The organism is Microvirga sp. 3-52 (genome assembly GCF_018383585.1).
Taxonomy (GTDB): Bacteria; Pseudomonadota; Alphaproteobacteria; order Rhizobiales; family Beijerinckiaceae; genus Microvirga.
In genome coordinates this window covers 113757-170001 of record NZ_JAHAMK010000005.1, presented here as the reverse complement: position 1 = coordinate 170001, position 56245 = coordinate 113757, and the positions used below count along the sequence as shown (strand labels likewise).

The 56245-nt window shown below is 65.0% G+C and carries 55 protein-coding genes and 1 riboswitch (2 of these 56 only partly in view); of the genes, 24 read left to right on the top strand and 31 right to left on the bottom strand.

Annotated features, from left to right (window positions below; all coding sequences use genetic code 11):
- Positions 1-509, bottom strand: partial view of a CAP domain-containing protein gene (locus KHP60_RS06515; RefSeq protein WP_213562776.1) — the 5' portion only. The gene continues 385 nt to the left of window position 1, outside the view; the window shows 509 of its 894 coding nt (coding positions 1-509); its start codon is at positions 507-509; its stop codon lies beyond the left edge, outside the window.
- Between the two features lie 243 nt (positions 510-752).
- On the opposite strand from KHP60_RS06515, the gene pepT reads away from it, so the two are divergent.
- Together pepT and KHP60_RS06505 are read left to right on the top strand one after the other, a co-directional pair.
- Complete coding sequence (gene pepT / locus KHP60_RS06510) at positions 753-1988, top strand: peptidase T (RefSeq protein WP_213562774.1); 1236 nt, start codon at positions 753-755, stop codon at positions 1986-1988.
- A gap of 180 nt (positions 1989-2168) precedes the next feature.
- On the top strand, positions 2169-2708 hold the full coding sequence (locus KHP60_RS06505; protein ID WP_213562772.1) for a hypothetical protein: 540 nt from the start codon (positions 2169-2171) through the stop codon (positions 2706-2708).
- A gap of 75 nt (positions 2709-2783) precedes the next feature.
- Here the strand turns inward: KHP60_RS06505 and KHP60_RS06500 are convergent, their stop codons facing one another.
- Both KHP60_RS06500 and KHP60_RS06495 read right to left on the bottom strand, forming a co-directional pair.
- A complete protein-coding gene (locus tag KHP60_RS06500) occupies positions 2784-3932 on the bottom strand; it encodes a glycerophosphodiester phosphodiesterase (RefSeq protein WP_213562770.1) in 1149 nt (382 codons plus the stop codon).
- A 222-nt stretch (positions 3933-4154) separates the two neighbouring features.
- The gene (locus KHP60_RS06495; RefSeq protein WP_213562768.1) at positions 4155-5648 is read right to left on the bottom strand and encodes a calcium-binding protein; all 1494 of its coding nucleotides are present in this window, start codon (positions 5646-5648) and stop codon (positions 4155-4157) included.
- Positions 5649-6340: 692 nt separating this feature from the next.
- Between KHP60_RS06495 and KHP60_RS06490 the strand changes: the two genes are divergently transcribed.
- From KHP60_RS06490 to KHP60_RS06480, 3 genes are all read left to right on the top strand, one after another.
- Entirely contained in the window at positions 6341-6637 is a 297-nt protein-coding gene (locus KHP60_RS06490) for a DUF6894 family protein (protein ID WP_213562766.1), read from the top strand.
- Between the two features lie 17 nt (positions 6638-6654).
- On the top strand, positions 6655-7380 hold the full coding sequence (locus KHP60_RS06485) for a Crp/Fnr family transcriptional regulator (protein WP_213562764.1): 726 nt from the start codon (positions 6655-6657) through the stop codon (positions 7378-7380).
- A gap of 263 nt (positions 7381-7643) precedes the next feature.
- On the top strand, positions 7644-9113 hold the full coding sequence (locus KHP60_RS06480) for a DUF1254 domain-containing protein (RefSeq protein ID WP_213562762.1): 1470 nt from the start codon (positions 7644-7646) through the stop codon (positions 9111-9113).
- Positions 9114-9205: 92 nt separating this feature from the next.
- Here KHP60_RS06480 and KHP60_RS06475 read toward each other — a convergent pair whose 3' ends face one another.
- A complete protein-coding gene (locus tag KHP60_RS06475; protein WP_213562760.1) occupies positions 9206-9451 on the bottom strand; it encodes a hypothetical protein in 246 nt (81 codons plus the stop codon).
- A gap of 128 nt (positions 9452-9579) precedes the next feature.
- Entirely contained in the window at positions 9580-10194 is a 615-nt protein-coding gene (locus KHP60_RS06470; protein ID WP_311924682.1) for a Crp/Fnr family transcriptional regulator, read from the bottom strand.
- 342 nt (positions 10195-10536) lie between these two features.
- Here KHP60_RS06470 and KHP60_RS06465 point away from each other — a divergent pair, with 342 nt between their 5' ends.
- Positions 10537-10797, top strand: coding sequence for a hypothetical protein (locus KHP60_RS06465; RefSeq protein WP_249688563.1), 261 nt, complete (start codon positions 10537-10539; stop codon positions 10795-10797).
- Positions 10798-10975: 178 nt separating this feature from the next.
- Here the strand turns inward: KHP60_RS06465 and KHP60_RS06460 are convergent, their stop codons facing one another.
- A complete protein-coding gene (locus KHP60_RS06460; RefSeq protein ID WP_213562758.1) occupies positions 10976-11449 on the bottom strand; it encodes a VOC family protein in 474 nt (157 codons plus the stop codon).
- Positions 11450-11699: 250 nt separating this feature from the next.
- Between KHP60_RS06460 and KHP60_RS06455 the strand changes: the two genes are divergently transcribed.
- The gene (locus tag KHP60_RS06455) at positions 11700-13133 is read left to right on the top strand and encodes an aspartate aminotransferase family protein (RefSeq protein WP_213562756.1); all 1434 of its coding nucleotides are present in this window, start codon (positions 11700-11702) and stop codon (positions 13131-13133) included.
- Between the two features lie 350 nt (positions 13134-13483).
- On the opposite strand, the gene KHP60_RS06450 is transcribed toward KHP60_RS06455, so the two are convergent.
- Positions 13484-14626, bottom strand: a complete 1143-nt coding sequence (locus KHP60_RS06450; protein WP_213562753.1) for a sensor histidine kinase — start codon at positions 14624-14626, stop codon at positions 13484-13486.
- A gap of 128 nt (positions 14627-14754) precedes the next feature.
- Positions 14755-15003: a DUF6894 family protein gene (locus tag KHP60_RS06445; RefSeq protein ID WP_213562752.1), complete on the bottom strand. Its 249-nt coding sequence runs from the start codon at positions 15001-15003 to the stop codon at positions 14755-14757.
- Between the two features lie 225 nt (positions 15004-15228).
- On the opposite strand from KHP60_RS06445, the gene KHP60_RS06440 reads away from it, so the two are divergent.
- The 3 genes from KHP60_RS06440 (at position 15229) to KHP60_RS06430 (ending at position 19013) form a co-directional block, all read left to right on the top strand.
- Positions 15229-16314 (top strand): PLP-dependent cysteine synthase family protein, encoded by a 1086-nt coding sequence (locus KHP60_RS06440; protein ID WP_213562751.1) that lies wholly within the window; start codon positions 15229-15231, stop codon positions 16312-16314.
- A gap of 1513 nt (positions 16315-17827) precedes the next feature.
- The gene (locus KHP60_RS06435) at positions 17828-18385 is read left to right on the top strand and encodes a dihydrofolate reductase family protein (protein WP_213562750.1); all 558 of its coding nucleotides are present in this window, start codon (positions 17828-17830) and stop codon (positions 18383-18385) included.
- 355 nt (positions 18386-18740) lie between these two features.
- Positions 18741-19013, top strand: coding sequence for a DUF2312 domain-containing protein (locus KHP60_RS06430; protein ID WP_213562749.1), 273 nt, complete (start codon positions 18741-18743; stop codon positions 19011-19013).
- A gap of 84 nt (positions 19014-19097) precedes the next feature.
- On the opposite strand, the gene KHP60_RS06425 is transcribed toward KHP60_RS06430, so the two are convergent.
- Together KHP60_RS06425 and KHP60_RS06420 are read right to left on the bottom strand one after the other, a co-directional pair.
- On the bottom strand, positions 19098-19688 hold the full coding sequence (locus KHP60_RS06425; protein ID WP_213562748.1) for a hypothetical protein: 591 nt from the start codon (positions 19686-19688) through the stop codon (positions 19098-19100).
- A gap of 237 nt (positions 19689-19925) precedes the next feature.
- Positions 19926-20552 (bottom strand): hypothetical protein, encoded by a 627-nt coding sequence (locus KHP60_RS06420; RefSeq protein WP_213562747.1) that lies wholly within the window; start codon positions 20550-20552, stop codon positions 19926-19928.
- A gap of 391 nt (positions 20553-20943) precedes the next feature.
- Here KHP60_RS06420 and KHP60_RS06415 point away from each other — a divergent pair, with 391 nt between their 5' ends.
- Both KHP60_RS06415 and KHP60_RS06410 read left to right on the top strand, forming a co-directional pair.
- The gene (locus KHP60_RS06415) at positions 20944-21693 is read left to right on the top strand and encodes a class I SAM-dependent methyltransferase (protein ID WP_249688562.1); all 750 of its coding nucleotides are present in this window, start codon (positions 20944-20946) and stop codon (positions 21691-21693) included.
- A 723-nt stretch (positions 21694-22416) separates the two neighbouring features.
- Positions 22417-23352, top strand: a complete 936-nt coding sequence (locus KHP60_RS06410) for a DMT family transporter (RefSeq protein WP_213562746.1) — start codon at positions 22417-22419, stop codon at positions 23350-23352.
- A 3-nt stretch (positions 23353-23355) separates the two neighbouring features.
- On the opposite strand, the gene KHP60_RS06405 is transcribed toward KHP60_RS06410, so the two are convergent.
- Entirely contained in the window at positions 23356-24246 is an 891-nt protein-coding gene (locus KHP60_RS06405; RefSeq protein ID WP_213562745.1) for a LysR substrate-binding domain-containing protein, read from the bottom strand.
- Between the two features lie 285 nt (positions 24247-24531).
- Between KHP60_RS06405 and KHP60_RS06400 the strand changes: the two genes are divergently transcribed.
- A complete protein-coding gene (locus tag KHP60_RS06400) occupies positions 24532-24858 on the top strand; it encodes a DUF1127 domain-containing protein (protein ID WP_213562744.1) in 327 nt (108 codons plus the stop codon).
- Here KHP60_RS06400 and KHP60_RS06395 read toward each other — a convergent pair.
- The 3 genes from KHP60_RS06395 to KHP60_RS06385 all read right to left on the bottom strand — a co-directional run bounded on the left by KHP60_RS06395 (position 24855) and on the right by KHP60_RS06385 (position 28941).
- A complete protein-coding gene (locus KHP60_RS06395; RefSeq protein WP_213562743.1) occupies positions 24855-25589 on the bottom strand; it encodes a DUF937 domain-containing protein in 735 nt (244 codons plus the stop codon). The genes KHP60_RS06400 and KHP60_RS06395 overlap by 4 nt on opposite strands.
- A gap of 122 nt (positions 25590-25711) precedes the next feature.
- A complete protein-coding gene (locus tag KHP60_RS06390; RefSeq protein ID WP_249688561.1) occupies positions 25712-27058 on the bottom strand; it encodes an MATE family efflux transporter in 1347 nt (448 codons plus the stop codon).
- 32 nt (positions 27059-27090) lie between these two features.
- Complete coding sequence (locus KHP60_RS06385) at positions 27091-28941, bottom strand: monovalent cation:proton antiporter-2 (CPA2) family protein (protein WP_213562741.1); 1851 nt, start codon at positions 28939-28941, stop codon at positions 27091-27093.
- A gap of 432 nt (positions 28942-29373) precedes the next feature.
- Between KHP60_RS06385 and ispH the strand changes: the two genes are divergently transcribed.
- The 3 genes from ispH to rnhA are packed head-to-tail and all read left to right on the top strand — an operon-like array spanning position 29374 to position 31766.
- Complete coding sequence (ispH, locus tag KHP60_RS06380) at positions 29374-30333, top strand: 4-hydroxy-3-methylbut-2-enyl diphosphate reductase (RefSeq protein WP_213562740.1); 960 nt, start codon at positions 29374-29376, stop codon at positions 30331-30333.
- A 3-nt stretch (positions 30334-30336) separates the two neighbouring features.
- Entirely contained in the window at positions 30337-31302 is a 966-nt protein-coding gene (locus KHP60_RS06375) for a homoserine kinase (RefSeq protein ID WP_213562739.1), read from the top strand.
- Positions 31299-31766: a ribonuclease HI gene (gene rnhA / locus KHP60_RS06370; protein WP_213562738.1), complete on the top strand. Its 468-nt coding sequence runs from the start codon at positions 31299-31301 to the stop codon at positions 31764-31766. Before KHP60_RS06375 ends, rnhA begins: the two co-directional genes overlap by 4 nt.
- Positions 31767-31910: 144 nt before the next feature.
- Here rnhA and KHP60_RS06365 read toward each other — a convergent pair whose 3' ends face one another.
- Both KHP60_RS06365 and KHP60_RS06360 read right to left on the bottom strand, forming a co-directional pair.
- On the bottom strand, positions 31911-32393 hold the full coding sequence (locus KHP60_RS06365) for a peroxiredoxin (protein ID WP_213562737.1): 483 nt from the start codon (positions 32391-32393) through the stop codon (positions 31911-31913).
- A 37-nt stretch (positions 32394-32430) separates the two neighbouring features.
- Positions 32431-33258, bottom strand: a complete 828-nt coding sequence (locus tag KHP60_RS06360) for a protein-disulfide reductase DsbD domain-containing protein (RefSeq protein WP_213562736.1) — start codon at positions 33256-33258, stop codon at positions 32431-32433.
- Between the two features lie 106 nt (positions 33259-33364).
- On the opposite strand from KHP60_RS06360, the gene KHP60_RS06355 reads away from it, so the two are divergent.
- The gene (locus KHP60_RS06355; RefSeq protein ID WP_213562735.1) at positions 33365-33976 is read left to right on the top strand and encodes a YqgE/AlgH family protein; all 612 of its coding nucleotides are present in this window, start codon (positions 33365-33367) and stop codon (positions 33974-33976) included.
- Positions 33977-33988: 12 nt separating this feature from the next.
- Here KHP60_RS06355 and KHP60_RS06350 read toward each other — a convergent pair whose 3' ends face one another.
- The 11 genes from KHP60_RS06350 to coxB all read right to left on the bottom strand — a co-directional run bounded on the left by KHP60_RS06350 (position 33989) and on the right by coxB (position 46339).
- Positions 33989-36868: an EAL domain-containing protein gene (locus tag KHP60_RS06350; RefSeq protein ID WP_213562734.1), complete on the bottom strand. Its 2880-nt coding sequence runs from the start codon at positions 36866-36868 to the stop codon at positions 33989-33991.
- A 201-nt stretch (positions 36869-37069) separates the two neighbouring features.
- Positions 37070-38353 carry a pitrilysin family protein gene (locus tag KHP60_RS06345; protein WP_213562733.1) on the bottom strand — a complete coding sequence of 428 codons (1284 nt, stop codon included), beginning with the start codon at positions 38351-38353 and terminating at the stop codon, positions 37070-37072.
- Positions 38350-39765, bottom strand: a complete 1416-nt coding sequence (gene thrC / locus KHP60_RS06340; protein WP_213562732.1) for a threonine synthase — start codon at positions 39763-39765, stop codon at positions 38350-38352. The genes KHP60_RS06345 and thrC overlap by 4 nt, the downstream gene beginning before the upstream one ends.
- Before the next feature lie 73 nt (positions 39766-39838).
- A complete protein-coding gene (locus KHP60_RS06335; protein WP_213562731.1) occupies positions 39839-40582 on the bottom strand; it encodes an SURF1 family protein in 744 nt (247 codons plus the stop codon).
- Positions 40579-40950 carry a DUF983 domain-containing protein gene (locus KHP60_RS06330; protein WP_213562730.1) on the bottom strand — a complete coding sequence of 124 codons (372 nt, stop codon included), beginning with the start codon at positions 40948-40950 and terminating at the stop codon, positions 40579-40581. Before KHP60_RS06330 ends, KHP60_RS06335 begins: the two co-directional genes overlap by 4 nt.
- A 103-nt stretch (positions 40951-41053) precedes the next feature.
- Positions 41054-41911, bottom strand: coding sequence for a cytochrome c oxidase subunit 3 (locus tag KHP60_RS06325; RefSeq protein ID WP_213562729.1), 858 nt, complete (start codon positions 41909-41911; stop codon positions 41054-41056).
- A 68-nt stretch (positions 41912-41979) separates the two neighbouring features.
- Positions 41980-42570, bottom strand: a complete 591-nt coding sequence (locus tag KHP60_RS06320; RefSeq protein WP_213562728.1) for a cytochrome c oxidase assembly protein — start codon at positions 42568-42570, stop codon at positions 41980-41982.
- 10 nt (positions 42571-42580) lie between these two features.
- On the bottom strand, positions 42581-42742 hold the full coding sequence (locus KHP60_RS06315; protein ID WP_213562727.1) for a hypothetical protein: 162 nt from the start codon (positions 42740-42742) through the stop codon (positions 42581-42583).
- A 4-nt stretch (positions 42743-42746) separates the two neighbouring features.
- Positions 42747-43703: a heme o synthase gene (locus tag KHP60_RS06310; protein WP_213562726.1), complete on the bottom strand. Its 957-nt coding sequence runs from the start codon at positions 43701-43703 to the stop codon at positions 42747-42749.
- 133 nt (positions 43704-43836) lie between these two features.
- Positions 43837-45456 carry a cytochrome c oxidase subunit I gene (gene ctaD / locus KHP60_RS06305; protein ID WP_213562725.1) on the bottom strand — a complete coding sequence of 540 codons (1620 nt, stop codon included), beginning with the start codon at positions 45454-45456 and terminating at the stop codon, positions 43837-43839.
- A 28-nt stretch (positions 45457-45484) separates the two neighbouring features.
- Positions 45485-46339: a cytochrome c oxidase subunit II gene (coxB, locus tag KHP60_RS06300; RefSeq protein WP_213562724.1), complete on the bottom strand. Its 855-nt coding sequence runs from the start codon at positions 46337-46339 to the stop codon at positions 45485-45487.
- Positions 46340-46652: 313 nt separating this feature from the next.
- Between coxB and KHP60_RS06295 the strand changes: the two genes are divergently transcribed.
- Together KHP60_RS06295 and KHP60_RS06290 are read left to right on the top strand one after the other, a co-directional pair.
- Positions 46653-47165 carry an invasion associated locus B family protein gene (locus KHP60_RS06295; RefSeq protein WP_213562723.1) on the top strand — a complete coding sequence of 171 codons (513 nt, stop codon included), beginning with the start codon at positions 46653-46655 and terminating at the stop codon, positions 47163-47165.
- Positions 47166-47192: 27 nt separating this feature from the next.
- Positions 47193-47765, top strand: a complete 573-nt coding sequence (locus tag KHP60_RS06290) for a hypothetical protein (RefSeq protein ID WP_213562722.1) — start codon at positions 47193-47195, stop codon at positions 47763-47765.
- Between the two features lie 2 nt (positions 47766-47767).
- On the opposite strand, the gene KHP60_RS06285 is transcribed toward KHP60_RS06290, so the two are convergent.
- Positions 47768-49072: a hemolysin family protein gene (locus KHP60_RS06285; RefSeq protein ID WP_213562721.1), complete on the bottom strand. Its 1305-nt coding sequence runs from the start codon at positions 49070-49072 to the stop codon at positions 47768-47770.
- Positions 49073-49242: 170 nt separating this feature from the next.
- Positions 49243-49335: riboswitch (glycine riboswitch) on the top strand.
- A gap of 156 nt (positions 49336-49491) precedes the next feature.
- On the opposite strand from KHP60_RS06285, the gene gcvT reads away from it, so the two are divergent.
- The 5 genes from gcvT (at position 49492) to gcvPB (ending at position 54626) form a co-directional block, all read left to right on the top strand.
- Positions 49492-50640: a glycine cleavage system aminomethyltransferase GcvT gene (gene gcvT / locus KHP60_RS06280; RefSeq protein WP_213562720.1), complete on the top strand. Its 1149-nt coding sequence runs from the start codon at positions 49492-49494 to the stop codon at positions 50638-50640.
- Between the two features lie 24 nt (positions 50641-50664).
- A complete protein-coding gene (gcvH, locus tag KHP60_RS06275) occupies positions 50665-51039 on the top strand; it encodes a glycine cleavage system protein GcvH (RefSeq protein WP_213562719.1) in 375 nt (124 codons plus the stop codon).
- A gap of 15 nt (positions 51040-51054) precedes the next feature.
- Complete coding sequence (locus KHP60_RS06270; RefSeq protein WP_213562718.1) at positions 51055-51531, top strand: OsmC family protein; 477 nt, start codon at positions 51055-51057, stop codon at positions 51529-51531.
- Positions 51532-51639: 108 nt separating this feature from the next.
- Positions 51640-52980, top strand: coding sequence for an aminomethyl-transferring glycine dehydrogenase subunit GcvPA (gcvPA, locus tag KHP60_RS06265; protein WP_213562717.1), 1341 nt, complete (start codon positions 51640-51642; stop codon positions 52978-52980).
- On the top strand, positions 52980-54626 hold the full coding sequence (gene gcvPB, locus KHP60_RS06260) for an aminomethyl-transferring glycine dehydrogenase subunit GcvPB (protein ID WP_249688559.1): 1647 nt from the start codon (positions 52980-52982) through the stop codon (positions 54624-54626). Before gcvPA ends, gcvPB begins: the two co-directional genes overlap by 1 nt.
- Before the next feature lie 190 nt (positions 54627-54816).
- Here gcvPB and KHP60_RS06255 read toward each other — a convergent pair whose 3' ends face one another.
- The 3 genes from KHP60_RS06255 to KHP60_RS06245 all read right to left on the bottom strand — a co-directional run.
- Positions 54817-55467, bottom strand: coding sequence for an HAD family phosphatase (locus KHP60_RS06255; protein WP_213562716.1), 651 nt, complete (start codon positions 55465-55467; stop codon positions 54817-54819).
- Between the two features lie 67 nt (positions 55468-55534).
- Positions 55535-56020, bottom strand: coding sequence for an ATP F0F1 synthase subunit B (locus KHP60_RS06250; protein WP_213562715.1), 486 nt, complete (start codon positions 56018-56020; stop codon positions 55535-55537).
- Positions 56021-56033: 13 nt separating this feature from the next.
- On the bottom strand, positions 56034-56245 hold the final stretch of the coding sequence (locus tag KHP60_RS06245; protein WP_213562714.1) for a F0F1 ATP synthase subunit B'. 337 nt of this gene lie beyond the right edge of the window; the window shows 212 of its 549 coding nt (coding positions 338-549); the start codon falls outside the window, past its right edge — the gene reads right to left on this strand; the stop codon is at positions 56034-56036.

Genomic DNA, 56245 nt, shown 5'->3' with positions numbered 1-56245 from the left:
CTGTTGCCGACTACGGATTGTCCGGCGGGCGTGGTCGGCGGCGTCGGAGCCGTGGTGCCGACATCGTTCGCTTCGGCCCGCTCCGTCGCATTCGGCGTGCCGAAGTTCTGCGTCACGAACACGACCTTATAGCCGTTGATCGTGCCTTCCTTCAGGCCGATCCCGATCTCCTCGAACGAGCCGTTGACGATGTTGGCATAGTGGCCCGGCGAGTTCATCAGGTTGGTGTGCAGCTGGCGGACCGTCGCTTCGGTCATTCCGCCGCTCACATAGGCGATGTTCTCGCCCCAGCCCTGCCATCCGTAGCCGGCCGACGTCATGCGGGCGCCGGCGCTGGAGCCGTTCACGCCGGTGTGGGAGAACGTATCCGTCTGGTCCATCCATGCGCTGTGAGCGTCAGTGGAGTCCAGAAGTTCGCCGTCGAATGTGAGCGGCTTCACCCCGGCGCTGGTCCGAGCCTCGTTGATGAGCTGCAGAAAAAGCGCTTCTAAATTGGTTGGTGTCGTCATTCTTGAAAATGCCCCTTGGAAAAACGTCTTAGGCTTACATTCCGACGCAATAAAACGGTCTTGTTCATTGTCGGAATGAGAACCGCGCATGGCCTGCCAATGTGTTGACAATGTGATTGCAGGATCCCTGCAGCAGGCCTGTCCCGGTGGTCGGGAAGAAGTATTTTCCTCATGGCCCATTCACGGGACGGCGTGGCCCCGCTACAACTCCACGGCATCTCCTCGCAATCCGGATCACCAGCCATGGCCGCCAGCGTTACAGACCGTTTCCTCCGCTATGTCGTCATCGACACCCAGTCGGACGCCCAGTCCCCGACCCAGCCTTCGACCGAGAAGCAGAAAAATCTCGGTCGCCTGCTGGTAGAGGAACTGCTCGAGATTGGAATCTCCGACGCGCATCTCGACGAGCACGGTTACATCTATGCGACCATTCCGTCGAATACGCCCAAGAACAACGTGCCCGTGATCTGCTTCTGCGCCCACATGGATACGGCACCGGACTTTTCCGGCACGAACGTCAAGCCGCAGGTGGTCCGGAACTACCAGGGTGGCGACATCCGGCTGCCGGGCGACCCTGCCCAGGTCATCCGCGTCGCGGATCAACCCGTGCTGAAGGACCTGATCGGCCACGATATCGTCACCTCGGACGGCACGACGCTTCTCGGCGCCGACGACAAGGCCGGCATCGCCGAGATCATGGCGGCGGCAGAGTTCCTGATCAACAATCCGGACGTCAGGCACGGCACGATCCGCATCCTCTTCACCGCCGACGAGGAGATCGGCCGCGGGGTCGACAAGGTGGATCTCAAGAAGCTCGGCGCCGATTTCGGCTACACGATGGACGGCGAGACGGCCGGCACCATCGAGGACGAGACCTTTTCCGCCGATGCGGTGGACATCGCCATCAAGGGCGTGGCGATCCATCCGGGCTTCGCCTTCGGCAAGATGGAGAACGCCATCAGGATCGCCGGCGACATCGTCGCGCGTCTGCCCAGGGACATGGCGCCCGAGACCACGAGGGGCCGCGACGGCTTCATCCACCCGACGGGCGTCTCCGGCGTGATGGAGAAGGCGAACTTGAGCTTCATCATCCGCGATTTCACGGAGGAGGGGCTCAAGACCAAGGAGGCGCTGCTGGAAAACATCACCAAGGAGGTGATGAAGAATTATCCGGGCTCCGGCTACACCTTCACGGTCAAGGAGCAGTACCGCAACATGAAGGTGGTGCTCGACAAGAATCCGGAGATCGTCGAATACGCCGTGGAGGCGATCAGGCGTGCCGGCATGGAGCCCGTGCGCGGCAGCATCCGGGGCGGCACGGACGGCTCGCGCCTCTCCTTCATGGGGCTGCCCTGTCCCAACATATTCGCTGGCGGCCATGCCTTCCATTCCCCGCTGGAATTCGTCAGCAGCCAGGACATGGACAAGGCCGTGAAGACGATCGTCGAACTCGCCAGGCTCTGGGAGGAGCGCGCGTAACGCGCCTCCTCTTCAGAACAGGCCGATGGCCGATGCGGTGCGGGATCGTTAAGACATCGCTAACCATAAAATCGAGAAACGGGACTTGCCGCATGCGATCATGGGGATCCTGCGTTAGGTTAGGGATGTTCCCAGGACAACACGTTCATTTCGCACGATATCGCGCGGGCACGATCCATTATGTTGCGTTTCCTCATTCTTCTCACCCTCGTTACCGTCTTCGTTCATCTGTTTGGACCGGTGCTGTTCAGCCGGGCTCCGCTCCTGAGCAAGCTGAAGCGCATCCCGATTCAAACAGGGGTCTTCGCCATTCTGGCGCTCGCGGCCGTCAACGGCTTGCGTGGCGATCCGCAAGCCTCCGAGCCGCAGGCGGCCACGACGAAGCCGGTGCCGGACGTCGAGACGACGGCGGCTATCGCGCAGCCCGTCCCGCCCGAGCCCCTGCTGCCGAAGGATGCGGCGGCAGCCTGTGTCGAGCAGGCTCTGAGCGAAGCGCGGGCCACGGAGGACATGGTCGGCCAAACCTGGCTGTCGTCGGTCGAAGGCTTTCTCGAGACGGCTCCTGGAGAAGTGACGGTTCAGTTTGCCGTCGGGCCGAGAGCCGGCCCGCCGAAGGGGCCTCAATGCCGGTCCGAGGCGCGCCTCACCTGTGCCGTCGCGGGTCGGGACGTCAGGCCCATCACGCCGGTTCACATGACGGGAGCGCAGATCTCCTGCTGAAGTGATCGGGGCCAACCTCGCCCGTGCGACGGCGTCGTCACGGGCGGAGGCGCTTTCGTGGATTCGGGCTTGGAGTCAGCGCGCCTTCACGGCGTGATCGGTGAAGTCGCTGAAGAGGCCGTCGACGCCGAGCGCGTAGAATGCCTTGTACTCCGCCGCCGGTTCGCCCTTGAAGTCGGAGGTCAGGCGCTTCGGCTCGCTGCGGAAGGTCCAAGTGAACACCTGAAGGCCGGCCGCATGGGCGTCCTTGACCACGCTTGACGGCTCCACGAGCATGCGGTCGCGCTCGTCGATCGTGCCGTCGCCGTTGAGATCGTCCGGCTTGCCGTCATTGTTGTTGTCGACCTGCCTGCTGGCCAGGATGTACGGCTTCCATGGGGCGATGATGTCGGCGTAGGTCTTGACCTCGGCGAGGCCCTCCTTCGTCAGCAGGTCCTTGTTCGTGCGCTTGTCGCCGATGATCACGAAATCATAGGGCTGCGCGTATGGCGCCTCCATGACCATGTTGCCGTCCTTGTCGACGTCGGCCCCGTCGACGAGCTGGGCCAGGCGCACGTCGATCCTGGTGTTCAGGTACTTGAGGTTCGCTGTCTCGAAGCTCTGGATCACCACGGGTGCGTCCTTCGCCGTCCAGCCGGCCTTCGTGAGCACGGCGACGAGGCGGTCCTCGATCGGAAGGCCCAAAGCCGCGTGGAACGTCGGATGCTTGGTCTCGGGCGCGATGCCCACGGTGCGTCCACGCACGGCCGATTCCTTCTTCACCAGGTCGATCACTTCGTCCAGGGTCGGGATCTGGAACTGGCCGTTCTTGGACTGGTCGCGGTCCGCCATCGCCTGCTTGGCCCGCAGCTGCTTGATCTCGGCCAGGGTGAAGTCGCCGGCGAACCAGTCCGTCGTGTCGACGCCGTCGACCTTGCGGGTGGTCTTGCGCGAGGCGAATTCCGGACGGTTGGCGACATCGGTGGTGCCGCTCAGCATCGGCTCGTGACGGGCGACCAGCACGCCGTCCTTGGTCACCACGAGGTCGGGCTCGACGAAGTCGGCCCCCATCTCGATGGCGAGCTTGTAGCCCTCGAGGGTGTGTTCCGGGAGATAGCCGCTGGCGCCGCGATGGGCGACCACGATCGTACGTTCGCCGGTCAACGTCTTCTCCTGGGCCACGGCCGGCCCGAGCAGGGCGGGCAGCGAGACGGCGAGCGCGCTGACAATGGAAATGTGCTTCATGGGGTCCTGTTCCTCCTGGCCCGGTCACCTGCCACCGAACCCGTGACATCTCGATGACGGAATCGTCACGGGTCCGGGCGACCGGTTTGCGGACCAGCGTCTCACAATCGGACTGAGGACGGAACAGGCGGATTCAACGGGGCTATCCATCGTTCATCGGCCCGTCTTGCAAGCCGCCGCCAAGATGCTTGGCGGCGGCTTCGTGTCATCGGAGCCTTCGCGTCAGAGGACGAACGTCACGTCATTGATGTTGGTGATGCCTTGGACCACCACGATGTCGTTGTCGCCGCCGGCGAGGGTCAGCTGGAGATCCGTTCCGACCACCTGACTGTTGGTCACGGGGCCGACTGCGCTCAGGTCGATCACATCTCCCTCAGTTTCGCTGTAATCGATGATGAGATCGGTCTCCGTCGTAGTATTGGCGGTTTCCGCGCCGAAGACGAATGAATCGCCGCCGGCGCCACCAGTCAGAGTATCGTTCCCGGCGCCGCCGGTGATCTCGAGCGCGACACCGGTGTTCGTCTGGCCCGATCCATTGATGGAATCGTTGCCACCCAACCCGTCGACCTCGACGCGCTCCACGTTGGTGGTGTCGACCGTGATGTCGGCGAGATCGCGGAAGAACTGGAAGCCTCCGTTTGGCTGGGTGGTGACCGTCATGACCTCGGCGCCGTCCGAGCCGTTGAAGTCCAGCGTGTCCGTCCCGGCGCCGCCGTCGAAGGTGTCATCGCCATCGCCCGGATCCCAGCGGAAGCTGTCGTCGCCGAGACCGCCGGACGCGGTGTCGTTGCCTCCATTGCCGAGCATGGTGTCATTGCCGTCGCCGCCGTCGAGACTATCATTGCCGTTGCCGCCGTCGAGATTGTCATTGTCGGCACCGCCGTCGAGGCTGTCGTTGCCGGCACCACCGACCAGGCTGTCGTCGCCGGTACCGCCGCTGATGTCCAGCACGACGCCGGCATTGGTCTGAGCCGATCCGTCGATGGTGTCGTTACCACCCAACCCCTCGACCTCGACGCGCTCCACATTGGTGGTGTCGACGTTGATGTTGCCGAGATTGCGGGTGAAGCGGAATCCGCCACCGAGGTCGGCGATCGCCATGACCTCAGCGCCGTTCGAGCCGTTGAAGATCAGGGTATCGGTGCCCGCGCCGCCATCGAAGGTGTCGTTCCCGTCGCCGGGATCCCAGCGGAAGCTGTCGTTGCCTTCACCGCCGGATGCGGTGTCGTTGCCGGTGCCGCCCCGCATGACGTCGTTGCCGTCGCCGCCATCCAGGCGGTCGTTGCCGCTGCCGCCGAGCAGGGTATCGTTGTCGCTGCCGCCGGACAGGCGGTCATTGCCGCTGCCGCCGTCGAGAGAATCGTTGCCCCTGCGTCCATGCAGACGGTCATGGCCGTTGTTGCCGAACAGACGGTCATTGCCGTTGCCGCCGTCCAGGGAGTCCTGGCTGTTGCCGCCGAGCAGACGGTCATGGCCGTCATTGCCGAACAGGCGGTCGTTCCCGCTGCTGCCTTCCAGGGTGTCGTTGCCGCTGCGGCCCAGCAGGCGATCATGGCCGGTGCTGCCGAACAGGCGGTCGTTGCCGCTGCCGCCATCCATCGTGTCGTTGCCGCTCAGGCCGAACAGGCGATCGTTGCCGCCTCTTCCGAAAATGAGATCGGCCCCGAAGGTGCCGAACAGAGTATCGCGACGTCCGCTGCCAAATATGAGTGCCATTCGATCCTCCCGTTCCAGGGAACTTTGCTGATGGGGACTAAGGCTTTCACTACACCTTCTGCGGTACACCTTTTGCAGTATGTGGTCCTGTTGAACCCGGCTCTCATTCCTTCCGATGAGTATATATTGAATGAAGTGAGAGCTTCGGGCTGCTTTCCTGTGAGCCGATTCCTGTTTTATCTAGAAATGAAATTAGCTATTCATAGTCATCGATCTCGCCGATGAACACGATCTTGCCGATCTACATGCGAGTACAGGCGCCTCGTGAGTACAGATAGCGCGAGAATGCGTCCATTTAGCGTCGAACCGATCCTCTTCCCGGGCCCTTACGGCCGCCAGGGATGACAGCGGTGAGGTGGACCTGACGGGAAGGGGCAGAGCCAGTGATCCTGATGGATTGAGGCGACGCGCCCACACCCGCCACGTCATCATCTCCTCCACGTCATCACCGGGCTTGTCCCGGTGATCCCGATCGGAAAGGCACGGCGCTCTTCACATCGGGATGGCCGGGTCAAGCCCGGCCATGACGCGAGAGGGTGTGACGAAGACGGGTGCAGGGCGAAAGCCGCTGCGGGAACCGTATCAGAAGTTGCAGCCGGGCAGGCTGCCTGCCGGTGGCTTCCAACGGAGGCGCGGCAGAATATTGTCTGCCCTTTCAAGGAACTAACGCCAAGCCCCCCTAGTTTGAGGGCATGCCTCGGTTTTACTGCCACATCCGGCAAGGCGAACAACTCATCGAAGATCCGGAAGGGATCGAGCGTCCCGACCTCGATGCCGCGCGGGCCGATGCCCTCGAGGGAATTCGCGACCTTCTCGCGGAAGCCACGAAGCAGGGGACGGACGACCTGCTCGATGACGCCATTCTCATCACGGACGAAGCAGGCCGTGAGTTGATGGCGATCCCCTTCATCGAGGGTCTGCCGCCGCGCCTGTACAAGGCCCTACTGCATGTGCTCCACTCCACCTCCAGGTCGGTGCCCGACCCTTGACCCTGGCAGGAGGAGGCATGTTCTACCCTCTGGTTCGCAGGCTGGAACAGCACGGTCCCCTCTCCGAAGAGGAGAAGCAGGTGCTCCAGCGGATCACCTCCCGGACGGTGCTCTATCAGCCCCGCGAGGACATCGTGCGGGAGGGCAGCACCCCATCGTACAGCAGCCTCATCCTGTCGGGCTTCGGCATTCGCTATAACCATTCGCCCGATGGGCGACGGCAGATCACGGCATTTCACGTTCCCGGCGACTTCGCCGACCTGCACAGCTTCCTGCTCAACCCGATCGATGATGGTGTTGCTGCGCTGACGGCGTGCACGGTGGCCCAGGTCCCTCATAGCGACCTGAAGGAGATTACGAAGAACTATCCCTACCTCACGCGCCTGCTCTGGCTCATCACGCTCATCGACGGTGCCGTGCACCGGGTGTGGATGACCACGCTCGGACGGATGGACGCGCGCGAACGGCTCGCGCATTTCTTCTGCGAGCTGCGGGACCGCCTCCAGCCGGTGGGCCTGTCGAATGACGACAGCTATGAACTGCCGATCACACAGCAGGAGCTGGGGGATGCCTTCGGGACGTCGACCGTCCACATCAACAGGGTGCTCCAGGACCTTCGCTCCGACGGGCTGATCACCTCCCGCGGCAAGACCCTGATCATCAACGATCTGAGGCGCCTTCAGGAGCAGGCTCAATACGCCCCCGGTTACCTGCATCTGTACCAGAGGATCGAGCGGGATTGAGGGAACGCGCCGGTTGCCGGTCCGGTCGGACCGCGCTTCCGGAATCATGCGGCCGGATTTCAGGGTTTTGCCGCGCGATCTTCAGGGAAGACCCTGATCAATCTGAAGGAGAGAGGCGTGCTAAGCTGCCGTCGCGATGCGCGTAGGCCCAATCGACGGTGCGCCTTGAAGCAGTAACATCGCAGCGCGCCACCCCGGCCGCTCGGACGCCCCGGCAAGCCCCATGGCTTCGGAGGCATGAGCGCCTTTCAGGGAGCCATCTCATGTCACGACATTGCAATCGCGCCGCCAGACTGTTCGGCACCGCAGCTCTGGCGAGCGGGCTCTGGATCGGAGGGGCCGCGACGGGCGCCTTCGCCGTCACCGAGCAGGAAGCCCGCGACATCGCCGTCGATGCCTACGTGTATTTCTATCCGCTCGTGACCATGGATGTGACGCGCAAGGTGTTCACGAATATCGAGCCGGGAAAGCGACCGGGCCAGGGTCCGATGAACATGTTCCACAACGTGGCCACGTATCCGCCTCCTGACGACAAACTGGTCGTTCGACCGAATTTCGACACGCTCTATTCGACCGCCTTTCTGGATCTCGCCCGGGAGCCGGTGATCGTCTCGGTTCCTGACACGGGAGGCCGCTACTATCTGCTGCCGATGCTCGACATGTGGACCGACGTGTTCGCATCGCCGGGCTGGCGGACGACCGGAACCCAGGCCGGCGAGTTCCTGGTCGCGCCGGCCTCCTGGAGGCCCGACCTGCGCGAGCGGTTCGACGAGTTCAGGCTCCCTGCCGGGACGCAGCGCATCGACGCGCCGACGCCGGTCGTGTGGATCATCGGCCGGACCAAGACGGACGGTCCGCCCGACTACGACGCGGTCCACAAGATCCAGGCCGGGTTCAAGGTCACGCCGCTGTCCGAGTGGGGGAAGACCCCACGGGTTCCCGAGGTGAAGATCGACCCGAGCATCGACATGAAGACGCCGCCCAAGGTGCAGGTCGACACCATGCCGGGCCTCAGGTATTTCGCCTATGCGGCCGAACTCCTGAAGGTCCACGGGCCCCATGTCACCGACGAGCCGATCCTCGCCCGCATGAAGCGGATCGGCCTCGAGGCGGGCAAGAGCTTCGACGTTGAGAAGATCGATCCCGTCGTCCGAGCGGCCATCGAGTCGGCGCCGGAGAGCGCCCAGAAGCTCATGGAATGGAAGGTGAAGACGCTCGCCCGCGTTGCGAACGGCTGGTCGATGAACACGGACACGATGGGCGTGTACGGCAACTACTATCTCAAGCGGGCCATCATCGCGCAGCAGGGGCTCGGGGCCAATCTGCCGGAGGATGCGGTCTACCCGCTCAATTTGGGCGATGCGGACGGCAGGCCGCTCGATGGCGCGAACGGATACACGCTTCATTTCGACAAGGCCGCACTGCCTCCCGTCAACGCCTTCTGGTCGATCACACTCTACGATCCCCAGGGCTTCCCGGTCTCCAACAGCCTCAACCGTTCAGCGGTGAGCAGCTGGATGCCGTTCAAGTACAACGCCGACGGCTCTCTCGACGTCTACTTCCAGAGCGAAAGCCCCGGCCGGGGCAGAGAGGCCAACTGGCTTCCCACGCCGAAGGGGCCGTTCAACCTGACGATGAGGCTCTATGCCCCGATGTCGGACGTGCTGACGGGCAAGTGGAGCCCGCCGCCCGTGACGAAGCTCGAAACCACGTCGAGCATCACCGCGCAGTAAGGGGCGTTTCAACGCGCCGGAGCTTCGGCTCCGGTGTCGACCTGGGAAGGTCCGCACGATGCGCTGACGGCCGTGATGGAGCTTGAGGCCTCTCACCGGCGCTTTGCGAGGCGCCGGCCAATCCACTCCCGGGCGGCGTCCAGATCGGCAAAGTCGGGGTGGTTGGTCGCGTCGATCTCGCCGAAGCCCGCCTCCAGGTACCATTGCCCGGGAGCGACCTCGTTCTCGTCCGAGAGGCGCACCAGCACCGCGACCAGCCGCTGCTCTTCGTCGAGGACCATCATCCCGTCCTCCTCGAAGCCTGTCGCAACGCGTATGGGCTGAAGGGCGAGGCTCATGCGGCAGTCTGATCCTACTCCAGGTGCAGGTAGGTGGGGTCGAATTCGCCGACTTGCTTCAAGCGGTCCCAGTCGAGGATCTTCAACCGGTCGCCTTTCAGCTCGATGAGGCGCTCGGCCCGCATCTGCTAGAGAACGCGGTTGACGTGAACCGGCGTGACGCCGATCGCATCGGCGAACTCGGCCTGCGTGATGGGCAGGTCACAGGCATCGTCTTTCACAAGGCCGACGGCCTGCAGGCGCACCAGCAGCTCGCACAGCACATGGGCCATGCGCGTGTAGGCCTCGCGGCGTCCGACATTGAGCACCCACTCGCGGAAGATGGCCGCATCGAAGAGGGTGTTGCGCCAGAGCGCGGCGGCGATGCGAGGATAACGATCGCAGATGTCGCGCAGAGCCTCGTGGGTGATGAACCCGACGCTGCACGGGCTGACCGTACCGATGCTGTTGTCCAGGGTCTTCAGGTGCAGGCTATGGAGGTCGGGAACGTCCCCCGGCAGGTTGAAGGAGACGATCTGGCGCTTGCCTTGCGCGGAGACCTTATAGGTGCAGGCGAAGCCGCTGAGAATCAGGCACGACCGGGACGGCCGGTCGCCTTCGCGCACAATGTCCTGATCGGCCTTGATGGTCATGACCCGCATCGGCAGGTCTTCGAGAGCCTGCCGTTCGCCCTCGGAAAGACCAAAGATGCTTTCCAGCCTGCGGATGAGAGAATTTTTGTCGGAATTTGAGACAATGGCCAAGATCGTTCTCCCTGATTACAGGCGGGAGCACTTCGTATCTCTCAGCCATCAGCGCCTAAGATCGGTTGCTGACGATAAAAATACGATCGCACGGAAGTTGATTATTGTCATTAATTTATGTTTGTTCTAAAACTTATAGTGATCGAGCCAAGGTGGCGGTCCTGTGATAGGCGCCGCTGGCATAAGGCCTTTATGCCGCGGCTTGGCCCAACTTATGTTAAGCTCCGATCAAACTTGTTTGAAAAACCGTTCAGGTTGGAGCGCTAGCATGGGTTCTCCATTCCTCCTGGGTGTCCGGCCATTTCGCAGCTGATCTTCCGCCCCAACCTGAAGGCGAAGGCCATGCCCCTCGACATCTCTTTCCAGTCCCTCCGCGTGCTCATCGACGGCCATGACAGCGAGGGCAACCTCGTTCTCTCGGATGGCCAGCTCGCCGCCGTGATCGTCCGCCTCGACGGCGAGCACCATGGCCCTGACAACAAGGGCTGGTGGCACCTGGAAGCCGGCTTCGGCAAATGCGACGTTCGCGACGCGCCCCTGTTCAAGACGCCTGAAGAGGCCGGAGCCTGGGTCCGAACCATGCTGATGGGCAAGGCCGCTTAATCCATACAACGAAGTCCATGGGACAGGTCCCTTCTGCGAGCGGACAGCCCTGAGCGGTGAACGTCACGCCTGTGCCGAAGAGCGTCGCCGGATGATGCTGCGCATAGATCCGCCGACGGTCCATTCTCCGACTGAGGTTCTTCCGCCTCTCGACCCTCGCGCGATCCGCGAGGACGCATCAACCGCGCCGTGCCGCCTCGATGGCAGCGACGTCGATCTTCCTCATGTCCATCATCGCATCGAACGCGCGTTTGGCTTCGGCGCCGCCGGCCGCCACTGCTTCCGTCAGGACGCGCGGCGTGATCTGCCAGGACACGCCCCATTTGTCCTTGCACCAGCCGCAGGCGCTCTCCTGGCCGCCGTTGCCCACGATGGCATTCCAGTAGCGGTCGGTTTCCTCCTGATCCTCGGTGGCGATCTGGAACGAGAAGGCCTCGTTGTGCTTGAACACAGGCCCTCCGTTGAGGCCGAGGCAGGCGACGCCCGCGACGGTGAAGTCGACCGTCAGCACGTCGCCCTCCTTGCCGGACGGGAAGTCGCTGGGGGCACGGTGCACGGCATGCACCGCGCTGTCGGGAAAGGTCTCGGCATAGAAGCGGGCGGCCGCCTCGGCGTCCTTGTCGTACCAGAGGCAGATCGTATTCTTCGCCATGGCGTGTTCCCTTCGCGTTGAATCCAGGATTCCGGCCGCTTTCTCGCGACTCTTCCGACGCAGGCAGCGAACCGCATTTCGCCCCGCGGATCAAGCCCGGGCGATCGAGTGGAGATCATGGATCCCGACCACGAGACGAGCAGCGGGTCCGCCTCTTCAACCGCTCCAACGGGGCGATTCCGGCGATCCCTGGTCGTGATCGCCGGATTGCTGCATCATGCTGTGAGCGAGGTTGCCGGGAGACCAGACGATGGACCGGAGAAAAGCTGCCGACGTGAGCCTGACGAACGTGCTGTTCGACACGGTGGCATCCGAAGCGTCTCGTTACCGGAGCGGCATCGGGCAACGTCCCCAGCGACCCGAACACACCTACCCGGACGCCCTGGCGGCCTTTGCAGCGCCCACGCCCGAGGCCGGCACGCCGGCCGAGGACGTGATCCATGACCTCGTCCAGCGGGCTTCCCCGGGCCTCCACGCCACCACGGGACCCCGCTTCTTCGGCTGGGTCATCGGGGCGTCGCATCCGGTCGGCGTCGCGGCCGATTGGCTGACCTCAGCCTGGGGGCAGAACGCGGGAAACCACACGGCATCCCCCGCGGCTGCGGCGGCGGAAACGGTCTCGGCCGGGTGGCTGCTCGATCTGCTGGATCTCCCGCGGGAGGCTTCGGTCGGCTTCGTCACGGGAGCCACCGTGGCGAACTTCGTCTGTCTCGCGGCGGCCCGCAGCGAGGTTCTGCGCCGTGCAGGCTGGGACGTGGAGCGCAGCGGCCTTTTCGGAGCGCCTCCCATTCACGTGCTCATCGGAGACGAGGCCCATACGACCGTCTTTTCCGCGCTGCAGTTTCTCGGGCTCGGTTCCGGCCGGGTCATCCGGATCGAGGCGGACAGCCAGGGGCGCATGCGCCCGGATGCGTTCGCCCGGGCGCTCGCCCGATGCCAGGGCCCCGCGATCGTGATCACGCAGGCCGGGCACCTCAACACCGGGGCGTTCGACGACCATTCCGTCTTCGTTCCGCAGGCCCGGGCGCAGGGAGCCTGGGTGCATGTGGATGGCGCCTTCGGCCTGTGGGCCCGGGCCTGTCCCGCCCGCGCGCATCTGGGGGCCGGCATAGAGGGAGCCGATTCCTGGGCTACGGACGGGCACAAGTGGCTCCAGACGCCCTACGATTGCGGCTACGCCATGGTTCGGGATGCGGATGCCCACCGACGCGCCATGACCTCTGCGGCCAGCTATCTGCCGGGGATCGGCGAGGGGGAGCGCGACCCGTCCCACTATGTCCCGGAGCTGTCCCGGCGGGCACGGGGCTTCGCCACCTGGGCCATGCTCCGTCATCTCGGGCGCGAGGGCGTCGCCCGCATGGTCGAGGAGCATTGTCTGCTGGCGCAGCGTCTTGCGGAGCGCCTGGCAGGAGAACCTGGAATCCGGATCGTCAACGACGTGGTGCTCAATCAGGTGATCGTGCGTTTCGGGCCGGACGAGCCCGTGGCGGACGGAGACGGCCTGACCCTTCGGACGATCCGGCGGATCCAGGAGGACGCCACGCTTTTTGCCGGCGGGGCGAAGTGGCAGGGCGAGTGGGTCATGCGGCTGTCGGTGATCTCGGCCGCAACGACGCAAGCGGACATCGATCGCTCCGCCGAGGCGATCCTGACCGCATGGCGGGACGTTCGCTCCTCCGGTTAAGGAAGTGGGTGCCTCGACCGAAGGATGAGGCCGGGATCGATCCGGCCATCCCGGTCCGGTGAGGCGCTGTGCCTTTCCGATCGGGATCACCGGCACAAGGCCAGTGATGACGTGGAGGAGGTGGCGACGTGGAGAGAGGAGTGGAAGGCTGCGGCTCGTCCGGCGTCGTCCATCATCCACTCGCTGACGTCATCACACCCTCTCCCGTCATGGCCGGGCTTGACCCGGCCATCCCGATACGAAAGGCGCCGCGCTCTTCACATCGGGATCACCGGCACGAGCCCGGTGATGACGGGGAGGGAGGTGATGACGAAAGAGGTGGGTTCCACCTCTTGGCCCCGAACGATGCCCTAGCCCACCAGCGGAGCGTCGACGGCGCAGACGACGCCTGTCTCGGAAAACTCGATCCGCACCTCGCCCGCGAGTTCCTGAGCCAAGCTGCGCTCGATAAGCCGCGTGCCGAAGCCTCGGCGAACGGGATTCTGGACCGGTGGCCCTTCCGACTCCTCCCAGGCCAGATGCAGGCGCTGCGGAGTGCTCATGTCGTCCAGCGTCCAGTGGATCCTGATCTGTCCCGTGCCGTTGGACAGGGCCCCGTATTTCACGGCATTCGTTACCAGTTCCTGGAGCGCCATGGCGAGCGGCAGCGCCATGCGCGGCGGGACCTGGGTGATCGGGCCCTGCACGTGAATGCGGTTCTCCCCGCGGCTGCGGTAGGGCTCGACGGCCTGTGCGACGATGTCGTGAAGCGCCACATGGGCCCAGCTCCGGTCGGTCAGCACGTTGTGAACCTGCGACAGCGCGATGAGCCGGCTCTCGATGGCATCCGAGGCATGGTCCAGCGACGGGGCGTTGCGCAGGGTCTGCGAGGCGATGGACTGCACCGTCGTCAGCGTGTTCTTCACCCGGTGATTGAGCTCGCCGATCAGGAGGTCCTTTTCCCTCACGGCCGCCCGCAGCTCGTCCACGACCCGCAGGCGCTCGATGGCGGCCCCGAGAAGATTGGCGTAGCTGCGGAGGAACTCGACGTCCGATTGCGTGAAATCCCGAGGCCTGCGGCTGTCCACCTGAAGCACGCCGAAGGGCGGGCGCCCGTTGCTGCTCAGCACCAGTACATTCACGAACGCCTTGACCCCATGCTCCGTCATGAAGTCGTGGTACTCGAAGCGCTCCTCCTCATCCCTGTTCGTCGAGATGACCGCGCCGTCCTTGAGGGTCAGCCCCTCCGGCGAGTTCTCGGCCGCCGTGACGGTGACCTCGCCGACGACGCCCGGCCGCCACCCGCCGCCCGCACGGACCTTGAAGGTCTGGCCGTCGGGCAGGAGCTCCATGAGCTTGGCAAGATCGGTATCGAGCCCTCGGCCCACCAGGTCGCAGGCGCGGTTGAGGATGTCGTCGAGGGCCTCGGTCTTGAGCGCGAAGTCCCCGAACTCTGCCAGGGCCCGCTGTTGCTCCAGCAACTCCTCCTGATTGGTGTTATCCTGATTGGCCATCTGGTCGAGTGTCGCGGTGGTAAGAAGGGGTTCAATTCCCCAGCGGTTCCTGGGTTCCGGATGCCCCGATGCGTTCCACAGGAGCTTTCCATTCCGACACACGGGCTCCACGGCGGCACCGGGAGGCCTCAATGGGCCTGCGGGGTGAACTGGATCGCTTCCAGGAACGGGAACTCCAGGACGATCTCATCCAGGTCGTCCCTGACCTGGATATGCGATGAAGCCCAGTTCACGGGTTGCTCGAATTCGGTGTCCATCAGGTTCTGGGCCATCGCCTTGGCCACTTCCCATGCCTGATCCGGATCGCGGAGATCCTGCCCGTCAGGATCGACGAGTGCGTCATCGCCAATATGCACATTGAAGAAGTAGCGCGGCATGACCTCAACCTTGAACTTGGATCGATAGATGCCAATCGAATACAGCCCGATCGGTTCCGCGCCGCCTCGCCCGGGTTGCCGCCCCTGCGAGAGAATCCGAGGGCAAGGGGGGAACGTCCACCATGGAATGCTTAACCCGCAATCGCCGCGCTCCGCAGCGTTCCGGTCCCTGGACGGCTTCGGCCGGGTTCACTAAGCTTGAGAGAGTCACGAGGAGGGCCAGCCATGGATAACCCGAAGCCTCCGATCCGGACGACCGACGGCCGCGGAAGGCTGTTCGAAAGCATCGTCGACACGATCGGCGATACGCCCTGCATCCGGGTCAACAATCTCGCGCCCAAGCATGCCACGATCTACGTGAAGGCCGAGTTCTTCAACCCTGCGGCCTCGGTCAAGGACCGGCTCGCCATCGGCATCATCGAGGCGGCCGAGCGCTCGGGCGCGCTGAAGCCCGGCCAGACCGTCGTCGAGGCGACCAGCGGCAACACCGGGATCGGGCTGGCGATGGTCTGCGCCCAGAAGGGCTATCCGCTGGTCGTCACGATGGCCGACAGCTTCTCGGTCGAGCGGCGCAAGCTGATGCGGATGCTCGGCGCCAAGGTCGTGCTGACGCCGCGCGCCGCCAAGGGCTTCGGGATGTACCAGAAGGCCGTGGAGCTTGCCGATGCGAACGGCTGGTTCCTCGCCCGGCAGTTCGAGACGGAGGCCAACGCCGACATCCATGAGGCGACGACGGCGCGCGAGATCCTCGGCGACTTCAAGGGCGGGCGGCTGGACTATTTCGTGACCGGGTACGGCACGGGCGGAACCGTCACCGGCGTCGGGCGGGTGCTGCGCCGCGAGCGGCCCGAGACCAGGATCATCCTGAGCGAGCCGGCGAACGCGCAACTCGTCGGAAGCGGTCGCGCGCAGGGCCGCGACGGGAAGGGCGCCCCGGCCGAGAGCCATCCCGCCTTCGAGCCGCACCCGATCCAGGGCTGGACCCCCGACTTCATTCCGCTGGTGCTCCAGGAGGCGATCGACCGCGAATTCTACGACGAGCTGATCCCGATCGCCGGCCCCGAGGGCATGAAATGGGCCAGGATGCTGGCCCAGAAGGAAGGCATCTTCACCGGCGTCTCGGGCGGCTCCACCTTCGCCGTCGCCATGCAGGTGGCCGAGCGGGCGCCCGAGGGATCGGTGATCCTCGCGATGCTGCCCGACACCGGCGAGCGCTACCTCTCGACGCCGCTCTTCGAAGGCATCGCCGAGGACATGACGGAGGAGGAGACCGCGCTGTCGCGGTCGACGCCGGGCTTCCAGATGGGCTGAACCCCTGGGCGAGCGATGACGGGTGAGGCTGTGACCCAGGACAGTGTCCTGCCCCACCGGGTCATCACCGTTCCCGCCCGCTCATCACCGGCCCTCGGACCCACCACGTCATCACCGGGCTTGTCCCGGTGATCCCGATCCTGTGGAGCGCCGCGCTCTTCCGGTCGGGATGGCCGGGTCAGGCCCGGCCATGACGGCAGGAGCAGTGGTGCGACAGGATGATGGAACACGCCGGAACAGCCGCAGCCGCCCACGTCATCGCCTCCCCCACGTCACCACCACCTCCACGTCATCACCGGGCTCGTCCCGGTGATCTCGATGTGGAAAAGCGCCGCGCTCTTCTGATCGGGATGGCCAGGACTGATCCCCGGATCAAGTCCGGGGACGGCCATGACGAGGGAGAGGTGGCAGGCATGACATGGATACGGGTGACTTCATCGTGACGGCGCGTAGCCATTCAAGTGAAGGCTGAGTTTGAACTCGAAGCGGCCGCTCGGATGACGTCCGCTCCGTGCCGGAACGAGACATTCCAGACGCGCAGGTGAGCTGCCCTTCTCCGGTCCGACTTCGACGCCCATCGTCTATGGGCCCTGACCGACGCACCAAGGCGGAAACGTTCTGCCTGTGATCTCGCTCACAGATCCCGGATGGTGCACGTCGTAAGCTCCTCACCTGTAGAAGAGGAGCCCACTCATGAAAGCTGGTATCACAACATCGACCCGAGTTGCCGTCGCGCTCTCCGCCTGTCTGGTTTTCGTTGCCACCCACGACGGAGCGACGGCTCGCGACCGCGGCTACGATAGCGGCGGTTTCGTGGTCCGAGACCATCGCACGCCACCCGTCGTGCGTGATCATCGCACGCCCGTGGTCGTCCGGGATCATCGGACGCAACCCGTTATCCGAGACCATCGCACTGTTCCGGTCGTGCGGGATCACCGAGTGCCAAGAGGGCCTCAGGGCGGAGTGACCGTCACATCCTCCGGTGGCAGGCGCGGTGGATCGCCCTGCATCCGCTCGGTGTTCGGCGGACCTTGCTTCGGTCTGTAGCATCGCGGGACGAACTGACCTGCAGGGCCGCCCCACCACCCCAAGGCGGCCATCATTTCTCGGAGAGCGAAGCCGGGGGCACGCGCGGATGTTCCGCCGCCCCCGTTTTTAACGCGAGTGCCTGGTTTGACGAGCCGATCGAGCGGTATCGCGGAACCCACTTATGGAGTTGAGAGGCTATGGGATCAATGGCTCCGGGATCAATGGCTCCGCCAGCCCCGTGTCCCAATCTCAGGGTGGTCCGCGTCGGTCAAAAAGCGGAAGATGGCCAGGGAGGCTCAAAGCCGCTCGGTTGACTTCCGCGCCGTACCATTAGCGGGCATTCATGAGCCGGCCGTAAGCGGACCTTCGTGCCGGCCGCATAGTCATCAGGCGTCTAGGCCCGCATTCACTTATTGCAGAAGTTGAGCATAGACCTCGAGCAATAGCCCTACGCTTTTTCGAGCGCATGACTTAGGATCGGCGCATGGGACTATTGACCTTCAGCATCAACGTCACCCTGGACGGCTGCGTCGACCATCAGGTGGGAATCGCTGACGACGAGACGCACGCGTTCTTCACCCGCCTTATGGACGACGGCGGGGCGATGCTGTGGGGCCGTGTTACCTACGAAATGATGGAGAGCTACTGGCCGGCGGTCGCTCGCGGCGACGTGGAGGCACCGCCGGCGATACGCGAGTGGGCGGTCAAGCTGGAGGCCAAGCCGAAATACGTCGTGTCGTCGACGCGAAAGGACTTCCCGTGGACCAACAGCCACCACATCGCCGAGGATCTTCGAACAGGCGTTCAGACGCTCAAGGACGCGACTCCGGCGGGCGTGCTCCTCGGTAGCGGCAAACTCGCAATCGAGCTGGACCGGCTGGATCTGATCGACGAGTACAAGCTCCTCGTTCATCCCAGGATCGCCGGCCACGGCCCGACCCTGTACCAGGGCGGGCTGCCCAGCACGCGACGGCTCGAGCTGGTCTCGGCGAAGCCGCTCCGCAATGGCGTGGTCGCCATGCACTACCGGCGTGGGCGTTGACTCACAGCAGCTTCATCGCGCTCAGGGCGGAGGACCGCTGGAGCGTAATCCCTTGTCTCCGGCTCGGATAAGTCGGGCTCATGCGCTGCTGAGGTGCTCCCTCATGTGAGATGCTCTCACGAAACGACGAAGCACAATTTCAGCCGAATATTCCAGCCTTCCTCGCGCTGGATGACCGCGCGATGGTCGATACAGATGCACGTGACCGCATGTGAACTCAAAGCGGCCGCTCGGAAAAATTCCACTCCGCGCCCGCATCTGATGGTCTCGTTGTGCACCTCCACCCCGCCGCATTAACGGCGCGCTTACTCCGCCTGCCCGATAGTGCCTGTCACCCCAAGGCAAAGGAGAGGCCATGAGTGACGTTGTTGGAATTCCGGGCAATCGGATCCGCTCGTTCGTGGAGCGCATCGAGCAGATCGAGAACGAGATCAAGGAGCTGAACGAGGCCAAGAAGGAGGTCTTCTCCGAGGCCAAGGGCGAGGGCTTCGACGTGAAGATTCTCAAGGAGATCATCAAGCTGCGCAAGCAGGACCAGGACGAGCGCGACGAGCACGAGAGCCTGCTCGACGTCTACATGCGGGCCATGGACGAAGCCGGTCCCGCGCCGGTCGCCGAGGCGGCCTGACAACGCCTGAGAGCATCCGACAATGAGAAGGCCGCCTGCGACGAGGCGGCCTTTTTTGCGGTCCCGCGCGATGCGCCCGCCGCCTTACGATTTTTTGCGCGGGGAAGCCCGTCCGCCGGTCCGGCTGGTGCCGTTGCCGCCGTTCTCGCCCGGGGCGCCCCTGAGCGCACCCGTCAGGACGTTGCCGGCGGCCCCGATGGCCGCGGCGGCAACCTCCAGGGGCGCGGCCACGATCTCGGCCCCGAGGCTTCCGGCGGCCGATACGGCCCTGCGGCCTTCCTGCGCTCCACCGCCCTTGCCGTGCTCGCCGCCCCGCGGCGCCTCGAGCACGTTCGCCACGGCCCTGAGGGCCTCCGCCATCACGGCCCGCGCCTGCGGGGAGGTCAGGGTCGTTTCAAGGGTCGAGAGCCACGCCATCGGATTCAGCAGGCCGCCCTGCTGGCGGGATGCGGAGCGGCTCCGTGTCGTCGAGCGTGCCGATGAGCGCGATCCTGCGGAGGAGCGGGCTTTTGCGGGAACGGCCTGGGACTTCGTCGCGGCGCGCGCGCCGGCCTTGGGTTGCGCGCGCTTTTGTGCGCCAGTTCCTTTCCTGGCCGCAGATCGGGAGGCGGACTTCTCCGATGCCTTCCGGCTCCTGCTGGGTTGTGAGGTTCCGTCCTTCTTATTCGTTGCCATCGTCAGCTCCTCTTACTCTCGAATCCGAAAGCCGGCCGCGCCGAGGAGCGGCCGATCTCACCCATGACAATGACAGCGAGTCCATTCGGTTCGCACGCACCGGCGATCGATGATGGGGAAGCCCGTTCCCGAGGGGTGCGAGCCGGTTCGGCGGTGGCAGCGGAGGCTCCGCCCCGGGTCGAATAAGGTTTTCGGGCGATGCCGCGCAACGATCCGTCAACCGTTTCGTGTCGGCGCTCAAATCCCCCCGCCGTGGCTGAGCCACCATTCCCGCACCTCCCAGCCATAGCCCTCCTCGCGCTGGATGCGCTCGAGATGGGCGGCGAGCTCGTCGCGCAGCTCGTGCAGGGTACGGCGGGGCTTTGGGGCGTCGATGGCGTAGTCGTGGGCGGCCGGAACGGCGGCGGCGGCGCGGGTGTGCTTTTCGATTTCGCCGAGGACGCGGGTGAGGCGGGCGAGAGGCTGCGCACTGTGCTGGGCGAGGGCGATGGGCTGGGCCTCCAGCACCTCGGCATGGCGCTCGGCGAGCTGCCAGAGCTTGTCCATGATCCGGCCGCGGCGATGCTCGGGCAGGGCGCCGCCGGGCCCGGCGGCGGAGGCTCCGGACGAGGCGGGATCGGCAGGGGCGGGATCGGAAGGGAGCGGGCCGGTCGGGCGCTGCCAGCCCTCCTGCCGGATGTAGCGCGACACGGTGGCGGCCGAGATGCCGAGCTCCGCGCCGATGTGCCGGCAGGACCAGCGGGTGCGCTCCACCAGCTTGCGCATGGCCTCGATCATCCCGGGGTCGGTCTTCCCTGGGAAGGTGGTTTCCTTCGGGGTGGAACCCCACCGGGCGGCCCAGGGAGGGGTGGGAGAGGACGGCATGGCAATGGCTTCTTCAAAAATGAGTACAAAACAGGAACAAGATAGGCGGCGGGCGAGGACTGTCAAGGTTCAGGCACCTGTCGTCATTCCGGGACCTCCGCCCCGTCATTCCGGGCGGCTCGCAAGAGCCGATCCCGGAACCCATAACCACGACGCCCTGAGGAGAACTTCGCGGCAGCCACCATGTCCCGTTCCGCATCGGGAGGTTGTGGGTCAACGATACCCAATGGCATGTCAGGCGCGGGACCCAACTGTCGAGCCGGCCGCGCCTTGCCGGTTTTGCGCCTCCCGGCCTAGACTTCGTAAAGAGCGCAGAGGTTGGGGCGCAGAGGGTGATGCCATGCCGATCGAGCCGGGTCTCTGGGGCGCGGGGGATGCCTACGAGCGCTATATGGGACGCTGGAGCCGGCGGGTCGCGCCGCGCTTCGTGGAATGGCTCGCCGCCGCGCCGGGCTCCGCCTGGATCGATGTCGGCTGCGGCACCGGCATCCTGACCGGGGCCATTCTCGAGCAGGGCGAGCCGTCGCGCGTCCTGGGGCTCGACAGCGCCCCGGGCTTTCTCGAGGTGGCGCGGGCGCGCCTTGACGATCCGCGCGCGACCTTCGTCCAGGGCGACGCGCAGGCGCTGCCCGAACCCGACGGGGCCGTCGACGTCGCGGCCTCAGGGCTCGTGCTGAGCTTCCTCAAGGACAAGCCCGGCGCCGTGCGGGAGATGGCCCGGGTGGTGCGGCCGGGAGGAACGGTGGCGCTCTATGTCTGGGATTATGCCGGCCACATGCAGCTGATGCGCCATTTCTTCGACGCGGCGACGGACCTCGACGAGCGGGCGCGGGATTTCGACGACGGCATCCAGGCGCCGGTCTGCCGGCCTGGCCTGCTGCAGCGCCTGTTCCGCGAGGCGGGGCTCGCCGATGTGGCGGTGACGGCCATCGACATCACCACTGAATTCGAAAGCTTCGACGATTACTGGGCACCGTTCCTCGGCGGCACCGGCTCGGGCCCGAAATACTGCATGTCGCTCACCGAGCCGGCCCGGGAGGAGCTGCGCGAGCGGCTGCGGGCGCGGCTTCCCACCGGACCCGACGGCGAGATCCTGCTGGCCGCCCGGGCCTGGGCGGTGAGGGGGCGGGTCGGCGGCTAGCCGGGGAGCCGCTCCGCCGTTCCCGACAGGACCGGTTCCCGGCGCGCAGGGAGGGCGGGGGATCCACTCGCACGCGTGGCCCTGCGGTTTCCCTGGCCTGCGATGGCTGCGGCATCTCTGGCCCGGGAACGGGACGTCACGTCCGATCACGTTCCAGCCGTCATCACCGGCCCTCGTACCCTCCGACGTCATCACCGGGCTTGTCCCGGTGATCCTGATTCTGTGGAGCGCCACGCCTTACGGATCGGGATGGCCGGCACAGGGCCGGCCATGACGGAGGAGGAGGGGTGCGACTGGATGATGGACAACGCCGGATGAGCCGCCGCCTTTCACTCCCCCTCCCACGTCATCACCGGCCTCGTCCCGGTGATCCCGATCGGAAAGGTACAGCGCCTCTCAGTATCGGGATGGCCGGGACAGGCCCGGCCATGACGTGAGAGGGTGTCATCAGCGATGGCGAGGAATGTTCCAGGCGGAAATATTCCAGCCGGGAATGCTGCAGCCGGGAATGCTGCAGCCGGGAATGCTCCTGCCTTGCAACACCTTGCAACGCTGTTTCAAGACTGTTGCAAGGCGTGTTGCAAGGGTGTTACAAGGCTTTGTTGCAAGGGGACGCCTGTTCGGGCGTGTTTCATCACCGTTGCAACGGAGATCGATCAGATTTCATCATTTGTGCTGATGCGTGGCTGGGCGTATTCCGGTTCTCTCAAGAGGAATAACGCCATGAGTCATGCCACCACGGCCATGCCCGCGCAGAATCTCAAGGGGATCGACGGGACGACCCTGGGCCTTTACGTCGCCACCGTGTTCCTGTGGGGCGTGAGCTGGATCGGCATCCGGGCGCAGCTCGGCGTGGTGGCGCCGGAGATGTCGGTGCTGTGGCGGTTCCTGCTGGCCGCCGTGCTCATGTGGGCCTGGGTGCTCGCCACCGGGCACCGGGTGCGTTTTCCGCTCGCCGATCACGGGCGCTTCCTGGCCGTGGGCGTGTGCCTGTTCTCGTTCAACTTCCTGTCGTTCTACTATGGCGGCCTGAGCGTGCCCTCGGGGCTGCTCTCGGTGGTGTTCTCCCTCGCGTCCGTGTTCAACCTTGTGCTCGGCTTCGTGATCTTCCGGCAGAGCGTCGAGCCGCGGGTGGCGCTCGGCGGCGTGATTGGCGTCGTGGGGATCGTGTTCCTGTTCTGGCCGGAGATCACGGGCGCAGGCTTCAACGCGGCGGCGCTGAAGGGCTTAGGGCTTTGCGTGATGGGCACGCTGTTCTTCTGCTCGGGCAACATGATCTCGACGGTGGTGCAGCGCCGGGGAGCGCCGCTTCTCTCCGCCACCGCCTGGGGCATGACCTATGGCTGCGCGGTGTTGCTGGCGCTCAACCTGGTGCGCGGCAACGCCTTCATCATCGAGCCCACGCTGAAATACATCGGCTCGCTGCTCTATCTGTCCATCGGCGCGTCGGTGCTGGCCTTCATGTCGTACCTCACCCTGCTGCGGCGGCTCGGCGCCGCGCGGGCGGGCTACGCCACGGTGCTGTTTCCCATCGTGGCGCTCACGGTCTCGACCCTGCTCGAGGGCTATGTGTGGACGCCGCTCGCCGTGATCGGCGTCGTGCTGGCGCTCGCCGGCAACGTGCTCGTGCTGCGCCGGCCGGCGCAGCCCGCCCGATAGGGGCTACTCGGCCGCGAGCGGCGCCATCGTGCGGGTCGAGCCGAGATTGTCGAGCGACTGCTTGATGTGAAAGCCCAGGGCGTCGGCGAGCGGGTTCTCCTCGCCGCGGGCGCGGATGAGGCCGATCTTGCACGAGGGCAGGGCCGGGAAGCCGTCCGAGGGGCCGAGGATGCGCATGCCGGGACGCACCGCGCTCTCCGGCAGGACGGAGACCGCGAGGCCCGCCATGACGGCCGCGCCCACGGCGGTGGAATGCCAGCTCACATAGGCGATGCGGAAGAGCCGGTCGGCGCTTTCCAGGGCCTCGGTGGCGGAATGGCGCCAGCCGCAATTCGGACGGCCCAGCGCCAGCGGAACCGGGGTCTCCTCGTGCACCCCGTGCCGGGCGGACGTGACCCACAGAAGCTGCTCGATGCGCACGATCTCGGACGGGCCGCGCCGGTCCACATGGGTGATGATCGCGAGGTCCAGGTCGCCGTGCTGCACCCGCTCGATCAGGTTGTGCGTGGGCTCGCACATCACCGTCACCTCGGCCTTCGGGTTGGAGCGCGAGAACCGGGCCAGGATCTCCGGCAGGTAGCGGTCGGCATAATCGTCCGGCAGGCCCAGGCGCACGCGGCCGGTGAGCTCGTTCTCGTTGAAGGACGCCATGCATTCCGTGTTCAGCCGCACGATCCGGCGCGCATAGTCGAGCAGGCGCTCGCCCTCGTCGGTGAGCTTCGACAGGCGCCCGTCGCGCTCGAAGATCGCCTTGCCGACCCGGTCCTCCAGGCGCTTCATCTGCATGGACACCGCGCTCTGCGTCTTGTGCACGATCTCCGCCGCGCGGGTGAACGATCCGGTGTCCGCGATGGCCACGAAGGTCCGAAGCTGGTCGATGTCGAGCAGGTGCATGGCTGTGCCCTCATTATCAATCAAGTTGATGATACATATCTCAAATAATCGTTTCAAGTGATGAAAGGAGTTTGATATAAAAGTCCTATTCCTGAAATGATCAACAAAATCAGGCGCTTGGATGGGAATCCAATCATGGGATCTCTTACTGAGGTCCAAGAATATCTCTGAAATGCCACTGAAACATAGGCTGAAACACCCCTGAAACACCCCTGAGACAGAGCCGGTACGGTGTTTCAGCTGTTTTAGGCCGAAGGCCTTAACGTGAGAGCAAGGAGACCTCCGATGAACCGGTCTGCATTATCGTCGATGACCTTCTCAGGAATGGCCGCTCTGGGGCAGTTCGCCCGCGCGCTCACGAATCTCGTCAAGGCGCTGCAGCACCGCCGAGAGGTCAAACACCTCGCCGAATTCGACGACCGGATGCTGAAGGATATCGGGCTGACGCGCGGCGATGTGACGAGCGCGCTCGACGAACCGTTCACGCGCAATCCGTCATGGGTGCTGATTCGAAGCGCGGAGCGACATTCCCGCGCCGAAAGGCCCGATCACTCGGCGCGGTCGATCCGACCCGTCGTGCCGATGGTGACGCCGATCAAGCGCTGCGTCTAACGCTTCGACGGATCTGTCTTCCAGGCATCGCTGAAGATCGATTGGAGCGACGCGAGGTATTGCAGCTGCATCTCGCGTCCTTTCTCCATCATCTCGTCGAAGGACGCGGAGGAGGGAGGTTCCTCTTCCGGGGCTTTCGGCGGCGTTGCCTTGAGAACGCTTGCCATCATGTCCTCGAACGGATTGGCATGCTTCTTCTCAGGGTTCGTCGCGGTCATCCATCCGGCCCAGAGATCCGCCCAGGGATTGGCGATGCCCGGCTTCTCTTTCGCGTTGTCCTTGGAGGACGCGAAGGATTGAAGGGCCTGCGCATGAGCCGTCATCCATTGCGACATGCCGCCGGCCATGATGCCGGCGAGAATGGGCAGCAATTGCTGCATGGTCTCGGTGTTGATGCCCGCGTAATCGGCCGCCTGATGCGCCACGCGGCGGCTGACCTCGTCGGAGCCGAAGATCTGGTCCAGCAGCCGTCGTCCTTCCTGCTGCGCCTGCGGCGTGAAAGGGTTGCCCGCGGCCTGCCAGAAATTCTGATAGGCTCCGCTCATCATGGATTGGAAGAGGCGGGCAGGATCGCTGGACGTGGTGGCGTGCTGCAGCCCCATGGCGAAGGCCGGCATGAAGGCCGCCATGGTCTTCTGCGTCTGATCGCCTGAGAGGTTGAACTGCTGGGCGAGGGAGGCCAGGGCTGCACTGGCCTGGGCTTGGCGCATCAGGTCGAACCAGTTGAACATGGCAGCCTCCTCGAATTGAAACGCCTGCGGCCCGTCCTGGGCCGGCGCGTCGTTGGTGCGAACCGAAAGCCCGCATCGGCGAAAAACCGGATCCGCTTTTCAAGCCCGATGCGCCTGGAACGTCACACGGCTCGAACAGCTTGCCTCTCCAAACGCCGGATTGTCCAGAACGCAGTGATGACGGCCGCGATGCCGAACACCACGGATCCCGCGCCGATCCCCAGAAGGGCCCCTTTGGGGCCGCCCATCTGGGCGCCGAAATAGGCGAAGGGAATCATGCCCAGCGTGGCCCGTCCCCAGTTGAAGAAGGTGGAGAGCAGCGGATAGCCGAGGTTGTTGAACGAGGCGTTGGCCACGAAGACGAGGCTGACGAAGAACCAGATGAAGCCGCTGAGCTGGCAGAAGAACTGGACGATCTCGGCCGTTGCCGGCGGTGCATTGAAAGCTTGGGTGATCGGGACCCGCACGAGAAACAGGATCAGCCACATGCTGCCGACATAGGCCACCGTGAAGGTCAGTGCGTCCTTGAGCGTCTGCTTCATGCGGTCATAGCGCTGCGCGCCCCAGTTCTGCCCGAGCACAGGGCCGATGGCTCCGGCGAGCGCAAAGACGCCCGCGAAGGACACGGGCGTGACTCGATCGATGATCGCCGAGGCGGCAATCGCCTGATCGCCGAACTGCGCCATCACCCCCATGAAGAAGGCGTTGGCGACGGGAGCCGCGATGTTGGTGAGGATGGCTGGTATCGCAATGGAGAAGAACGACCGCGCATCACCGGCGATCGCTGTCCAGTTCGGCTTGACCAGAAGGCGATGAGCGCGCGTGAGATAAAGAAAGCTTACATAGACATAGGCGACGCGCGCGATGTTGATGGTCAGCGCCGCGCCGTTGGCCTTCAGGCCCAGCCCGAAGATGAGGATCGGATCGAGAACGACCGTGACGGCCGCCACGGACAGGCTGGCATACATGCTGCGCTTGGCATCGCCCGCAGCGCGCAGGACGGTGGAGAACGCCATGCCGATGGCCATGAGAACGTTCGTCGGCAGCGTGATCCAGAGGAAGCTCTTCGCGACCTCGTAGGCTTCGTCGCGTGCGCCCATCGTACCCAGGATCAACGGCAGCAGAGGCAGAATGATCAGGCTCACGAGGGCTGCGACCGCCGCCATGAGGATGCTGCATGAGGTCGCCAGGCGGCGCGCATCGTCGGGCCGGCGCGCGCCGAGAGAGCGCGAGACGAGCGCTCCGATGGGAATCATCAGGCCCACATTGATCGAGACCGTGAAGAACATCACCACCGTGGCGAGGCCGACGCCGGCCGTCAGGCTCGGTTCGTTCAGCCAGGAGATGTAGAGCAGCGAAACGAGATCGACGATGAAGATCGCAATGAGGCCGGCTGCTGCCGTTCCGGTCATGACGAGAACGTGGCGCATGGTCGAGCCGACCACGAAGCGTGGTGGCTCACTCGTCATCTCGGTTTTCTTCACCGAAGGCTCAGCATCCATCACGACACGCCTTCGCCGAGGATGTCTCGCGTCTCCGGGCTGAGGGCCCTGGCCCTGCCCGTTGGAACGGTGAGCGGTTCCGGGGCGATCTTGGCGCCGACCACCAGCTCGGCGCCTCCCATGGTGCCGACCTCCTTCTGCAGCACGAGGCGCGCGATATCGCGCTTGCGCACGTCGTTGGCTGCGGCGGCGGCCGCTTCCGGCTCTGTCCCGAGTTCCTCGAGCGCCGCCCGCCCGAAGACGATGGCGGATTCGAATACCTCCCGGATCTGATAATCCACATCCCGGTTCATGAGCTCGATGGCATGAATGCGATCGAAGGCGCGCACGAAGCTCCGGGCGTTCTGGAAGTTCTCATGAATGATCTCGATGATCTTCGTCATCGCTTCCTGATTGTCGATGCAGATGCAGATCATCTCGGCTTTCTCGGCGCCGGCCGCGCGCAGCACGTCGAGGCGGGTGCCGTCGCCGTAATAGACCTGGAGCCCGAAGCGTCCCGCATCGCGAATGCGCTCGACATCGTTGTCGATCACCGTCGCCTGAATGCCCTGCGCCAGCAGAACCTGATTCACGATCTGTCCGAAGCGGCCGAAACCGATCACGAGGACGCGGCTCTCAAGCTCGCTTTCGTGCCCGGGAAGTCCCTGCAGATCCGGATCTTCCTCGCTCCCGCGGCGGTTGGCGGTCATCTTCTCGACGAAGGTCGACAGGAGCGGTCCCAGCAGCATGGTGATGGCGGCGAGCGCCGTGACCGGCTGCGCCTCGGCAGGTGACATGAGGCCAAGCCCCATCGCAACGGGGAGAAGGACGAAGGCGAATTCACCCGCCGTGCACAGAAGCGTTCCCGAACGCAGGCCGTCACGCCAGCTGGCACCGAACAGCTTCGACAGGACGGTGATGAGGAGGGTCTTGCCGAGAATGACGGCGGGCGCGGCGATGGCGAGCAGCACCCATTGGTCGCGGACGAGGGCGAGATCGATCGACATGCCCACGCTCATGAAGAACAGGCCGAGCAGCATGCCGCGGAAGGGCTCGATATCTGCCTCCAGCTGGTGGCGGAAATTCGATTCCGCGAGCAGAAGTCCCGCGAGGAAAGCACCCATTGCCATGGAGAGGCCGACCTCCTGCATGAGCAGGGCGGCACCGAGCACCACGAGCAGCGCCGAGGCGGTCATGACCTCGCGGGCGCCGCTGCGGGCGAGGATGCGGAAGAAGGGGTTGAGCCCGTAACGGCCGATCAGCACGACGGCGGTGATGCCGAGGAGCGCTTCCCCGACCGCCAGGAGGCGATCCGTCAGGGACTCGTGCTCCGCGGCCGCCCCGGAGGCGAGAAGCGGCAGGATGGCGAGAAGCGGCACGACGGACAGATCCTGGAACAGCAGGATCGCGAAGGAACGCTGGCCGTACGGTGTCTGCAGGTCGTTCCGCTCGCCCAGCATCTGCAGGGCAATGGCCGTGGCCGAAAGGGCCACGGCAACGCCCGTGACGAAGGAGGCCTTGGGTGAGAAGCCGATGGCGTAGGCTGCCGCACCGAGGCAGAGGGTCGTCACGGCCATCTGGGCGAATCCCAGGCCGAAGATGTCGCCTTTCATCTCCAGGAGATGGGACAGCTTGAGCTCGAGGCCGATGATGAACAAGAGCAGCACCACGCCCAGTTCCGCGACCGTCGCGATGGTCTGCGGGTCCTCCACCAGGCTCAGGCCGGACGGGCCGATGGCGACGCCGGCGGCGAGATAGCCCAGGACGGCGCTCAGACCCAGGAGGCGGAAAATAGGCACGGCCACGACCGCCGCCCCGCAGAAGGTCAGGATGGGTGGAAGGAAGCTGACGTGAGAAGCGGTGGAGGCCATGAGCGATCAGGAGAAATGAAGGGCTGTTTCACCTTTCTAGGGATTCTTGTGGGCAAGAGCGAGTGTTTCTTGAGGGTACAATCCCGGCCCGTGCCTCATCGCACAGGTTCGAGAAGATGCACCCACGTCATCGCTGGGCTTGTCCCGGTGATCCCGATCCTGTGGAGCGCCGCGCTCATCGGATCGGGATGGCCGATGCCGGCCATGACGGGGAGAGTGTCATCCCCGGCGCACGAAGGGCGGGAAGGGGATCCACTCACACGCGCTATCCCATGGATTCTCTTCCTCTCCGCTGTTGCTTCCGTTGTGAATGGCAGGCGCTGTTCCGCCCTTTGCGGCAGGGAAGGGCGCTTATTCGCGGCGCCGCCCCGCCGCGAATAAGCGTCGCTCCCGCTTGACAGGAGGGGCCTCGTCTCGCCACATCGCCAGATCATGACGAAGCCCTCTCTCGACATTCTACTCTGTGCCCCGCGCGGCTTCTGCGCCGGGGTCGTCCGCGCCATCGATGCGGTCGAGAAGGCGCTCGCGATCCATGGGGCGCCGGTCTATGTGCGCCACGAGATCGTGCACAACAAATATGTCGTGGAAAACCTCAAGCGGAAGGGTGCGGTCTTCGTCCGGGAGCTCGACGAGGTGCCCGATACGCGGGCTCCGGTGATCTTCTCGGCCCACGGGGTCCCCAAGTCGGTCCCGGAGCAGGCAGCGGCCCGCAGTCTCTTCGGGATCGACGCCACCTGTCCCCTGGTGACCAAGGTGCACCGGGAGGCGCAGGTCCATCACAAGCGCGGCCGTCACATCATCCTGATCGGTCATGCGGGGCACCCGGAGGTGATCGGCACCATGGGGCAATTGCCTCAGGGAGCCGCCACCCTGGTCGAGACCGTGGACGACATCGCCCGGCTGCAGCCTACTGATCCGGACAATCTCGCCTTCGTCACCCAGACGACGCTCTCCGTGGACGATACCCAGGACATGGTGGATGCCCTGAAGGCGCGGTTCCCGTCCATCGTCGGACCGCACAAGGAAGACATCTGCTACGCCACCACGAACCGCCAGGGCGCGGTCAAGCGGGTGGCGCCCCAGGTCGATGCCATGATCGTGGTGGGCTCGCCGAATTCCTCCAATTCGCAGCGCCTGCGCGAGGTGGCCGAGCGGGAGGGCTGCCCCCTGGTCCGGCTGCTCCTGCGGGCCGAGGACATCGACTGGAGCCTGTTCGGCGACATCCGCAGCCTCGGCATCACGGCGGGCGCCTCCGCGCCCGAAATTCTGGTCGAGGAGATCATCGACGCCTTCGCGGAACGCTACGCGGTGTCGGTCGAGAGCGTGTCGACGGCGGATGAGAGCGTGTTCTTTCCTTTGCCTCGCGAGCTTCGTGAGCAGGCGGCGGAGTAAGCGGTGGCAGTCTATACGGAAGTCAGCGACGAGGAGCTGTCGGCTTTCCTCGATACCTACGACATCGGCACGGTGCTGTCCTACAAGGGCATCGCCGAGGGCGTGGAGAACACCAACTATTTCCTTCACACCACGAAGGGCTCGTACATCCTGACCCTCTACGAGAAGCGGGTGCGGGAGGACGATCTGCCGTTCTTCCTCGGCCTCATGCAGCACCTTGCGCTGAAAGGCCTGAACTGCCCGCTGCCGGTGAACAACCGCCGGGGCGAGCCTCTGGGCCGCGTGGCCGGGCGGCCCGCGGTCATCATCACCTTCCTGGAAGGCATCGCGGTGCGCCGTCCCACGGCGCAGCATTGCGGCGCGCTCGGCGCCGCGCTGGCGAAGCTGCATCTCGCCGGCCGCGACTTTTCCATGCAGCGGCCCAATGCGCTCTCGCTGGAAGCCTGGGCGCCGCTCTTCGCGCAGGCCGAGGCCCAGGCCGACACGGTGTCTACCGGCCTCGCCGAGCGGACGCGGCGTGAGCTTGCTCTTCTTGAAGAATCCTGGCCGCGCGGCCTGCCGACCGGCATCATCCATGCGGATCTGTTCACCGACAACGTCTTCTTCATCGGCTCCGAGGTTTCGGGGCTGATCGATTTCTACTTCGCCTGCACGGATGCATTCGCCTACGACGTCGCGATCTGCCTCAACGCCTGGTGCTTCGAAATCGACGCCTCGTTCAACCTGACCAAGGGCCGGGCGATGCTGGCGGGTTATCAATCGGTTCGCCGGCTCGAGCCGCAGGAAGTCGAGGCATTGCCGGTGCTCTGCCGGGGATCTGCCATGCGCTTCATGCTGACGCGGCTGGTGGATTGGCTTAACGTGCCGCCGGGCGCGCTGGTGAAGCCGAAGGACCCGCTCGAATACGACCGCAAGCTCAACTTCCACCGCCATGTGAAGCATGCGCGCGAATACGGACTCGACGCATGAGCACACCTGAGCGCGTGATGATCTACACGGACGGCGCCTGCTCGGGAAATCCCGGACCGGGCGGCTGGGCCGCGATCCTGTTCTTCAAGGGCAGCGAGAAGGAGGTCTCCGGCGGGGAGGCTCACACCACCAACAACCGCATGGAGATCCGCGCGGCCATCGAGGGCTTGAACGCTCTCAAGCGCTCCTGCGCGGTCGATCTGTTCACCGACTCGCAATATGTGCGCCAGGGCATCACGCAATGGATGCACAACTGGAAGCGGCGCGGCTGGCGCACCGCCGACAACAAGCCGGTGAAGAACGAGGATCTCTGGCGGGAGCTCGACGAAGCCGCGTCCCGGCACGACGTCGCCTGGCACTGGGTGAAGGGTCACGCGGACGACCCGACCAACATCCGCGTCGACGAACTGGCCGTTGCCGCCATGAAGCCGTTCAAGAAGCAGGGCCGAAGGGTCAGCGTCTGACCTTCGGGTCTCGCTCTCCCCCGTTATGGCCGGCCTTTTGCTGGCCATCCCGATGTGAGGAGCGCAACGCCTCACTAAATCGAGATCACCCGCACAAGGCCGGGGATGACGAAGGAGGTGGCTTTCCGCGGGGCCTCGAAAGGATCAGAGATCCTTCATGATGTTGTCGGCGCCGGAATGCTGCGCCTTGGAGGGGGCGTCCTCCACGTTGATCGCCTTCACGATGCCGTCGTCGACGACCATGGAATAGCGCTGTGAGCGCGTGCCGAGGCCGAAGCCCGAGCCGTCCATGGACAGGCCGATGGCCTTGGCGAAATCGGCGTTGCCGTCGGACAGAAAATCGATGCCTTCGGCGCCGGAGGCCTTGCTCCAGGCTTCCAGGACGAAGACGTCGTTGACCGAGGTCACCAAGATGGAATCCACGCCCTTGGCCTTGATCTCGTCCCTCTTCTGCACGTAGCCGGGCAGATGGTTGCGATGGCAGGTCGGGGTGAAGGCGCCGGGCACGGCGACGAGAACCACCTTGCGGCCCTTGAACAGATCGTCGGTCGTTTTGGCCACGGGCCCGTCCGGCGTCATGATGCGGAAGGTGACCTGGGGAAGGCGTTCTCCAACCTGGATGGGCATGGGCTAATCTCCGAACTGGGATCGACGATGTTTCTCCCTAGCGCGGTTGCCCGTTGCCGTCGAGGCTGACTTCCGTCTCGACGGACTTTCCTCCGGCCACCAGGGTCAGGCGCAGGGGAACCGGGCCCGCGGCATCCTTGGGCTTTTCCTCCACGATCACGGTAAAGCGGTTCGCGTCGTCGGGCAGGGAGGTCGAGAGGTACCAGTTCTCCGGTCCCTCGGCGAAGAGGGAGGGTTTCGCGCCCTCCGGAGCGCGGACCGTGACGGAAAGGGCGGGTTTGTCCTGGATCAGGGGCTCCACAGAGAGGACGGACAGATCGCCCCGTGCTCCCAGAGCCTGCGGGCGCGGCACCTTCGCCAGAGCGGCCTCGATGGCGCTGCGGCCGGGGCCATCCTCCGTCAGGTCCAGGGCCAGATCCGCTCGGGCCGGGATGCAGATGTCCTTGCAGACGCCGTATTCGGCCGAAAGGACGAGCTTCACCGGCTTGCCCTTGTCCTTCGCCTCGACCAGGACCGGCAGCACGACCTTCTTGCCGTAGACATAGGCCACGCCGGCGGCATCCATGTGCCGGTACGGGGCGGGAAAGCGGACCTCCGCGCCGGCCAGATTCTCGGACCGCGACCAGTCGAAACGGGGCGGCAGGCCGGAATCGCCGGGATTACGCCAATAGGTCTTGAAGCCCGGATCGAGGGTGATCTCGATCCCGGCAAGCCAGACATCGCCCTGCCGGCCGCCCGAGACCAGACGGGCCTGGGAGTGAAAACCCTGGGTGATCGCGGATGTCTTGGATGGCTGCGCGACAACTGCGGCAAAGGACAAAATCGAAAAAATTGCGACCGAAACGGTGCGGAGCATGAATGCCATGGAACTGACGCCTCCCTGACGCGCTTCCCTTATGCGTGTTATCTTCGGGTCCGCCATCCACGATCCTGTGATCGGACGGCAGGTCCGGCAAGGCAGAATTTGGAATATGGGCTCTCAGCTTCCTCCCTACGATACCGGATCCCCTTACCTGGACGGGCAGGTCCTCGTGGCCATGCCGGGCATGATGGACGAGCGTTTCGCGCGATCCGTCATCTATGTCTGCGCCCATTCGCCGGAAGGCGCGATGGGAATCGTCCTCAACCGGCCTGCCGCCAACCTGAACATGCCGGATCTGCTGGTGCAGCTCGAGATTCTTCCGGAACATGACCGGATCCGGCTACCGCAGAAGGTGGGCAGCATGCAGGTGCTGATGGGCGGACCCGTGGAGACGAGCCGAGGCTTCGTTCTCCACTCGCCGGACTTTCATCTCGCCCAATCGACCCTGCCCATCGACGACAGCATCTGCCTGACCGCGACCATCGACATCCTGCGCGCCATCGCCCGCGGTGACGGGCCGGAGAATGCGGTGCTGGCTTTGGGCTATGCCGGATGGGGCGCGGGACAGCTCGAGATGGAGCTTCAGGCCAATGGCTGGCTTAATTGCCCGGCCGACGCGGAGCTGATCTTCAACACCGCCGCCGACCTGCGCTACGAGATGGCCCTGCGCCGGATCGGGATCGAGCCGGCCATGCTGTCCATGGAAACCGGTCACGCCTAAGACGGTGATCGCTCAAGCCGCGGCAGGGGCCGCGCCGACGAGCTGGCGGGCCTGCAGCGTCGACATCGGCTCTCCGAAGACGGGTCCCTGCGCATATTCGCAGCCGAGCTGGTAGAGCTCGATGGCATCGGACTCGCTCTCCGCTCCCTCCGCGACGATCGCCATGCCGAGCTCATGCGCCATCTTGACGATGGAGCGCAGGATGACGGGCTTGCCGGAGGCCATCAGGCGCACGAAGGATTCGTCCACCTTGATCGTGTCGAACGGGAAGCGCTGCAGGTAGGAGAGGGCGGAATAGCCCGTTCCGAAATCGTCGAGCGAGAGGCCTGCCCCGAGGTCGCGCAGGCGCGTGAGCATCTGGGCCGAGTATTCCGGGTTCTCCATCACGAGGCTCTCGGTCATCTCGATCTTGAGAGTGCCGGGAATGACACCCGTGCGGGCGATGACCGTCTTCACGTCCTGCAGCAGGTCGTGGCGCAGCAGGTGATGGCTCGACATGTTGACGCTGGCGAAGATCGGCGGCTCCACCTCGAGCGCATTCTGCCAGGCAGCCAGTTCGCGGCTGGTCTGCTCCAGCAGGAAGACGCTCAACTTGATGATGAGGCCGGTTTCCTCGGCAATCGACATGAAGTCTTCGGGCCCGATACGGCCGAGGCGCGGGTGATCCCAGCGCAGCATCGATTCGAAGCCCGCGATGGTCCGGTCTTCCAGGCGCACGATGGGCTTGAACAGCACCTTCATCTCGTTGCGGTCGAGAGCGTGGCGCAGGTCGGTTTCCATCGTGAAATGGTCGCTGCGGTCGGAGCGCATGGTGGGCCGGAAGACCTCGATCCGGTCGCCGCCGTGGCGTCGTGCATGAGCCATGGCGATCTCCGCGTTCCGCAGCACCTCCTCGCGCCGCGCGGCGATCTGCGGATCGTACAGGGCGATGCCGATGGAGGCGGTGAGGAAGATCTCGCGCTCCGCATAGGTGAAGGGCGTCGTCACGACGCGCCGCACCATGTCGGCGAAGGAGATGATGCGATCCGGTTCGCGCTCGGACAGCAGGATGATCGCGAATTCGTCGCCCGAGATGCGCGCCAGGGTGTCCTGCGGCTTGAGCAGCCGGCTCAAGCGGCGGGACAGGGTGAGCAGCACTGAGTCGCCGGCGGCGTAGCCTGCCGAGGCATTCGCATCCTTCAGCTTGTCGAGGTCGATGACGAGAACGGTGGGACGCAGCGAATCGTCCTGGCTGGCGAAGGTGAGGGCCGCCTCCAACCGGTCGTAGAAGAGCTGCCGGTTCGGCAGGCTCGTCAGGTTGTCGTGCACCGCGTCGTACAGCAGGCGCTCCTCGGCGGTCTTGCTGTCCATGACGTCGGCCAATGTGCCGACGATGCGCAGCACCTCGCCGTCGGAGCCGATCACCGGGCGGGCCTTGAGGCGGAACCAATTGTGGGCGCCCGAGGCCGAACGCAGGCGGAAATCCTGGGTCAGGCGGCCCCGGCGATGCTCGATCACCGCATCGAGGGCAAGCCGGTAGCGGTCCTTGTCGAAGGGATGGATCAGGTCGAGCCAGGCGGACGCGGGACCTTCAAGCGAGCCGCGCTTGAGCCCGAGCTGATGCTCGACCTCCGGACTGACGAAGATGTTGTCGGCGACCACGTCCCAGTCGAACACGATGTCGCCGGCACCGGTCAGGGCCAGCGCCCGGCGTTCCGTGTCGTTCATGAAGCCGCGGGTGAACGAGCCGCCTGCGAAGGCGTGCTGCATCACCGTGAAGCCGATCAGCATGACCACCAGAACGAGGCCTCCCACGAGGGCCGGGGGCACGAGATCGGACGAGAGCTGACCTACGACCGTGAAGCTCGCCGCCGCCACCCAGGCCACCAGAAGGAGCCAGGTCGGAACGAGCATCACCGCGCGATCATAGCCGTGTGTCGCCAGATGGATCACGAGGACGAAGCCGATGCCGGCAACGGCCGCAATGGACATCCGGGCCACGCCCGAGGCCACCGGCGGGTCGACGATGGCGAGCGCCACCATGGCTCCGAGGAACAGGAGCCAGAAGGCGGTCACATGGCTGTAGCGCACATGCCAGCGGTTGAGATTGAGATACGCGAAAAGGAAGACGAGGAGCGTCGCCGACAGCACCGCCTCCGCGCCGGCGCGGTAGATCTGCTCCGTTGCCTCGCTGATCGGGAAGATGCGCTGGAAGAAACCGAAATCGATGCAGGCATAAGCCAGCACCGCCCAGGCCAGAGCCGCCGCCGCCGGGAAGATCAGGGCGCCCTTCACCACGAACACGATGGTGAGGAACAGGGCCAGCAGGCCTGCGATGCCGATGATGATGCCCTTGTAGAGCGTCAGCCCGTTGATGCGGTCCTTGTAGGCATCCGCGTCCCAGAGATGGAGCTGGGGCAGGTTGTTGGAGCGCAGCTCCGCCACGAAGGTGACGGTCGTGCCGGGATCGAGCGTGATGAGGAAGATGTCCGCATCCTCGCTGTCGTCGCGGTCCGGCCTGATGCCCTGGCTGGCGGTGATCGCCGCAATGCGGGTCGCGCCGAGATCGGGCCAGAGAACGCCGGAGCCGGTGAGGCGAAAATGCGGCGCAACCAGGAGGCGGTCCACCTGCTCGTCGGTATCGTTGGTGAGCGCGAAGACGATCCAGTCGGGCCGTGTGCCGGCCTCTCGCGCCTTCACGGCGATGCGGCGGACGATGCCGTCGCGCCCCGGCGCCGTCGAAATCCTGATCTCGTCCCCGTCCGAGTTGTAGCGCTCGATGGCCGGAGTGAGATCGATGGCCTTCATCTTGGGGTCGACGCGAACGGATTCCACCGCCCAGCCGGACGATGGAAAGGCCAGTCCCAGGAATGCCGCCAAAAGAAGGGTTATGGCGAAAGATACGATCCGCAATGCTTCGGTCTTTCGTCCGGTACTAAAACAGTGGAACAGGATTGGTACCGGTCAGGAGCCTTGAGAGCAAGCTGGAGCCGGGGAGGCTCCCCACTTGTCCGCAGGACTCGTTTGTTATCGTTACTATGTGGCCATGAGACCAGTTTGCGGCGGGATTGAGGAGAATCAGCCGTGACCAAAGGGAAGACGTGGCGGAAAAATTCAGCCCCGCAGCCCTGACGCGATCCCGTCCAGTGACGGCAGCTCCTTGATCGGACCGATGGCTGCCAGCGTCGGCGCACCTTGCAGCAGGTGACGTCCGGCCTCGCGCACATGCTCCACCTCAAGGGCATCGACCTGCCGGACGATCTCCTCGCTCGCCACCACGCGTCCCCAGGACAGGAGCTGGCGGGCGATGCGCTCGATCCGGCCCCCGGGCGTCTCGAGGGCCGTGAGGAGGGCCACCTTCATCTGCGCCTTGGCGCGGATCAGCTCGATCTCGCTGATGTCGCGGGTCGCCTGAGCCATGCAGGCGAGCGTCACGTCCATCAGCTCGCGCACGTCCGAGCCCGCCGTTCCGGCGCCGATGCCGAAGAGGCCGCAATCGGAGAAGGGCCAGTGGAAGGAATCGATGGAATAGGCGAGGCCCCGGGTCTCGCGCACCTCGTGCCAGAGGCGCGACGTCAGCCCGCCGCCGAGCATGTGGGCGAAGAGATGGACGGCGTAATAGCCGGGATCCTTGAACGAGAGGCCGGGCAGTCCGAGCACCAGATTGGCCTGTTCGAGCTTGCGGGAGATCCGCCGCTCGCCGCCCCTATAGCGTCCCGGTTCCGGCTGCTGCGGGGCAGCGGACGGCATGCCGCCGAAGAGGCGTTCGGCCATGTCGACGATCCGGCCGTGGTCCACATCGCCTGCGGCGGCCAGCACCATCTTGCCCGGCGTGTATTCCCGCGCCAGGAAGGTGCGGATCGTCGCCTCGTCGAAGCTTTTGATGGTGTCCGGCGTACCGAGGATCGGGCGTCCGACGGCCTGGCCCGAGAAGGCGGTTTCCATGAAGGCGTCGTAGATCAGGTCGTCGGGCGTGTCCTCGACGGCGGCGTATTCCTGCAGGATCACGCCCTTTTCGCGGGCGAGCTCCCCGGGATCGAAGGCGGAATTGATGAGGATGTCGCCGAGCACGTCGAGAGCGACATCCACGTTCTCGCCGAGGACGCGGGCGGTGTAGCTCGTGTATTCGACGCTCGTCGCGGCGTTGATGTCGCCGCCTACATTCTCGATGTCCTCGGCGATCTGGCGCGCGGAGCGGCGGGCCGTGCCCTTGAACGCCATGTGCTCGATGAGATGCGACAGGCCGTGTTCATGGGGACGCTCGTGCCGTGAGCCGGTGCCGACCCAGACGCCGAGCGTCGCGGTGGCGATCTCGGGCATGCGTTCGGTCGCCACCATCAGGCCGTTGGACAGAGTGGTGATGTCGACCCGCTTCTCGCGGACGAAGTGCTGGTTCATGCGGCTGCGCCTTTGACCGCCCGCGCGCGCTCGCGGATGAAGCGCTCGACCGCAGCCTGGTCGTTGGGAAGAACCGTGAAGCTCTCCTTGCGCTCCATCAGATCAGCCATGTGCGGCGGAAGTGCGGGGCGAACGCCGGTCGCACGCTCGACCGCATCGGGGAACTTGGCCGGATGGGCGGTGGAAAGTGCCACCACGGGAGTTTCGGGATTCTCCTTGAACAGGGCGCGGCCGGCGCGGGTGCCGACGGCGCTGTGCGGATCGAGCACATAGCCGGTCGTGCGGTACGTCTCCGCCATCTCCGCAAGGACGTTGTCCTCGTTCACGGCCCGGGCCGTGAACTCCTCGCGGATGAGCGACAGCGGCTGTGCGTCGATCATGAAGGCGCGCGACTGATTGAGGCTTGCCATCAGGCGCCTGATCGCCTCGCCGTCGCGGCCATAGGCCTCGAACAGCAGGCGCTCGAAATTGGACGAGATCTGGATGTCCATGGACGGCGAGGTCGTGGGCTGCACGCCCTTGATCTCATAGGAGCCGGAGCCCAGCGTGCGGGTCAGGATGTCGTTGGCATTGGTGCCGATCATCAGCCGCTCGATGGGGAGGCCCATACGCTTGGCGACCCAGCCGGCGAGGATGTCGCCGAAATTGCCGGTGGGCACCGAGAAGGAGACCGGCCGGCGAGGGGAGCCGAGCGCGACGGCGGCGGTGAAGTAATAGACCGCCTGCGCGGCGACGCGGGCCCAGTTGATGGAGTTCACGCCGGAGAGCTGCAGCTCATCGCGGAAGCGGGCATGGTTGAACATGCCCTTCACCATATTCTGGCAATCGTCGAAGGTGCCCTCGACGGCGAGCGCGTGGACGTTGGGCGAGGCCAATGTGGTCATCTGCCGGCGCTGCACGTCCGAGACGCGGCCATGGGGGTAGAGGATGAAGATATCGACCTGATCCAGGCCCTTGAAGGCCTCGACCGCGGCGCTGCCGGTATCGCCCGAGGTCGCGCCGACGATGGTGGCCCGCGCTCCGCGGGCCTTGAGCACGTGATCCATGAGGCGGCCCAGAAGCTGCATCGCCACGTCCTTGAAGGCGAGCGTGGGGCCGTGGAACAGCTCGAGCACGAAGAGATTGTCGCCGATCTGGGTCAGCGGGCAGACGGCCGCGTGCCGGAACGAGGCATAGGACTCGTCGATCATGCGTCCGAGCGTGTCCTCCGGGATGTCGCCGTCGACCAGCGGGCCCAGCACGGCCTTCGCGACGTCCGCGTAGGGCCTGCCGGCAAAGCCCCGGATCGTCTCCTGGGCCAGGGCCGGCCAGCTTTCCGGCAGGTAGAGGCCGCCGTCCCGGGCAAGGCCGGTCAGCAGGGCATCGGCGAAACCGAGTGCCGGGGCTTCCCCCCGGGTCGAGACATGGAGCACGGTGGATCTCCTGGAAATTCGGCCGGACATTATGGTCCCGGGCCGGCTGCGGCAAGCCGCTTCTGGTGCGGCATCAACCCTTGATGCGCTTCCAGGCGAAGGCGGCAAAGACGCCGATCAGGGTCAGCGCGATGCCGAACCAGGTGACCGCGTATTGCAGATGGTTGTTCGGCAGGGTGAGCGGGGTCTGGCCGCCCCGCGGCCACCCGCCCGGGTTGGGGCTGGCATCCGCGTCGATCAGGAAGGGCGCGACACGCTCGAGACCGTGGGCCGCTGCAATCGCCTGAGGGTCGCGGGCGAACCACTGGTTCCGGGCGGGATCATCGTTGGGCGTGAAGGAATTGCGGACCTCGGGCGCACGCACGAGGCCGGCGATCGTCACCTCGCCCTGAGGCTGGCTCTCCGGGCGGCGGGCCGGGTCGCGCAGATCCGTGGGCACGAAACCCCGGTTGACCATCACGACGGCGCCGCTGGCGAGCTTGAGGGGCGTGATCAGGTAATAGCCCTGGAGGGGCGCACCTTGGCGCTCGCCGGGGGCGAGGCCGTAAACCGGGGCCTCGAAGGAATGCAGGAAGGAGCCCGTCACCCGTACCTTGCGGAACTCGTCCTGGTCGGCGCGCCAGGAGGCCCATTCCGGTTCCGGCAAGATGGCCCCGGGCTCGCCATAGGCCCGGGCCCCGATCTGCGCGATCAGGTCTTCCTTCCAGGCCTTGCGCTGGAGCTGCCAGGTGCCGAGGCCGATCAGGATGGCGAGCGCAACAAGCGTCGCCAAGCCGGGAAGGATCAGCGAACGGCCTTCGCGGGTCGAGGTGCTCACTTCTGAAAGCGCCCTTCCTCGGCCTTATGGAGATATTGGCTCGCCACCAACATCCCTTTGGCCGGGCGTATCGGTGGGATGCAGGTCAGTAACAGGAACGGCAGCGTCGTGACCAGATGCACCCAAAGAGGAGGCTCGAAGGTGAGTTCGACCCACACGCCGAAGGCCGCTGCCGGAATGCCCATGATAATCATCACGAAGAAGGCCGGACCATCGGCCGGGTCGGCGAAGGAGAAATCAAGCCCGCAGACCTCGCAACTCGGAGCGAGCGTGAGAAAGCCGTTGAACAGACGTCCCTTGCCGCATCGGGGGCATCGGCATCTCAGGCCGGCGAGAAGAGGGGAAGACGTGTTCTGGACTTGAGCCACGATGATTCTCCGCGAAGAAGCCCCTCTCACATGGGAAGGGAGGGCCAAAAAGCGAAGGGCGGCTTCGAGAGCCGCCCTTGCTGAGTTTGTCTTACCGAGCGGCTTAGTGGCCGGCTGCGTGTCCGCCGAAGCCCCAGACGTAGATGGCGGCGAAGAGAAAGAGCCACACCACGTCGACGAAATGCCAGTACCAGGCCGCGAACTCGAAGCCGAGGTGCTGCTTGGGCGTAAAGTCGCCGCGATAGGCGCGCAGCAGGCAGACGGCCAGAAAGATCGTGCCGATGATCACGTGCGCGCCGTGGAAGCCCGTCGCCATGAAGAAAGTGGCGCCGTAGATGTTGCCGGCGAAGCCGAAGGTGGCGTGGCTGTACTCGTAGGCCTGAACGCAGGTGAAGATCATGCCCAGGATCACCGTGAGCCACAGGCCCGCCTTGAGCCCCTGACGGTCGTTCTCCAGCAGCGCGTGGTGCGCCCAGGTGACGGTGGTGCCGGAGGTGAGCAGGATCAGGGTGTTGAGGAGCGGCAGGTGCCACGGATCGAAGGTCTCGATGCCCTTGGGCGGCCAGACACCGCCGAGAGCCTCGACACGGGCATAGAGCTGCGGGTCGCCGGCATAGAGAGCGGCGTCGAAATAGGCCCAGAACCAGGCGGCGAAGAACATCACCTCGGAGGCGATGAACATGATCATGCCGTAGCGGTGGTGAAGCTGGACCACGCGGGTGTGGTAGCCGCTGTTGGCCTCGCGCACCACGTCGGTCCACCAGCTGAGCATGGTGTAGAGCACGCCGATGATGCCTGCGCCGAAGATGAAGGGACCGAGATGCATCCCGGCGATGGCGATGTCCTTCCACCAGGTCACGAACCCGGATGCCATCAGGAAGGCGCTGACCGCGCCGATGAGCGGCCACGGGCTCGGTTCAAGAATGTGGTAGTCGTGGTTCTTGGCGTGGGCCTCGGCCATTTCGTGTCGTCTCCGTGCCTCGAAAGTGAACTCGCTTTAAGACGTTTCCGCCCAGCTTGTCACGTCCCTTATTGCGCAATGGGTTTGGTGGATGATGTCACCTCCGCCACCGGCTTGCCCCCCTTGGAGGGGAAGTAGGTGTAGGAGAGGGTGAGGGAGGTCAGGTCCTTCACGTCGGCATCCTGCACGAGGCGGGGATCGACGTAGAACACGACCGCTGATTCCAGGGTCTCGCCCGCCTGCAGGGTCTGCTCCGTGAAGCAGAAGCATTCGAGCTTGGAGAAATAGGTGCCGACGAGATCCGGCTGCACGTTGTAGGTGGCGATGCCCGTGCTCGCCTTGTCGCCGATGTTGGTGACCTTGTAGGTGACCGTCGTGGTTTCGCCGAGCTTGACCTTGACCTCCGGCTTCTCCGGCGCGAAGCGCCAGTTCAGGCCGGGCGCGACATTGGAGTCGAAGCGCACGGCGATCGTCCGGTCCATGACCACCGAGCCATTGGCATCGCGGATGATCGGGGTGCCGCCGAAGCCGGTGACCTTGCAGAAGAGATCGTAGAGCGGCACGGAAGCGTAGGCGAGGCCGACCATTCCCACGGCGATGCCGACGCAGGCGAAGGCCGTGCGGTGCATCTTGCGTTGAAGGTTGGAGGTTTCCGTCATCGGTTCAATCTCACAGAGGCCGCTGCATGACGCCCGGCCCAAGCTTCGCGATCGTGACCACGTAGAAAATCAGCACGAGGGCACCGAGAATGAGCGCCAGAGCAAGCGAACGCTTGCGACGGCGCTTCTGTTCCGCGGGGGTCAGGCCGTGGGGAGCTTTGTTGCCGACCATCCGATCACCCGAAAACCGGCCGGAAGAAGCCGAAGCCATGCTCCGCGAGAAGGGTCGCGAAGAGCAGGAAGAGATAGAGGATCGAGAAGCCGAAGAGCTGCTGGGCCACGCGCATGGCGGGCTCGCCCTGGCGAAGGCGGTAGACCTGCACGGCGAGCGCCAGCATGGCGAGGCCCCCGATCAGCGCGATGATCGCGTAGGCCAGCCCGCCGAAGCCGAGAGCCACCGGAGCCAGGCCGAGCGGGGCCAGGAGAACAGTGTAGGCCAGGATCTGGAAGCGCGTGGAGTCGGGTCCGGCGACGTTCGGCATCATCGGAACGCCGGCGCGCTCGTAATCGCCCGACTTCACCAGGGCCAGGGCCCAGAAGTGGGGCGGGGTCCACATGAAGATGATGGCGAACAGCACGACGCTGTCCCACGCGATATGACCGGTGACGGCGGCCTGCGCCACGACCGGGGGGAGGGCGCCCGCCGCACCGCCGATGACGATGTTCTGCGGCGTCGAGCGCTTCAGCCACATGGAATAGACGACCACGTAGAAGAAGATCGTGAAGGCGAGCAGTCCGGCCGCGAGCCAATTGCTGGCGAGTCCCAGGATGATCACCGACCCGACAGCGAGCGTCATGCCGAAAGCCAGAGCCTCGCCCGGCTGGATCTTCCCGGCCGGAATCGGGCGCTTGCGGGTGCGGACCATGACGGCGTCGATATCCGCATCCCACCACATGTTCAGGCAACCGGACGCGCCGCCGCCGACGGCGATCATCAGCAGCGATACGAAAGCCACGACCGGATGAACGTCCGGATGACTCACGACCATGCCGACGAGCGCCGTGAACACGACGAGAAACATCACACGCGGCTTGAGAAGGGCGAAGAAGTCGGACACGTCACCCTGCGAGAGGCCTGCCGTGGCAAGTTGCTCTGCTTGGTTATCGGTCAGACTGTTCGACATGGTGCTCATAGCTGATTGATCTTCCGAAATGCCGGGGCGAGGCCAAAAAGGCCTCCGGATTGTCGGCTCCTCGCCGGAAGGCTTGTCATTGCAAGCCCTCTGGAGAGGAGCGGGCGGCGCAGGGCCGCCCGGCTCGCTTGCGTTAGTGTCCGGTGTCGATGACGCGGGGCAGCGTCTCGAACTGGTGGTACGGAGGCGGAGAGGACAGGGTCCATTCCAGCGTCGTTGCACCTTCACCCCACGGATTGTCGGCAGCCCTCTCCTTGCGAACGAAGGCATAGACCACGCCGAACATGAAGATGAAGAGACCGGCGAAGAACACGTAGGCGCCGATCGAGGACACCATGTTCCAGCCCGCGAAGGCGTCCGGATAATCCGCATAGCGGCGGGGCATTCCGGAGAGGCCGAGGAAGTGCATCGGGAAGAACAGCACGTTGGAGCCGATGAAGGCGACCCAGAAGTGCAGCCGGCCGATCCAGTCCGGCATCACGTAGCCGGTGATCTTCGGGAACCAGTAGTACATGCCTGCGAAGATCACGAAGACCGCGCCGAGCGACAGCACGTAGTGGAAGTGGGCCACCACGTAGTAGGTGTCGTGCATGTAGCGGTCGACGGGAGCGTTCGCCAGCACAACGCCCGTGACGCCGCCGACCGTGAACAGGAAGATGAAGCCCACCGCCCAGTACATGGCCGCCGTGAAGCGGATGGAGCCGCCCCACATGGTGGCGATCCACGAGAAGATCTTCACGCCGGTCGGAACCGCGATCACCATCGTGGCGAACACGAAGTAGGCCTGGGTCTGGAGCGAGAGGCCCACGGTGTACATGTGGTGCGCCCACACGACGAAGCCGACCACGCCGATGGCCACCATGGCGTAGGCCATACCGAGATAGCCGAAGATCGGCTTCTTGGAGAAGGTGGAGATGATGTGCGACACGATGCCGAAGGCCGGCAGGATCATGATGTACACTTCGGGGTGGCCGAAGAACCAGAACAGGTGCTGGTAGAGCACCGGATCACCACCGCCCGACGGCTCGAAGAAGGTCGTGCCGAAGTTGCGATCGGTGAGCAGCATCGTGATCGCACCCGCGAGAACCGGCAGGGACAGGAGCAGCAGGAAAGCGGTCACCAGCATCGACCAGGCGAAGAGCGGCATCTTGTGCAGCGTCATGCCCGGAGCGCGCATGTTGAGGATCGTGGTGATGAAGTTGATCGCACCCAGGATCGAGGCGGCACCGGCAAGGTGCAGGGCCAGGATGCCGAAATCGAGCGCGGGACCGGGATGGCCCACGGTCGAGAGCGGCGGGTAGACCGTCCAGCCGCCGCCGAAGCCGAGCGAGCCCGGAGCGCCCTCGACGAAGAGCGAGCAGAGCATCAGGCAGAAGGCCGAAACGGTGAGCCAGTAGGAGATGTTGTTCATCCGCGGGAAGGCCATGTCCGGCGCCCCGATCATGATCGGGATGAACCAGTTGCCGAAGCCGCCGATGAGCGTGGGCATCACCATGAAGAACACCATGATGAGGCCGTGGCCGGTCACGAAGACGTTGAAGGCCTGCGGGTTCGAGAAGAACTGGAGGCCGGGCTCCTGGAGCTCCAGGCGCATGCCGATGGAGAGCAGGCCGCCGACGATGCCGGCCGTGAAGCCGAAGATGAGGTAGAGCGTTCCGATGTCCTTGTGGTTCGTGGAGTAGAACCACCGACGCCAGAAGCTCGGAAGGTGATCGTGGTGATCCGCGTGAGCGGCATCAGCTGCATGTGCCATGATGAGACCTCTGTGGTCCTTCTTACAATTACTGAGCGGTCGCGAACTTGAGCGGGGCAGAGCCCTCGGTCGAAGCATACTTCTGCTTCGCCTCGGTCAGCCAAGCGGCAAATTGCTGCTCGCTCACGACTCGGATTTCGATCGGCATGTAGGGATGGCCGTTGCCGCAGAGCTCCGAGCACTGGCCGTAATAGACGCCTTCCTTCTCGGCCTTGAACCAGGTTTCGTTCAGGCGGCCGGGAACCGCATCGACCTTGACGAAGAAGGACGGCAGGGCGAAGGCGTGGATCACGTCGGCGGAGGTCACCTGGACCCGCACGACCTTGCCGACCGGTACGACCATGGCGTTGTCGGCGCCCAGCAGACGCGGCTGGTCGGGCTTCAGGTCCTTGGCCTCGGTGATCATGTTCGAATCGAACTTGAATCCGCCCTGATCGGCCGGGTACTCGTAGCCCCAGTACCAGGAATAGCCCGTCGCCTTGACCACGAGATCGGCCTGCGGCGGCACGAGCTGCTGGCGCAGGAGGCGGAACGAGGGAATGGCAATCGCCACGAGGATCAGGACCGGAACGACGGTCCAGGCCACCTCGAGCAGGGTGTTGTGAGTGGTCTGTGAAGGAACCGGGTTCTTGCTCTCGTTGAAGCGGGCAACGATCACAAGGAGCAGGGCCAGCACGAAAAGGCAGATCGCGGCGATCAGCCAAACCAGGTAGGTGTGGAAGTTGGACACGCTCTGTCCCAACTCGGTCACCATCTCCTGCATGCCGGTTTCCCAGGGGGAGGGCCGGCCGGCTGCGGCCCATGCCTCACTTATGCCCAACACAAGTGCGACCGCTGCCGTGGAGAGGGCGGTCACCGATCGACGTCCAGTCTCGATCCGCATCGGCGTTCCAAAGCTCCTAAAGATGTGATGGCGCATGGCCATGAAAGCATCGGGGAAGGCGCGGGCGTGCGGAAGGCGGTGCCCGGCTTGCGCCATCACCTTTGATCTGCGTCAAAGATCACAGGACGCGCTCAAGCGCAACGGTAGAAGCGTTCCAAACTGTGCGTCATAACCGCCAAAAATCATTTCGGCCCTCCAAACGGGTCCTCTCGCTTGACATCGCGCCCCCTGCCATGGTCCCAACGGGCCAAAGATGGACCGAAGCGGCGGCCGGCCGCGACCCTTTCAGCAGGGTTAATGAATGGAGAAACCGATGGGCGGATCGCGGTGGGCTCGCCATTGTGCGGCGGCAATCCTGGGGCTGTCGGCCCTGTTCGGGGCCAGTGGCGCCGGCGCTCAGGGCATGGTGAAGAACACCTATGGGGAATGGCAGATGCGCTGCGAGACGCCAGCGGGCGCCACGGCCGAGCAATGCGCTCTCGTGCAGAACGTCGTCGCCGAGGACCGCCCCAACGTCACTCTCGTCATTATTGTGTTGAAAACCGCCGACGGCAAAAGCCGCCTCCTGCGCGTCGTCGCGCCTCTTGGTATTCTGCTGCCGTCAGGCTTGGGCCTCAAGATCGACCAGACGGATATCGGCCGGGCCGGCTTTGTGCGCTGCCTGGCCACGGGCTGCGTGGCCGAGGTCGTGATGGAGGACAACCTGATCAATCAGATGAAGACGGGTCAGGCGGCCACCTTCATCGTCTTCCAGACGCCTGAGGAAGGGATCGGCATTCCCGTGTCCCTGAACGGATTTGCGGCCGGGTTCGATGCCCTTCCGTAAGAGATGAACAAGAAGGTGGGGGCGATCATGAGAAATGGATTGGGCCGCAAGGCCGGATGGACGCTCGCCGTGCTCGGCCTCTCGGCCCTGACGGGCTGCGGCGCCCCGGGAGAGGGCGGCCTCGGCCTAGGCGACATGCTGCTCACCGCAGGTACGACCCAGGCGCCGGCCCAGTCGGCCGAGATCCGGGATGTCTACTGCCCGACCATCGAGGTCATCGACGGCGGCGCCGCGATCCAGGTCCGCGGTGGCGGAGAGAGCGGTGCCGTCCGCAGCCAGGTGGCCCTGGGCGAGGTGGCCCGCGAATGCATCGGCCAGCCGGATGGCTCGACCCTGGTCAAGGTCGGCGTCGAGGCGCAGGCGCTTGTGGGCGTCGGCGGATCGTCTGGGCGCTACGACGTGCCGATCCAGATCGTCGTGAAGGACGGCTCGACCGTCTTCGCCAACCGGTCCCGCCGCGTGGCGACTGCGATTCCGGCCGGCCAGTCCCGGACGACCGTGTCGGTGATTGAAGAGGGCATCGTGGTTCCCGCCGCCTATGCAAACAGCTTCGAGATCGAGGTCGGCCTCGGCGGCCGTGCGACGGGCCGGCGCGGCTAAGCTCAGTAGAGGGCGGCGGCGCCCGCTCTCTGGTTGAGGGGAGCGGCCAGGACCTTGTCGATCCGCCGCTCGTCCAGGTCGATCACCTCGAAGCGCCAGCCGAGGGTGTCCACATGCTCGCCCGTGTTGGGCAGATGCTGGAGCTCGCTGATCACCAGGCCCCCGACCGTGTGATAGCTGCGGGTCTCGGGCAGCGTGACGCCCAGGACCTCGGCCATCTCGTCGACCGGCATGGAGCCCGCGAGCAGCCATGAGCCGTCATCCCGCCGGATGGCGTCGGGCTCGGGAGCCTCGCCATCGGAGCGGAAGGCACCCACGATGGCTTCCAGGGCGTCGGCCGGGGTCACGACCCCTTCGAAATGCCCGTACTCGTCATGGACGATCGCCATCGGCACCTCCGCATCGCGCAGGGTGGCAAGCGCATCCAGGGCATAGAGCGTATCCGGAATGACGGGGGCCTGCTGCACGTGGCCGCGGATGTCCAAGGGCTGGCCCGACAGCATGGCCGCGAGAAGCTCCCGCGACTGGACCACGCCGATCACGTTGTCGGGCGTCCCCTCGCTGACGGGCAGGCGGGAATGCGGGGTCTCGATCAGCAATTCCCGGATCTCCGCCTCGTCGTCGCCGAGATCGATCCAGTCCACATCCGTGCGAGGGGTCATGAGTCCGCGCACCGTACGGTCTCCGAGGCGCAGCACGCCCGAGATCATGCGCCGCTCCTCCTCCTCGATCACGCCGGCGCTCTCGGCCTCGCCGACGAGCATCTTGATCTCCTCTTCCGTGACCGTCGACGAGTCGTCGGACTTGGCCCCCAGGAGGCTGAAGATCAGGCTGGTGGAGGCGTTGAGCAACCAGACGGCAGGGGCTGCGGCCTTCGAGAGTACCAGCATCATGGGCGCCATGGTGCAGGCGATGCCCTCCGGATTGCGCAGGGCGAGCTGCTTCGGCACCAGCTCGCCGATGACGATGGAGAGATAGGTGATGATGCCGATCACGATGCCGTAGCCGAGAGGCTCGGCCGCGCCCTCGGGCATGCCCTGGGCCAGCAGGATCTGGGTCAGCCGGTCGCCGAGCGCCGCGCCCGAGAAGGCGCCGGCCAGGATGCCCACGAGGGTGATGCCGATCTGGACCGTGGAAAGGAAGCGGCCCGAATCCTCCATGAGGGCCAGGGCCGTGGTGGCGCCCGAACGGCCCTGTTCGGCCATGGCCTTGAGGCGGGCCCGGCGGGCGGAGACGATGGCGAGTTCGGAAAGAGCAAAGACGCCGTTGAGGGCGACGAGAGCGAGAGCGATGATCAGTTCGAGCAACGATGCGTGGAGCTGCCGACCGGATCAGGCCGCATTCTCCCCTTCTGTGGACGAGGCGCTTAAGATGGAGCGTCCGGAGGCTGCCGTCAATTAATGCGGGGAGATATCCGGTGCGGCAGCCTGCTTTGTTGACAGGAGTGCATTTCCTCTTCAGAGCTTAAATCCAGCCGATGATCCCCGCGGAAGAGACCGGACCGAAAGCGTCCGGCGCCGAAGGCGCAACCGCCCCGGAAACGCTCAGGCCAAAGGACCGCGCGGGAGCTGGCACTCTGGAAAGCGGCGACGTTTCAAAGCGTCGCCCACCGACGGGCGTAACCTGCCGCAAAAGCGCCAGGGAAATCTCTCAGGTCTCGGGACAGAGGGGGCGCACAGCAACGGGCCGCAAGGCTCGATGGAACGCGCACCTTTGAGGGAACCCGATGGCCGAGCCAGCGCATAGCGACGAGCCGCTCCTGCAAACCCCGCTCCACGCGGAACATGTGGCCCTTAGTGCCCGCATGGTGCCCTTCGCCGGCTACGACATGCCGGTGCAGTACCCCACCGGCATCCTGACCGAGCACAACTGGACCCGCGAGCATGCGGGACTGTTCGACGTCTCCCATATGGGCCAGGCCTTCCTCGTCGCAGAGGACAAGAGCCACGAGACCGTGGCCCGGGCACTTGAGGTGCTGGTTCCCGCCGACGTCCTGAACCTGAAGCCCAACCAGCAGCGCTATTCGCAGCTTCTGGCGGATGACGGCGGCATTCTCGACGACCTCATGGTCACCCGCGTCGGCGCTCCCGGTCACGAAGGCTGGCTCTATCTGGTGGTGAACGCCTCCATGAAGGATGCCGATTACGCCCATATCCAGGCTCGCCTGCCTCAGGGCGTTTCCCTGAACCCGAAGGACAGCCTGGGGCTGATGGCGCTGCAGGGGCCTTCCGCCGAAGCCGTGCTGGCCAAGCTCGCGCCAGAGGCCGCCGCACTCCCGTTCATGATGTCCGCCGATGTGCAGATCGATGGCACCTGGTGCCACGTCTCCCGCTCTGGATACACCGGCGAGGACGGTTTCGAGATCTCCTGCCACGCCGCGGATGCGGCCAAGCTCTGGAATACGCTGCTTGTGGATCCGGAGGTGAAGGCCATCGGCCTCGGCGCGCGGGATTCGCTTCGGCTCGAAGCGGGCCTGTGCCTCTACGGCCATGACATCGACAGCACGACGTCGCCCATCGAGGCCGGCCTGATCTGGTCGATCCAGAAGCGCCGCCGCGAGGAGGGGGGCTTTCCCGGAGCCGAGCGCATCCAGCGTGAGATCAGGGACGGTGCTGCGCGTGTCCGCGTCGGCATCAAGCCCGAAGGCCGTGCTCCGGCCCGCGAGGGGACGATCATCACGACTCCGGATGGCCGCGAAGTCGGCATCGTGACGTCCGGCGGCTTCGGCCCCACGGTCAACGGCCCGGTCGCCATGGGCTATGTCGCGAAGGACGTGTCCACTGCCGGCACGGACCTGCATCTCATCGTTCGGGGCAAGCCGCTGCCGGCCAAGGTCGCGGCCATGCCGTTCGCACCCCATCGCTACAAGCGCTGACATTTCAAGAAGAGGGAATTCACCATGACCACGCGCTACACCAAGGATCACGAATACGTCCGCATCGAGGGCGATGCCGGCATCGTCGGAATCTCCGACTACGCCCAGGGCCAACTCGGCGATGTCGTCTTCGTGGAGCTGCCGAGCGTCGGCAAGACCCTGTCGAAGGGTGACGAAGCCGCCGTCGTCGAAAGCGTGAAGGCCGCGAGCGAAGTCTATGCTCCGGTGTCCGGCGAAGTGGTCGAGGTCAACAGCGATCTCGAAGCCTCTCCCGGCACGGTCAACGAGGATCCCGCCGGCCGCGGCTGGTTCATGAAGATCCGCCTCACGGACCAAGGCGAGCTCGACGGCCTCATGACCGAAGAGCAGTACCAGGAATTCGTGAAGTCGATCTCCTAGGAAGAGAACACGGCAATGGCGCACGAATACAAGGCGGCGATTCGCTGGATGCGGCTGGCTGACGAGATCTTCTCCGACAACCGCTACAGCCGCGGTCACACCTGGAGCTTCGATGGCGGCATTGAAGTGCCAGGCTCCGCGTCGCCCTCCGTGGTGCCGTTGCCCCTCTCGCGGGAGGATGCGGTCGATCCGGAAGAAGCCTTCGTGGCGGCCGTCTCGAGCTGTCACATGCTGACCTTCCTGTCGATCGCCGCCAAGAAGCGCTTCGTCGTCGACGCTTACGAGGACGAAGCGCTCGGGATCATGACCAAGAACGAGAACGGGAAGCTCTTCGTGTCCAGGGTCACCCTGAACCCGACCATCGAATTCTCGGGCGACAAGGTTCCGACACCGGAGCAGATCGCCGACATGCATCACCTCGCCCACAAGGAATGCTTCATCGCCAATTCCGTGCTCACGGAGATTGTCGTGGCGGGCATTCCCTCGCCGTAGTGCGTCTCCATGGCGACGCACTCCGTTCATGGAAAGCCGCATTTTCTGACGCAGAACCGGTATCCGTTTTTGCGGAAAATGCTCTAACTCACCCAAGGTTTTTTGCCGATGCGCTATTTGCCTTTGTCCGACACCGACCGCGGCGAGATGCTCGCGCGGATCGGTGTCAATCATGTCGATGAATTGTTCGCCGACGTGCCGAAGAACCTGCTCCTCGAGGAGCCGGTGGATCTGCCGCGCCGCAAGGGCGAGCTGGAGGTGGAGCGCATCCTCTCCCGCATGTCCGCCAGGAACGTCTCCGCCTCGTCGGTGCCGTTCTTCGTCGGCGCGGGCGCCTACAAGCATCATGTGCCGGCGACCGTCGATCACCTGATTCAGCGCTCGGAGTTCCTGACGAGCTACACGCCGTATCAGCCCGAAATCGCGCAGGGCACGTTGCAATATCTCTTCGAGTTCCAGACGCAAGTCGCCGCGCTCACCGGCATGGATGTGGCGAATGCCTCCATGTACGACGGCTCCACCGGCACGGGCGAGGCGGTGCTCATGGCGCACCGCGTCACCAAGCGCCGCAAGGCCGTTCTCTCGGGCGGCCTGCATCCGCACTATGCCGACGTGGTGAGGACGCTCTCCGACATGGCGAGCGACGAAGTCGTGACCATGAACCCGGATGTGAGCGGCACCGAGGACATTCTCTCGCAGATCGACGACAAGACGTCCTGTGTCGTCGTGCAGACGCCGGATGTGTTCGGCAATGTGCGCGACCTGAAGGCCATCGCCGACAAGGCGCACCAGCACGGCGCGCTGCTGATCGCGGTGTTCACGGAAGCCGTGTCGCTCGGCCTGCTGAAATCTCCCGGAAGCCAGGGCGCCGATATCGTGGTGGGCGAGGGGCAGTCGATCGGCAATGCGCTGAATTTCGGCGGGCCTTATGTCGGCCTCTTCGCCACGCAGTCGAAATACATCCGGCAGATGCCGGGGCGTCTCTGCGGCGAGACGGTGGATGCCGATGGCAATCGCGGTTTCGTGCTGACGCTCTCGACCCGCGAGCAGCATATCCGGCGCGACAAGGCGACATCGAATATCTGCACCAATTCAGGACTTTGCTCGCTCGCCTTCACCATTCACATGACGCTTCTCGGCGAAGCCGGCCTGTCGCGGCTTGCCCGCATCAACCATGCCAATGCGGTGAAGCTGGCGGATGGGCTCGCGGCCGTGAAGGGCGTCGAGGTGCTCAACAGGACGTTCTTCAACGAATTTACCGTGAAGCTCGCGAAGCCTGCGGCCGAAGTTGTCGAGCGTCTCGCCGAAAAGGGTGTGCTCGCGGGCGTGCCCGTATCGCGCCTCCTGCCCGATGCAGGCCTCGACAACCTGCTGCTCGTTGCCTCCACCGAAGTGAACACCGACGATGACCGCGCGGCCCTCTGTGCCGCCTTGAAGGAGGTTCTGTGATGTTGAACCGTCAGGGACGACCCTCCGCTCCGCAGGCGCACGGCGTGTCCGATCCGGCCGCCGGCATGGGCGATCAGGCTGCCCGCCTGCAGGGGGATGCCAACCGCGCCACCGGCTCTGCCGCTGGCAGCCATCCGACCTTCACCGGCAACAAGGCGCTGGCGCAGGTCGAGCCGCTGCTCTTCGAAATCGGCCGTTACGACACGACCGGCGTCGACCTCGACGAGCCGGAGGATTTCAAGCCGCGCCTCGGCGGCCTTGAGCGCAAGGAGCCCATAGGGTTGCCGGGCCTCTCCGAGCCCGAGACCATGCGCCATTACGTGCGCCTCAGCCAACAGAACTACGGCATCGACACGGGCCTGTTCCCGCTCGGTTCCTGCACCATGAAGCACAATGCGCGGCTCAACGAGCGCGTGGCGCGCCTGCCGGGCTTCTCCGACGTGCATCCGCTGCAGCCGATCTCGACCGTGCAGGGAGCGCTGGGGCTGATGAACGAGCTCGGGCGCTATCTGGTCACGCTCACCAATATGACGGCGGTCGCGCTTTCACCGAAGGCCGGCGCCCATGGCGAGCTCTGCGGCATGATGGCGATCAAGGCCGCCATCGAGGCAAAGGGCGAGGGCAAGACCCGCAACGTGGTGCTCGTGCCCGATTCGGCTCACGGCACGAACCCGGCCACCGCGGCACTCATCGGCTTCGTGGTGAAGCCGGTGCCGGCGCGCGAGGACGGCTGGGTGCATGTGGAGGACGTGAAGGAGCGACTCGGTCCCGATGTCGCGGCCATCATGCTCACCAATCCCAACACCTGCGGCCTCTTCGAGCCGCAGGTGGCGGAGATCGCGAAAGCCATCCACGATGCAGGCGCCTATTTCTATTGCGACGGCGCCAACTTCAACGCCATCGTCGGCAAGGCGAAGCCGGGTGATCTCGGCGTCGATGCCATGCACATCAACCTGCACAAGACCTTCTCGACGCCTCACGGCGGCGGTGGCCCGGGCTCAGGCCCGGTGGTGCTCTCAGCACGTCTCGCGCCCTTCGCGCCGGTACCGTTCGTGCGGGTCGGACAGAATGGCTTCGAACTCGTGGAACAGGAAAGCGATGCGGCGGAAAAGCCTTTCGGCCGCATGACCGCCTTCCACGGCCAGATGGGCATGTACGTGCGCGCCCTGTCCTACATGCTCTCGCATGGCTCGGACGGCATGAAGCAAGCCTCCGAGGATGCGGTGCTCAATGCCAACTACATCCGCGCAGGCCTCGCCGATCTCCTCTCGCTGCCCTTCGGCAACAAGCCGTGCATGCACGAGGTGCTGTTCGACGATGCGTGGCTGAAGGACACGGGGGTGACCACCCTCGACGTGGCGAAGGCCATGATCGACGAGGGATACCACCCGATGACCATGTACTTCCCGCTGGTGGTGCATGGCGCCATGCTGATCGAGCCGACGGAGTCCGAATCGAAGTCCTCGCTCGACCTCTTCATCGCGACCCTGCGCGACCTCGCCATGGCGGCGAAGAACGGCGACACGGAGCGCTTCACCGGCGCCCCTTACCACGCTCCCCGGCGTCGCCTGGACGAGACCCGCGCGGCCCGCAACCCGGTGCTCAAGTGGACCCCACCCGCGCCGGTGGCGGAGGCCGCGGAGTAAAACTCTTAAGAAATTGAATGCCCGGCCGAGTGCCGGGCATTTTCATCTCAGGGCACTTCACTTTGGGCATGCGGAAACGCGGAATAGCCGTTCCTCGTCATGGCCGGGACAAGCCCGGTCGTCCCGCTTCGGAGAGCACCGCGCGACTTGCATCGGGATCACCGGCACAAGGCCGGTGATGACGCGGCGATTAGCAGGAGGTCGACACGGCGGCCGGCAAATCGGACATCCGCTCGATGATGACGGAGGCACCGGCCTGCCGCAGCTTCTCGGCGTGATCCGGCTCACAATGGCTGCCGCCGACGAAGCCGACAACCCGCATGCCTGCGGCAAGCGCAGCCTGAACGCCCGCAATGGAATCCTCGATCACCAGGCAATCCTCCGGACGTACGTTCATTTGCCTTGCAGCATGAAGGAACAGGTCCGGCGCCGGCTTCCCCCGCGCGACCTGGGTCGAGCTGAAGATGTCGTTGAACAGGTCGGCCAGTCCGGTGACGCGAAGCGACAACGCAATGCGCTCGGGGATGGATGATGACGCGACGCAGCGCGGAAAGGGGAGGGAGAGGATCGCATCCCGTACGCCTTCGATCGGCTTCAGGTCCGTCTCGAAGCGTTCGAAAAGAAGACGGTTGAGGCGTTCGGGGAAATCGTCGGGAAGCTTGCAATTCCGCTCGGCCTCGATTCGCGAGATCATGGTCTTCAAGCTCACGCCGAGGAATTGCCGTGCGATCTCCTCGGCCGTGTAGGGTACTCCGATCTCGGTGAGGAACTCCGCGTCGATCCGGCAGCTCAACACCTCGGAATCGACCAGAACCCCGTCGCAGTCGAAGATCAGCAGCATCACATCCTCCAAGCAAAAAGGCCGCCTCGGAGGGCGGCCTTGATAGGGTTCGTCCGAAACGAGGCCCTTACTGCAGCTTCGTCCGCACGTCGTTGAGGCTGGCCGTCACGAACGAGGCAGCGGTGGCGCCGGTGATCTCGTCGCGCAGGACGCGCTCCGAGGCCTTGATGGCGGCGTCCACGGCGGCGGCACGCACCTCGGCGGAGGCCTGAGCCTCGGCCTGGGCGATCTTGGCCTCGGCGGTGGCCGTGCGGCGCTTCACGAAATCGGCCATCTTCTCCTGGGCTTCGCGGGCGAGACGTTCGGCCTCGTCGCGGGCAGTGGAGACGATATCGGCCGCCTCGCGCTCGGCGGCGGCGCGCTTGGACTCGTACTCCTTGAGGAGCCGTTCGGCATCCTGGCGCAGGCGCTTGGCCTCGGCCAACTCGTCGGCAATGCGCTTGCCGCGGGAATCGAGCTGGTTCATCACCTTCCCGGGAACGCCGAAATAGAACATCACGCCCCAGAAGATGACGAACGCAACCCCAACCCAGAATTCAGCGCTTTGTAACATGCGGACCTCCCGATCAGGCCTTGATCTGGTTAAGAGCGGCTTCGACCTTCTGCGGGGCCGGGGCCTTGCCGGTCAGGCGCTCGATGATGGCGGAGGCCGTATCGCGGGCGATGGCATCCACGTGGCTCATGGCCTCTGCCTTCTTGGACGTGATCGTCGCTTCCGCATCGGCCAGGCGCTGGTTGAGGTCGGCCTCGAGGGCCTTGCGCGTCGTGTCGCTCTCGG

Excerpts from the sequence above, each read along its gene's own strand:
- KHP60_RS06255 (WP_213562716.1), bottom strand. The coding sequence starts at position 55,467 with ATGCTGCTGATCTTCGACTGCGACGGGGTTCTGGTCGATTCCGAGGTG.
- KHP60_RS06485 (WP_213562764.1), top strand. The coding sequence starts at position 6,655 with ATGTTCTACCCTCTGGTTCGCAGGCTGGAACAGCACGGTCCCCTCTCC.
- KHP60_RS06290 (WP_213562722.1), top strand. The coding sequence starts at position 47,193 with ATGAGAAATGGATTGGGCCGCAAGGCCGGATGGACGCTCGCCGTGCTC.
- KHP60_RS06430 (WP_213562749.1), top strand. The coding sequence starts at position 18,741 with ATGAGTGACGTTGTTGGAATTCCGGGCAATCGGATCCGCTCGTTCGTG.
- KHP60_RS06270 (WP_213562718.1), top strand. The coding sequence starts at position 51,055 with ATGGCGCACGAATACAAGGCGGCGATTCGCTGGATGCGGCTGGCTGAC.
- KHP60_RS06425 (WP_213562748.1), bottom strand. The coding sequence starts at position 19,688 with ATGGCAACGAATAAGAAGGACGGAACCTCACAACCCAGCAGGAGCCGG.
- gcvPB (WP_249688559.1), top strand. The coding sequence starts at position 52,980 with ATGTTGAACCGTCAGGGACGACCCTCCGCTCCGCAGGCGCACGGCGTG.
- pepT (WP_213562774.1), top strand. The coding sequence starts at position 753 with ATGGCCGCCAGCGTTACAGACCGTTTCCTCCGCTATGTCGTCATCGAC.
- KHP60_RS06505 (WP_213562772.1), top strand. The coding sequence starts at position 2,169 with ATGTTGCGTTTCCTCATTCTTCTCACCCTCGTTACCGTCTTCGTTCAT.
- KHP60_RS06490 (WP_213562766.1), top strand. The coding sequence starts at position 6,341 with ATGCCTCGGTTTTACTGCCACATCCGGCAAGGCGAACAACTCATCGAA.
- gcvH (WP_213562719.1), top strand. The coding sequence starts at position 50,665 with ATGACCACGCGCTACACCAAGGATCACGAATACGTCCGCATCGAGGGC.
- KHP60_RS06465 (WP_249688563.1), top strand. The coding sequence starts at position 10,537 with ATGCCCCTCGACATCTCTTTCCAGTCCCTCCGCGTGCTCATCGACGGC.
- KHP60_RS06320 (WP_213562728.1), bottom strand. The coding sequence starts at position 42,570 with ATGACGGAAACCTCCAACCTTCAACGCAAGATGCACCGCACGGCCTTC.
- ispH (WP_213562740.1), top strand. The coding sequence starts at position 29,374 with ATGACGAAGCCCTCTCTCGACATTCTACTCTGTGCCCCGCGCGGCTTC.
- KHP60_RS06345 (WP_213562733.1), bottom strand. The coding sequence starts at position 38,353 with ATGAACCAGCACTTCGTCCGCGAGAAGCGGGTCGACATCACCACTCTG.
- KHP60_RS06480 (WP_213562762.1), top strand. The coding sequence starts at position 7,644 with ATGTCACGACATTGCAATCGCGCCGCCAGACTGTTCGGCACCGCAGCT.
- KHP60_RS06445 (WP_213562752.1), bottom strand. The coding sequence starts at position 15,003 with ATGCCGCGCTACTTCTTCAATGTGCATATTGGCGATGACGCACTCGTC.
- KHP60_RS06365 (WP_213562737.1), bottom strand. The coding sequence starts at position 32,393 with ATGCCCATCCAGGTTGGAGAACGCCTTCCCCAGGTCACCTTCCGCATC.
- KHP60_RS06440 (WP_213562751.1), top strand. The coding sequence starts at position 15,229 with ATGGATAACCCGAAGCCTCCGATCCGGACGACCGACGGCCGCGGAAGG.
- KHP60_RS06385 (WP_213562741.1), bottom strand. The coding sequence starts at position 28,941 with ATGGCCTCCACCGCTTCTCACGTCAGCTTCCTTCCACCCATCCTGACC.
- KHP60_RS06450 (WP_213562753.1), bottom strand. The coding sequence starts at position 14,626 with ATGGCCAATCAGGATAACACCAATCAGGAGGAGTTGCTGGAGCAACAG.
- gcvPA (WP_213562717.1), top strand. The coding sequence starts at position 51,640 with ATGCGCTATTTGCCTTTGTCCGACACCGACCGCGGCGAGATGCTCGCG.
- KHP60_RS06395 (WP_213562743.1), bottom strand. The coding sequence starts at position 25,589 with ATGTTCAACTGGTTCGACCTGATGCGCCAAGCCCAGGCCAGTGCAGCC.
- KHP60_RS06420 (WP_213562747.1), bottom strand. The coding sequence starts at position 20,552 with ATGCCGTCCTCTCCCACCCCTCCCTGGGCCGCCCGGTGGGGTTCCACC.
- KHP60_RS06295 (WP_213562723.1), top strand. The coding sequence starts at position 46,653 with ATGGGCGGATCGCGGTGGGCTCGCCATTGTGCGGCGGCAATCCTGGGG.
- KHP60_RS06405 (WP_213562745.1), bottom strand. The coding sequence starts at position 24,246 with ATGCACCTGCTCGACATCGACCAGCTTCGGACCTTCGTGGCCATCGCG.
- rnhA (WP_213562738.1), top strand. The coding sequence starts at position 31,299 with ATGAGCACACCTGAGCGCGTGATGATCTACACGGACGGCGCCTGCTCG.
- ctaD (WP_213562725.1), bottom strand. The coding sequence starts at position 45,456 with ATGGCACATGCAGCTGATGCCGCTCACGCGGATCACCACGATCACCTT.
- KHP60_RS06310 (WP_213562726.1), bottom strand. The coding sequence starts at position 43,703 with ATGAGCACCATGTCGAACAGTCTGACCGATAACCAAGCAGAGCAACTT.
- KHP60_RS06355 (WP_213562735.1), top strand. The coding sequence starts at position 33,365 with ATGGGCTCTCAGCTTCCTCCCTACGATACCGGATCCCCTTACCTGGAC.
- KHP60_RS06435 (WP_213562750.1), top strand. The coding sequence starts at position 17,828 with ATGGGACTATTGACCTTCAGCATCAACGTCACCCTGGACGGCTGCGTC.
- KHP60_RS06415 (WP_249688562.1), top strand. The coding sequence starts at position 20,944 with ATGGGACGCTGGAGCCGGCGGGTCGCGCCGCGCTTCGTGGAATGGCTC.
- gcvT (WP_213562720.1), top strand. The coding sequence starts at position 49,492 with ATGGCCGAGCCAGCGCATAGCGACGAGCCGCTCCTGCAAACCCCGCTC.
- KHP60_RS06400 (WP_213562744.1), top strand. The coding sequence starts at position 24,532 with ATGAACCGGTCTGCATTATCGTCGATGACCTTCTCAGGAATGGCCGCT.
- KHP60_RS06495 (WP_213562768.1), bottom strand. The coding sequence starts at position 5,648 with ATGGCACTCATATTTGGCAGCGGACGTCGCGATACTCTGTTCGGCACC.
- KHP60_RS06500 (WP_213562770.1), bottom strand. The coding sequence starts at position 3,932 with ATGAAGCACATTTCCATTGTCAGCGCGCTCGCCGTCTCGCTGCCCGCC.
- KHP60_RS06410 (WP_213562746.1), top strand. The coding sequence starts at position 22,417 with ATGAGTCATGCCACCACGGCCATGCCCGCGCAGAATCTCAAGGGGATC.
- KHP60_RS06390 (WP_249688561.1), bottom strand. The coding sequence starts at position 27,058 with ATGACGAGTGAGCCACCACGCTTCGTGGTCGGCTCGACCATGCGCCAC.
- KHP60_RS06460 (WP_213562758.1), bottom strand. The coding sequence starts at position 11,449 with ATGGCGAAGAATACGATCTGCCTCTGGTACGACAAGGACGCCGAGGCG.
- coxB (WP_213562724.1), bottom strand. The coding sequence starts at position 46,339 with ATGCGGATCGAGACTGGACGTCGATCGGTGACCGCCCTCTCCACGGCA.
- KHP60_RS06455 (WP_213562756.1), top strand. The coding sequence starts at position 11,700 with ATGGACCGGAGAAAAGCTGCCGACGTGAGCCTGACGAACGTGCTGTTC.
- KHP60_RS06475 (WP_213562760.1), bottom strand. The coding sequence starts at position 9,451 with ATGAGCCTCGCCCTTCAGCCCATACGCGTTGCGACAGGCTTCGAGGAG.
- KHP60_RS06315 (WP_213562727.1), bottom strand. The coding sequence starts at position 42,742 with ATGGTCGGCAACAAAGCTCCCCACGGCCTGACCCCCGCGGAACAGAAG.
- KHP60_RS06325 (WP_213562729.1), bottom strand. The coding sequence starts at position 41,911 with ATGGCCGAGGCCCACGCCAAGAACCACGACTACCACATTCTTGAACCG.
- KHP60_RS06360 (WP_213562736.1), bottom strand. The coding sequence starts at position 33,258 with ATGGCATTCATGCTCCGCACCGTTTCGGTCGCAATTTTTTCGATTTTG.
- KHP60_RS06250 (WP_213562715.1), bottom strand. The coding sequence starts at position 56,020 with ATGTTACAAAGCGCTGAATTCTGGGTTGGGGTTGCGTTCGTCATCTTC.